Raw genomic sequence first — 51,195 nt, forward strand, 5'->3', positions numbered from 1 at the left:
TAGCTTCGTAGAGAATAAAGAAAGGGTGAGTAAGTTGTGCTCTAGACGATGGGCAATGCTGACCAGTTAATTAATGGAGTTGGTATAAATATAGATAAAAGGAGGAGGTGGTTAAACAAATGAAAACACAAAAACAAAATAGCAGAATAAAATGGTAGTAAATAGTGAAAAGCCAGAAAGCAAAAAGCCTGTCCGAAGACAGGCTTTTTAACTTTGGCTGGGGTACAAGGATTCGAACCTTGGAATGCTGAGATCAAAACCCAGTGCCTTACCACTTGGCGATACCCCAATAAACTATTTTTAATCTTCTATCGAAGATTGCATTTTGATGGTACGGGAAGAGAGACTTGAACTCTCACACCTCGCGGCACCAGAACCTAAATCTGGCGTGTCTACCAATTTCACCATTCCCGCATCAAAATGTACCAAAATTGTTTACTCAACAACTTTGGATTTTTCTCTATTAAATAAATTTAACAGAGTTAAATATGGTAGCAATGGCGGGATTTGAACCTGCGACCCCAGCATTATGAGTGCTGTGCTCTAACCAACTGAGCTACATTGCCAATGGCTGGGGTACTAGGATTCGAACCTAGGTATGCTGAGATCAAAACCCAGTGCCTTACCGCTTGGCGATACCCCAAAACTACTTGGAAACTGAGAAAAAATGGCTGGGGTACTAGGATTCGAACCTAGGTATGCTGAGATCAAAACCCAGTGCCTTACCGCTTGGCGATACCCCAACTAACTCTGTTTCAAACATTCGCTATTGCCAATGTTTCTAAATTACATATTAAAAAATGGTACGGGAAGAGAGACTTGAACTCTCACACCTTGCGGCACCAGAACCTAAATCTGGCGTGTCTACCAATTTCACCATTCCCGCACTGCTCTGTTTTGCATCTAGAAAGATGGACGTAACCGTCAATGTGTAAAATCTCATTAAATGAATGAAGTGAAGCACTATTCATATAATGGTAGCAATGGCGGGATTTGAACCTGCGACCCCAGCATTATGAGTGCTGTGCTCTAACCAACTGAGCTACATTGCCACTTCAACATTACACGCCCCTCTCAGCGAGGAACGGGGCGTATTATGCTTATTCGAGGTATCTAGGTCAACAGCTTTTTTCCGCTATTTTCCTTAGGCTAAGCTGTTCGGCTATTACTTCACCAAACTGAGCAACAGATGTGCTAAATAACACACGATTACTCATACTTAGCTTAACTTTTCAATACTGCGAGCCTATACAACCGCAGTTATACGTTAAATAGGAAATGCATTACATCGCCATCTTTAACGATATAGGTTTTACCTTCTACGCGTAACTTACCCGCTTCTTTTGCACCGGCCTCGCCTTTGTGAGCAATGAAGTCATCAAATGACATCACTTGGGCACGAATAAAACCACGCTCAAAATCGGTGTGAATGACACCTGCAGCTTGCGGGGCGCTAGCGCCAACGGGCACAGTCCAAGCACGCACTTCTTTTACACCCGCGGTAAAATAGGTTTGTAGATTAAGTAATTCATAACCAGCACGAATAACGCGATCAAGACCCGGTTCTTCTAAACCTAAATCTGCCATAAACTCTTCGCGTTCTTCACTTTCCATTTCGGCAAGTTCAGATTCAATCGCGGCGCATACTGGAACAACAATTGCGTTCTCGGTCGCAGCAATGGCACGCACAGCATCAAGATGCGGATTGTTTTCAAAACCGTCTTCCGCCACGTTAGCGATATACATGGTTGGTTTTAAGGTTAAGAAGTTCAAATAAGCCACAGCATCTAGTTCTTCTTTGGATAAATCCATTGAACGCAGCATTTTCGCTTCATCTAAAATAGGGCGCATTTTTTCTAATACATCTACTTCAAACTTAGCGTCTTTATCGCCGCCTTTGGCACGCTTTTGCTGGCGTTGTACCGCGCGCTCTAAGCTATCTAAGTCCGCTAAAGCTAATTCAGTATTGATCACTTCAATATCGCCAGCGGGATCAACCTTGTTAGCAACGTGCACAATATTGTCATCATCAAAACAACGTACAACATGACCAATCGCATCAGTTTCGCGGATGTTAGCGAGGAATTTGTTACCTAAGCCTTCGCCTTTAGATGCGCCGGCCACTAAACCTGCAATATCGACAAATTCCATGGTTGTTGGCAGCACTCGTTGTGGATTTACAATCGCAGCTAACGCATCCAGACGTGGATCAGGCACAGGCACAACACCCGTGTTAGGTTCGATAGTACAAAACGGGAAGTTAGCCGCTTCGATACCTGCCTGAGTTAACGCATTAAAAAGCGTCGATTTGCCTACGTTAGGAAGACCAACAATGCCGCATTTAAAACCCATATGCTTACCTTTCTCTCAATTATTGGCTGACAAGTCACACTCATCAGCGAGTTTTAGTTGTGCAGCCCTGTAGCGGCACATTACTGAATGATTAATTTGCTTAACGCAAGTCTCACCTAAGGCAAAACCTACTCCGCTTTAAAAGCGTGTAATCTGTTCATGGCTTTAACCATGTCTTGTTTGAACAATATTTCGGTGGCACGCACTGCTTCATCTATCGCCGCCTCGATAAGTTCTTGCTCTTTAGCTGGCGCTTTACCCAGTACGTAACCACTCACTTGGTTTTTATCACCGGGATGGCCGATACCCAAACGTAAACGGTAGAAGTTTTCATCATTAGCCAATTTAGCAATAATATCTTTCAAACCATTATGGCCGCCATGGCCACCACCAAGTTTGAATTTAGCCACGCCAGGCGGTAAATCGAGCTCATCATGTGCGACTAGAATTTCTTCTGGCAAAATGCGAAAAAAATTCGCTAATGCGCCAACCGCTTTACCACTTAGATTCATATAAGTGGTTGGGATCAATAAACGGACATCTTTACCGTGCAACACGACTCTAGCAGTTAACCCAAAGTACTTACTGTCGGCCACCAAAGTCGCGCCGCAAATTCGAGCCAACTCAAGTACGTACCAAGCACCGGCATTATGACGAGTCTGTGCATATTCGGCGCCTGGGTTAGCCAGACCCACGATTAATTTTATTTCGCTCATGGCACTCAATATCGTTATTTCGTCAAAGCCCGTCGCGCAAAGTATCGACTGAACTGACTATAGCTACTAAAAACGCGGCATTTTAGCACTCAAAGCCCAAGTCAACAAATGTCACGTCAACCCACAGGGTAAGAACACCGCACAACTCAGAATTAATTAAGCCCCATCGCGTACTTGAGCACGGTCTTTTTGATAGGAGAATTAATATTTGCCAACTTTAACGCGCCATTGCGCAGCAGCTTAAGTGGCAAAATATCATTACTAAACCCCGCATAAAACAAGTCCATCGCCGTCATCATCAGTTGGTTATCGCGATAACGCTGGCGCTGATATTGGGCAAGCACTTCATTTGACCACCAAATTTTGTCTTGGGCTAACGCCTCTTTTATGACCGCTACAAATGCTTCTACATCCTTAAAACCTAGGTTTACCCCTTGGCCTGCTAGCGGATTAATAGTGTGAGCTGCATCACCTAAAATTACGATATTATCGCTGTAATAGCGCTGAGCATGGCGACGAGTGAGGCCAAAACTGCCTTTGTTTTCAACGGTAAAATCAGCATCCAGACGCGCGGGGAAATGCACTCTTATCTGCTCTGCAAGCTGTTTATGATTAAGCTGCATGAGCTGCTTAATTCGATTGGCGTCGTCGTACCACACCAGCGAAGCATTATTGCCAGGCAGCGGTAATAAGGAACGTGGTCCTTGAGGCGTAAATTGTTGCCAAGTCACATCCTGCTGGCCTTGCGCGGTACTGATATTAATAAGCATGGCCGACTGGGCATAGTCCCAACCTGAAATACCAATTCCCGCCCATTGGCGAACCTGCGAGTTGGCACCATCGGCGCCGACTAAAAGCTTAGCCGCGAGCTTGATACCCGATTGTAACTGCACACTGACGCCGTCGCTATCGCGGCTAAACGCTGTTACTTTATCTGGACAATATAAGGTGATGCCATCCAATTGAGCCATCTGTTGCCAAAGTGCAAGTTGGACTAAGCGGTTTTCTACTATGTGACCTAAGTGACTAGCACCAATTTGCGCGCTGTGGAATTGGGTAATACAGCCATCAAGTTCCCAGGTTTCTAAGCCAAGATAAGGCACATTGCGCATTTTAAGCAGGGATTCTAAGGCGTCAAGACGTTCAAGTAGTGCTTCAGAGGCGACACTAATCGCCGATACGCGCACATCTAACGGCTGCTCAGCATGGTAAGCCTCTGGTGCGAAAGATTCGATTACTGCCACTTGCAAGCCCTGTTGAGCTAAACCAATCGCCGTCGCTGCGCCGACCATACCGCCACCGACTAAAATCACATCGAAACGGATAATGTCAGAATGCAGCGCATCGGATGCCAACGCTGCACGGGTCTCGTTAATCTGGCTCATCTTAGTTACCACTCTAATGCCCTTCCTTTATATGTACTCAAGCGATTTACCCCACACAGCCTAAACCCATGTTCGATCGCACCCGTTCGATTATGCCTTAGTTCAAGATTTCACGGAAATATTGAGTGGTTTGAGTATAAAAATCCGTGAGACAATCGCTATTCTTGCCTCGATTTAAGCGGAAAGCCTTAATGCTCAGCAAGTTATAACAACCGTGTTGCAGTCAGTATATCAAACCTAGTGTTTATAAGGGTATTACGCACTATAAAAGCCAACGGCTAATATTGCGGACAAAGCTAGTCAGCAGCCGTAACTGCAGGTAAAATGTCGCGCTATTTTTATTGGTCATCTTAGGCGACACAACTGATGAGTAAGAAACTCCATATCAAGACTTGGGGCTGTCAAATGAATGAGTATGACTCATCCAAGATGGCTGATCTATTAAACGAATATCAAGGTTACACCTTGACGGACGAAGCGTCTGAAGCAGATATCCTCTTGCTTAACACTTGTTCTATCCGCGAAAAAGCGCAGGAAAAAGTGTTTCATCAGCTAGGACGCTGGAAAACGCTTAAAGATAAAAATCCCAATTTGATTATTGGTGTGGGCGGCTGCGTTGCCTCGCAAGAAGGCAAAGCGATTAAAGACAGAGCGCAGTGTGTTGACATTATTTTTGGCCCACAAACTTTGCACCGTTTGCCCGAGATGATTGAACAAGTACGCCGTGGTGACAAAGTTGTTATTGATATCAGCTTCCCTGAAATTGAAAAATTCGATCGCCTACCTGAGCCTCGCGCCGAAGGTCCAACGGCGTTTGTATCGATCATGGAAGGTTGCAGTAAATATTGTTCATTCTGCGTCGTACCTTATACGCGCGGCGAAGAAGTCAGCCGTCCATCGGACGACATCATTCTTGAAATCGCCCAATTGGCGGAGCAAGGTGTTCGCGAAGTGAACCTGCTTGGCCAAAACGTGAACGCTTATCGCGGCGCTACCCATGATGGTGCTATCTGTACATTTGCAGAATTACTGCGTTATGTCGCGGCAATTGACGGTATTGACCGACTGCGTTTTACCACTAGCCACCCAATTGAATTTACACAGGATATTATCGACGTTTACGAAGATACCCCTGAGCTAGTGAGCTTTTTACACTTACCAGTGCAATCGGGTTCTGACCGTATCCTGACCGCGATGAAGCGCGGCCATATGGCGATTGAATATAAATCAATTATTCGCCGCTTGCGTAAAGCCCGCGAAGGCATTCAAATCAGCTCTGATTTCATCATTGGTTTTCCTGGCGAAACCAAAGAAGACTTTGCCGATACCATGAAGTTGATTGAAGATATAGGTTTCGACCACAGTTTTAGCTTTATCTATAGTGCACGTCCGGGTACGCCAGCGGCCGATTTACCCGATAATGTTGATATGGAAGAAAAAAAGCAGCGCCTCGCCATTTTGCAAGACCGTATTACTCAGCAAGCTATGCGCTACAGCCGCCATATGATGGGTACAGTACAACGTATTCTGGTTGAAGGTCCGTCGGTAAAAAATCCAATGGAACTGCGCGGCCGCACCGAAAATAGTCGAGTAGTAAACTTCGAAGGCCAGCCAAAACACATTGGCACGTTTGTAGATGTAGAAATTGTTGACGTTTACACTAACTCATTACGCGGTAAATTTATTCGCGGTGAAGATGAAATGGATTTACGCCGTAACTTACGCCCATCGGATATTTTGGCTAAGCATAAGCAAGATGATGAGCTAGGTGTGACGCAATTTAAGCCATAGGCTTTAAATTAGCGTGCGCCGTACCCATATCCAAAAGGGCGACTTAGTCGCCCTTTTGCTTTGCTGTACTTTATTTAGCTAACGCATCAATTGCGATTTTCCGTTAGCAATTATCGATTATGGCTCGTAAACTGGGTCAATACTCGCATCCTCAAAATCGCGGTTTTTGCATGTTAAGCTGGTTTGAGGATGTATAACGATGGTTAACCAACATCGTGCCTTATTTTCTTATTTGCGATTGGGAGTACTATTTGTCCAGTAAATTAACCACCATGAACTTGTATCTCGAACCCGCAGAAACTCGCCGTTTAGCCTCTTTGTGCGGTCCACTAGATGACAATATTAAGCAGATAGAGCGTCGCGTCGGTGTTGAGATTGTCCGCAAAAATAATCATTTTCAGATCACTGGTCTGCCGCGTAATTGTTTAAGCGCGAATAACTTACTCAAAGAACTCTATATTGAAACCCAAACGGTTAAAGGCAGTACGCCCGATATTGAACCTGAGCAAGTACATATCGCCATTCAAGAAGCTATCGCCTTAGAGCAAGCAGACGACAGTGATGATAGCAGTATCAATATCAAAACCCGCCGAGGTGTCATTAAGCCACGCAACCCCAATCAAAGCTTATATGTGGCTAATATCACTCGCCACGACATTACCTTTGGTATTGGCCCTGCCGGAACCGGCAAAACCTACCTTGCGGTAGCGGCGGCAGTCGACGCCTTAGAGCGCCAAGAAGTACGCCGTATTCTGCTGACTCGCCCAGCGGTAGAGGCCGGTGAAAAACTCGGTTTCTTACCCGGCGATTTAAGTCAAAAGGTCGATCCTTATCTACGTCCGCTTTACGATGCGCTGTTTGAAATGCTGGGTTTTGAGAAAGTGGAGCGCTTAATCGAAAAAAATGTCATCGAAGTGGCACCATTGGCTTACATGCGTGGTCGCACATTAAATGATGCCTTTATCATTCTTGATGAGAGCCAAAACACCACCATAGAGCAAATGAAGATGTTCTTAACTCGCATAGGCTTTAATTCCCGTGCAGTGATCACCGGTGACATCACTCAAACCGACTTACCTAAGCATCAAAAATCAGGCTTACGCCACGCCATTGAAGTATTAAGCCAAGTAGAAGAAATCAGCTTTAACTTTTTTGTCGCCAAAGATGTGGTACGCCACCCTGTGGTTGCTCGTATTGTTGAAGCTTATGAGGCCTTTGATTTAAAAGAACAAAGCTTAAAAGCAAATAAAGAAAACCAGTATCAAAAACAACAGCAGGAAGCCGCAACACATGAGTCTTAAGTTAGCATTAGATATTCAACATGCCGCCACATGTGACTGGCTGCCCACCGATGAGCAGTTCACACTCTGGGCTCGAACTGCGATTGGCAACAGTATGGATAAAGCTGAACTCACCATACGAATCGTTGATAACCGCGAGAGCCAAATGCTCAATAATACCTATCGCGGTAAAGATAAACCGACTAATGTATTATCGTTTCCCTTTGATGCTCCGCCAGAAATTGAACTTCCTTTACTCGGAGATCTTGTTATTTGCGCGGCTGTCGTTGAAAATGAGGCCCGTGAACAACAAAAAACCTTAGAAGCACACTGGGCACACATGGTTATACATGGCTGCTTGCATCTATTAGGTTATGATCACATTGAAGATGAAGAAGCTGAAGAGATGGAATCTTTAGAGATCCAACTCGTTGAAACGTTAGGTTTTACCAACCCATATAAGGAACAGTAAATTAGCCAAGATAATCCTATCAACGCTAATGAGAAAACTATGAGCGACGACACCCCCCCTAGTACAAACGCCCACAAAAAAAGTTGGTTTGATAGAGTAAGTCAGCTATTTCAGGGCGAACCTCAAAATCGCGAAGATCTAGTCGATGTGATTGATGGTGCAGAAATGCGCGATTTGATCACCCAAGACACCCGCGAAATGATAAAAGGTGTATTAGATGTTTCTGATATGCGTGTTCGGGATATTATGATCCCAAGAGCTCAAATTGTCGCCCTCCAGATAGACAACTCTGTCGAAGAATTACTGGCTACTGTGATAGGTTCTGGCCACTCACGTTTCCCCGTGGTGAACGAAGATAAAGATCATATCGAAGGTATTTTACTGGCAAAAGATTTGATCCCTTATGGTTTCTCTAACAGTGACGAGCCGTTCTCTCTCTCTCGTGTTATCCGTCCAGCTGTTGTAGTGCCTGAAAGCAAACGTGTTGATGTATTACTCAAAGAATTCCGCTCGCAACGCTACCATATGGCAATTGTCGTCGATGAATACGGCGGTGTATCGGGACTGGTGACCATCGAAGATATTTTAGAAGAAATTGTCGGCGAGATTGAAGATGAATTCGACCACGATAGCACCGAAGAAACCGAGATCCGTAAAGTAAGCAACTCGGTTTATATGGTCAAAGCTTTAACGCCAATCGAAGATTTCAACGAAGAATTCAACACTGAATTTAGCGATGAAGAGTTTGATACGGTCGGCGGCTTAGTCTCACATGCTTTTGGCCATCTGCCTGAGCGCAACGAAAGCATCATCATTGAAGGCATAGAATTTAAAGTCATTAATGCTGATACCAGACGTTTGATCCAACTCAGAGTTAAACTCCCCGATTCTAATACTAACCAAGACATAGACTAATCACTCGTGCTTAAACAAATTCGGGCTTTTGCCCAACAAAAGTCCCGACCTTGTGCTTTGAGACTCGTACTTGCATTTGCCCTTGGCGCCAGTACGGCGCTTTCATTTGCGCCCTATTCCATTTGGATTATCTATCCGTTTGCTATGGCTATCGCCCTCTGGCATAGCCGAACGCTTAGCGCTAAGGCGAGCTTTTACTACTGGTTAAGCTTTGGCTTTGGCTGTTTTGCCGTAGGGATCAGCTGGGTGCATGTGAGCATGGATGTCTTTGGTGGCATGCCGCTCATCGCCTCTATTGGCTTGATGGCTCTGTTAGCCTTGTATTTAGCCTTGTATCCCGCGCTAACCGGCTTAGCACTGGCTTGGTTAAGCAAAACGCTCCACAATGATGGTGAAGCCAAGTTAAGCCTTTGGCGTCATCTCGCCCTATTTCCCGCGCTGTGGACCTTAACCGAGTGGGCTCGCGGCTGGGTGATGACAGGTTTCCCCTGGTTATGGGCCGGTTACTCGCAAACTCAAGGGCCGCTAAAACCCCTTGCGAGTATCATAGGAGCACTAGGGTTAAGCTTTGTACTGGCCATGTTCGCAGGTGCATTGGCTTTGTGCTTTGTTAAGCGTTATAAAAGTTTACTGTTTTTACTGCCACTGACTATTCTGGCTGTTTGGGCTACCCCTAAATTTTCTGACATTCATCCTACAGGTGAGAATATTAAGGTCGCACTGGTGCAAGGCAATATTCCCCAAAGCATGAAGTGGGAACCCGATGCTCTATGGCCGACCCTATTAAAATACATGGATTTATCCCGCGAACATTTTGATGCCGATATCATTATTTGGCCAGAAGCTGCCGTCCCCGCGCCTGAGTCTATGGTGCAAGACTTTTTAGATAACGCCAATAAAGTCGCCAATCTAAACCATACATCAATCATTACTGGCATTATTAGCCATCAAAACAATGAGTTTTATAATTCATTGATTGTGCTTGGTAATCACAATCAAAAACAACAAACAGGCCCAGATTATGAGGGCGATGGCAGTAATCAATTTAAGAAACATCACCTGTTGCCTATAGGCGAATTTGTGCCCTTTGAAGCACTGCTGCGCCCGATTGCGCCTTTCTTTAATTTACCTATGTCTTCCTTTAAAAGAGGCGAATATCAACAGCCAAACTTAACTGCCCTTGGGCATAAAATCGCGCCAGCCATTTGTTATGAAATCGCCTTTCCTGAGCAGTTGCGTGATAGCGTTAATTTAGGGACTGATATCCTATTAACGGTTTCAAATGACGCTTGGTTTGGTAGCTCAAACGGTCCATTGCAGCATATGGAAATTGCCCAAATGCGCGCCGTAGAATTAGGACGGCCTTTATTGCGGGCAACCAATAATGGCGTGACTGCTGTAGTTGATGAGCATGGTAATATCACAGCTTCATTACCCCAGTTTGAAACCGGTGTGCTGAGTGCAACTATTGCGTTGGTCACTGGCCAAACTTGGTTCGCAAAAATAGGCCAAACACCGTTACTGATATTCTGCGGCCTACTGGTTTTACTTGGCCTTGGCCGACGTTTTAAAGCGCAATAGGATTTAAACCATGTATTACCAAGTCAATAAAAAATATACGGCAGGCTTTACCTTGATTGAACTTGTCGTGGTGATAATTGTGCTTGGGATCTTGGCGGTCATTGCCACGCCTAAATTTATCGGTTTAAGTAAAGAAGCGCGGATACAAACCCTAAGCCAAGTGCAGGCCAGCGTTAAAACAGTCATCACGCTAACCTATACAGCACCCAATTACCTAGCCAGCAAAGCCAGTGATGTAAGCCTGCGGCACAATATGTTATCAATCGCTAAGGTTGACTCATTAGTTATAGATAAAGTAGCTAATGAGTCCTAGCGTCGAGTTCTCATATAAAAAACGACGCAAATGCGTCGTTTATGCTGCAACACACTAAGCTCGTTAAGGCGTGAGGGGTTCGCGGGTAAATTCTCCATTATCACATTCAGGGCAATCAGAAATCGTACTTGGGAATTCAATACTCATTTCATTGCCACAGTTAGTGCATACCATGATGCCTTGGTTCACAATATCGCCACTCTGGTAATAACCATGATGCTTAAAGTCTTGCGTTAACTCATGCCATTCTACTTGACTGCGGTCGGTTATTTCGCTGAGCCAATGCCAAAGTGTATTCTCTAAAGTGATGACCGTTGGGCTGTGACTCAAACTATTCGCGTTTTGTTCACGCAAAAAGCTCGCAATATCACGCTTTAAAAATTGTTCTACTAAAGCAAGCTCATCTTCACCAGCCTGTTCTTTAAGGCGTAAAAATTCTTTCCCTTGAGTGACAGAATTAAATAAGTTCTTTACAGTCATAGTGTTATCTTCTAAAAACTGAGACTTCACTTCGGTAATTAAGGATTGATACAGTCCTAATAACACGTTACTTCTATCATTCATAACCAATACTCCTTCATACGAACCTTTTTAATGCATCGCTTCTAGTTTATTCTATGCAGATCTTACTCGCGCTGATATGGCGTTAGATCAAATAATAGGCGGCACTGCCGGAAATAGAGTGATGCAAGAGCAATATAATCCCTCAGAAATTGAAGCCCTAGTGCAAAAGCACTGGCATGACAACAAAACCTTCGAAGTCACTGAAGACGCAAACAAAGAAAAGTTTTATTGCCTTTCAATGTTTCCGTACCCTTCTGGCAGACTCCACATGGGACACGTACGCAACTATACCATAGGTGACGTGGTTGCACGCTTTCAACGTCTTCAAGGCAAAAACGTGCTCCAACCTATCGGTTGGGACTCATTTGGTTTGCCAGCAGAAAATGCCGCAATCAATAATAAGACTGCGCCTGCGCCATGGACCTATGAAAACATAGAGTACATGAAAAACCAGCTGAAACTATTAGGTTTTGGTTACGATTGGAGCCGTGAAATTGCCACTTGTACCCCAGAATATTATCGCTGGGAACAATGGTTCTTCACTAAGTTGTACGAGAAAGGCCTAGTCTACAAAAAAACGGCTTCGGTCAACTGGTGTCCAAACGATGAAACCGTACTGGCAAACGAGCAAGTACAAGATGGCTGCTGCTGGCGCTGTGATACACCTGTCGAACAGAAAGAAATTCCACAGTGGTTTATTAAGATCACTGATTACGCCGAAGAATTATTAAACGATCTGGATACCTTAGATGGCTGGCCTGAACAGGTTAAAACCATGCAACGTAACTGGATTGGTCGTAGTGAAGGAGTTGAAGTCACCTTTGGTGTGGCTGATAGCAACGGCTCTGCCACAGCCAACACTTTCGATATTTATACCACCCGTCCAGATACCTTAATGGGCGTGACCTATGTAGCCATTGCTGCCGGTCACTCATTAGCCGAGCTTGCCGCGCAAACCAATCCCGAGCTTGCAACCTTCATTGACGAGTGCAAAAACAGCACAACTTCAGAAGCTGAACTCGCGACCATGGAAAAACGCGGTGTCGCAACCGGTCTTTTCGCCATTCATCCACTAACCGGTAAGCAAGTGCCTATTTGGGCGGCTAACTTTGTGTTGATGAACTATGGCACTGGCGCAGTGATGTCGGTTCCTGGCCACGATCAACGTGACTTCGAATTTGCGAAAAAATATGCTTTAGCGATTGAAGCTGTGATCAAGCCAGTTGATGGTGAAGTCGACATCAGCGAAGCCGCTTACACCGAAAAAGGCATCCTAGTTAACTCGGGTGAGTTCGACGGTTTAGACTTTGAAGCGGGCTTTAATGCCATCGCAAATAAGTTAGTCGCAGAAGGTAAAGGCAAACGCCAAGTTAACTATCGTCTGCGCGATTGGGGCGTTTCACGTCAGCGTTACTGGGGTGCACCTATTCCTATGGTGACCTTAGCCGATGGCACTGTGATCCCAACGCCAGCTGATCAACTGCCCGTATTACTGCCAGAAGATGTGGTGATGGACGGTATTCAAAGCCCAATCAAAGCCGATAAAGAATGGGCAAAAACCCAAATTAACGGTCAAGATGCGCTGCGCGAAACCGATACCTTCGATACCTTTATGGAATCATCTTGGTATTACGCCCGTTACTGTAGCCCGCATGCAGACGAAATGCTCGATCCTGCTAAAGCTAACTACTGGCTACCAGTCGATCAATACATTGGCGGCATCGAACACGCTTGTATGCATTTGTTGTATTTCCGTTTCTTCCATAAGTTGCTACGTGATGCAGGTCTGGTTAACTCTAACGAGCCAGCCAAGCAATTGCTAACCCAAGGTATGGTGTTGGCTGATGCGTTTTACTACATCAATCCAAAAGGCGCCCGTGTGTGGGTTTCTCCTTTAGATGTAGCGACCACAGAAAAAGACGACAAGGGCCGCATTACTAAGGCGATCGATAAAGACGGCAACGAGCTGGTTTATACCGGCATGAGCAAGATGTCTAAGTCGAAAAACAACGGTATCGACCCGCAAGTGATGGTCGAAAAATACGGTGCCGATACGGTTCGTCTATTTATGATGTTTGCATCACCTCCAGAATTAACTCTGGAATGGCAAGAATCTGGCGTTGAAGGTGCACACCGCTTCATTAAACGTCTGTGGAAACTGGCAAGTGAACATATTGCCCAAGATAACAGCGAAGCCTTAGATGTCAGCAAGTTAACAAGCGATCAAAAAGCGCTGCGCCGTGAAGTCCACAAGACGATTGCTAAAGTGACCGATGATATCGGCCGCCGTCAAATGTTCAACACTGCGGTTGCCGCCGTGATGGAACTGATGAACCATCTACAAAAAGCACCACAAACCACGGGCCAAGACAACGCCATTATCGGTGAAGCCTTATCCGCCATCGTGCGTTTGCTGTACCCTATCATTCCGCATGTCTGCTTTAACCTGTGGAACGAGTTAGGTAATGCAAGCAACATCGAAGACAGCCAATGGCCAGTCGTTGATGACGCAGCACTGGTTGAAGACAGCAAGCTCATCGTTGTGCAAGTCAACGGTAAAGTTCGCGCCAAAATCACCGTAGCCGCCGATGCTGATAAAGAATCAGTAGAAGCGTTAGGCATGAGTGATGAACACGTGATCAAATACCTAGACGGCCTGACTGTACGTAAAGTGATCTATGTACCGGGCAAACTGCTCAGCATAGTGGCAAATTAATAGGAAACCGCGAAAACTTATGCTAATCAAACGCATATGCTTCGCAATCATGGCACTGGTCATTATGACCAGTGCCGGTTGCGGTTTTAAGCTTCAACGTAACTATCAGATACCTGATGCCCTCCATCAGCTAAGTTTGAGTAGCGCGGATGAATACAGCGAACTCACCCGCTTAGTACGTGAACGCCTACGCTTGAACAATATTAAGGTTGTTGAGGCTGCTGATGACGTTCCGGTATTAAGGCTAATCACAGACTCCTTAGCGCGCTCGACCTTGTCTTTGTATCCCACGGGTAATGTTGCCGAGTATGAGCTGATTTATTTAGTCGAATTTGCTGTGGCACTGCCGGGCAAAGAGGCGCAGCCTTTCAAGGTTGAAATCCGCCGCGATTACTTGGACGATCCACGTACCGCACTGGCAAAAAGTCGCGAAATGGAATTGCTGACCAAGGAAATGCGTATCCAAGCTGCTGATCAAATTCTGCAAGCAATGGCCGGCACCGAGGTTAATTAATGCGGGGCTACGATTAAATGAGAGTCTATCCCGATCAACTCTCCCGCCACCTTAGCCAGCTACTACCTTGCTATATGATTTTTGGCGATGACCCTTGGTTAATAGAAACCAGTAAAGACCAGATCCGCCAATTAGCAAAACGTCAGGGTTTTGATGAAAAAATCCAACTCACCCAAGAAACGGGGTTTAACTGGCATGACTTAACTCAGGAATGGCAGGCCATGAGCCTGTTTTCTAATAAACGCCTGATTGAACTTACGCTTCCCCAAGCTAAACCCGGCGCCGAGGGTTCTAGCACACTGCAAGCACTATTGCAGACGCCTAATCCCGATATGTTGTTGATTATCGAGGGGCCAAAGCTCGCTACCGAACAAACCAATAGTAAATGGTTTAAAACCTTAGATGCCCATGGCATGTATTTGCCCTGCGCTACACCCGAGGGCGAACAGTTTATGCGCTGGCTCGATGGCCGCATTAAACACTTTAAGCTCAACCTACAGGCTGATGCCCGCGCTATGCTGCATGCCTTGTATGAAGGCAATTTACTGGCCGCTGACCAAGCGATGCAGTTACTGCAACTCTTAAGCCCGATACAACCCATCAGTGCCGATGAACTGAATCACTATTTTGAGGATCAGTCACGCTTCACTGTATTCCAGCTCACCGATGCACTACTGAATAATAAACAAGATAGCGCCCAACATATGCTGACCCAGCTCAATAGCGAAGGCACTGCCTTACCTATTGTGCTGTGGGCTTTGTTTAAAGAGCTTGGTTTGTTATTCCATTTAAAATGTGAACAAGCCCAAGGCGCAGCGCTGAGCGCACTTTGGAGCAAACATCGAATTTGGGATAAACGTAAGCCACTGTATCAAGCGGCGTTACAACGACTCAGCCTCGAACAACTTGAGCATATGCTCGCTCTGGCCTCCAAACTTGAGCTCAATTTAAAACAACAGGGTAAAGAGGATTGGACCAGCTTAAGCCACCTGTGTCTGTTATTTGATCCTAGAGCCCACCGGCATCTGGCACATATAACCATAGACTAATCATCTACTAACCAGAGGGTTTATATGCGTATTGGTATTTTAGGTGGCACTTTCGATCCTATCCATTATGGACATATTAGCCCAGCAATGGAGGTTAAGCAGGCATTAGCGTTAGATAAAATTTTACTAATGCCTAACCATATTCCGCCCCACAAACAACAACCTAATATCACTATAGCGCAGCGCCTTAAAATGGTTGATGATGTTTGTCAGCAGCTCGATGGCTTTGTATTGTGCGATATCGAAGCCAAACGCAATACTCCTTCCTATACCGTTATCACGCTTGAAAAGCTGAAAAGCTTATATCCCGAAGACGAGCTATTCTTTATCATGGGGATGGATTCTTTTCTGCAATTGCAAAGCTGGTATGAATGGCAACACCTGTTTGACTTTGCTCATGTTGTGGTTTGCCAACGTCCTGGCTGGCAGCTTGATATGAGCCACCCCATGCAACAGATATTGACGGCTCGTAGTCAAAGTGCGTTAGAAGAGCCTGCACGTTATAGACAGCAAAACAGTGGGCTAATTTTCCCCGTGACAGTTACGCCACAGGATATTTCATCGACGCGAATACGTGAACAACTAGCAAAAGGTGAAATCCCAACTGATTTACTCATGCCCGTCACGCTAGATTACATCCAAAATCAACGACTTTACCTACCTTAGCTCGAACCGTAAGCAGATATCGCTCACTCAACTATCAATGGCAATGTATTCCGAGCCACAACACTGCTATACTACCGCGCTATTTAAAATTAATGAGGTACGCCAGCGTGCAGAGCGCGGAATTAAAACAATTTGTTGTCGACAAGATCGACGACTTGAAAGCCAGAGACGTTGTTGTTCTGGATGTCAGCAAGCAATCTAACATCACTGACTACATGGTCATATGTTCAGGTACATCAAAGACTCACGTTAAAGCTATCGCCGAAAACCTTGTGGTTGAAGCGAAAAAAGCCGGTATTCCACCTTTAGGTGTTGAAGGTCGCGAAAGCAGCGAATGGGTTCTTGTGGACATGGGCGATGTGATCCTGCACGTTATGCAAGATCAAACCCGTGAATACTACCAGCTTGAAAAACTTTGGTCAGATAAGCAAGACTAATGAAGTTGCAGCTCATCGCAGTAGGAACACGGATGCCCGACTGGGTTACCCGTGGTTTCGAAGAATACCAGCGCCGCTTTCCCCGTGATATGGCGCTGGAGCTCATCGAAATACCCGCTGGAAAGCGGGGGAAAAATGCCGACATTGTCCGGATCCTACAGAAGGAAGGCGAACAAATGTTGGCGGCTATTCCCAAAGGCAATCATATTGTTAGCTTAGATCTTCCCGGTAAAAACTGGACGACTCCCGAGCTGGCAACCGCAATGACTAAATGGCAACTCGATGGTCGCGACGTCAGTTTACTGATTGGCGGACCAGAAGGGTTAGCGCCAGCCTGTAAAGAAGCGGCAAATCAAAGTTGGTGCCTATCGGCATTAACCTTACCCCACCCACTCGTGAGGGTTGTGGTCGCCGAAAGTTTGTACCGCGCGTGGAGCGTGAACACGAATCACCCCTACCATAGAGAATAGCGGGATCTTGATGTTAACGAGTGTCAACCACCCGTCATGGGATCAGCCGGAGATAGCATAAGTGTCGCCAAAAAAGCGGATAACAATGCATGATCACGCCGCAGAGGCGTCTCTTTTTAAGCGCCGAGCGCTATTCACTTTTTTTTCCGTTTTTGCTCTATTAAGCGTATTAGTGGTCAACCTTTATCACTTACAGGTTGAATCCTATAAAGATTATGCAACTCGCTCTAACGATAACCGTATTCGCGTTGTCCCGATTGCACCTAGCCGTGGTCTTATTTACGATCGCAACGGTGTACTCTTAGCTGAAAATTTACCTTTTTATTCCCTCGATCTCGTACCTGAAAAAATCAGCAACATGTCAGAGACCTTAGATGAGCTCGGTAAGTTAATTGAGATCAGCGAAGATGAACGCGAAACCTTTACAGAGGCGCTAAAATTTCATCGCCGCTTCAAACCACTAACACTAAAAAATCAACTAACTGAAGAACAAGTCGCGATTTTTAGTGTGAACCAGCATTTATTTCCAGGTATTACAGTCGAAGCTGGCCTTAAACGTAACTATCCCTTTGGCCCGCAAATCACCCATGTATTAGGTTATGTTGGCAAAATTAATATCCGAGACCGAGCCCAATTAGAACGCAGTGATTTATGGAAAAATTATGCTGCCACCAAGGATATCGGTAAACAAGGCGTTGAAAAATTTTATGAATCCTTATTGCACGGAAAACCCGGGCATTTAGAAGAAGAAGTGAATAATCGTGGCCGCGCAATTCGTACCTTAAGAATTGTGCCACCAGAACCTGGCCAAGATATTTATCTCACCTTAGATCTCAAGCTACAGCAAAAAGCCGTTGAGTTACTTAGCGGTTTACGCGGTTCTATTGTTGCCATCGATCCCCGTGACGGCGGTGTTTTAGCTATGGTATCGAGTCCAAGCTACGATCCAAACCAGTTTGTACAAGGTATTAATAATAAAGATTACAGTGCGTTGCTCAATGATAAATCGCGCCCTTTAATTAACCGTGCGACTCAAGGGCAATATGCACCTGCATCCACTATCAAGCCTCACCTTGCACTGCTTGGGTTAGATGAAAAAGCCATTACGGAACATACTCGCGTGTGGGATCCCGGTTTCTGGCAAATTCCTGGCGTTGAGCGTAAATACCGCGACTGGAAACGATGGGGTCACGGCTGGGTCAATGTTTACAATGCGATAACCGAGTCCTGCGATACCTTTTTCTACGAACTCGCTTATAAAGTTGGCGTCGATCATATTGCCCGCTTTATGGAGCAATTTGGCTTTGGTCAAAATACCGGTATTGATATTTTTGAAGAATCTGCGGGCAATATGCCGTCTAAAGAATGGAAGCGATTAAAATACAACCAAGCTTGGTATATTGGCGACACTATTTCAGTGGGGATCGGTCAAGGTTACTGGACCGCAACGCCATTACAACTGGCGAATGCTGTGGGGATTATGGCTAATAAAGGCCGCCGTTTTCCACCGCACTTGCTGAGGTCGGTTAAAAATAATACGACGACTGTAGATTCACCGATAAACGAATTACCGCCCATTGAGCTAAAAAATGCGCGTAACTGGAATATCATCAACGAGGCTATGCGCCAAACGGCTCATAAATCACGCTTTACTGATGCGCCTTATACTGCCGCGATGAAAACCGGTACCGCGCAGGTGATTGGCGTGGCTGAAAACACCAAATATGATGCTAGCAAAATTGCCGAACATTTTCGCGATAATGCGTTAGTTGTGGCCTATGCCCCGTTCGAAGACCCCAAAATTGTCATTTCGGTCGTGATGGAAAATGCGGGTTGGGGTGGCGCAAATGCGGGCCCAGTTGCCCGTGCCATACTCGATGAATATATGCTTAGAGATACTTGGAAAACCACACCATGAGCCGCCACAGCCAATATCAAACCATCTGGCAACGCTTACACTTAGACTTGCCATTATTGCTCGGCCTATTGGCTGTGATGATTTTTGGCCTGTTCGTCATTTATTCTGCCAGTGGTGAAGATTTAGAGATGATGGAGCGGCAGCTATTCCGCATGCTGTTGTCACTCGGCATCATGTTTACCATGGCGCAAATTAACCCTGAAGCATTGAAACGTTGGGCCTTACCGATTTATCTGGCAGGGATCGTTTTACTCCTTGGTGTACACTTTTTTGGCGAAATAAATAAAGGAGCTCAGCGTTGGTTAAACTTAGGCTTTATGGAGTTCCAACCCTCTGAGCTGATTAAACTCGCCTTCCCCATTACTATGGCTTGGTATATCAGTAAGTTTCCTCTGCCACCCAAAAAACGCTACCTTGCAGGCGCCGCGGTGATCTTGCTGGTCCCTACACTACTAATTGCTAAACAACCCGATTTAGGCACCTCGATTTTAGTGGCTGCTTCTGGTATTTTTGTGCTGTTTTTATCCGGAATGAGTTGGGCTATTCTCGGCAGTTTTACTGTAGCAGTCTTAGCGTTTCTGCCCATTCTTTGGTATTTCTTGATGCACGATTACCAAAGAACACGGGTACTAACTCTGCTTGATCCCGAGCAAGATCCTCTCGGCGCGGGTTATCACATTATTCAGTCAAAAATTGCTATTGGTTCCGGTGGACTCTGGGGTAAAGGCTGGCTTGATGGAACTCAGTCACAACTCGAGTTTATTCCTGAGCGCCATACTGATTTTATCTTTGCGGTGATAGGTGAAGAGTTTGGTTTAGTCGGAAGTATCTTGCTGCTCATTATGTATCTGTACATCATAGGTCGCGGTTTAGTCATCGCCTCTCAGGCGCAAACCAGTTTCGCACGTTTACTCGCTGGTAGTATCACATTGACCTTCTTCGTTTATGTTTTTGTGAATATTGGCATGGTTTCAGGTATCCTGCCTGTGGTGGGTGTACCACTGCCCCTTGTGAGTTATGGTGGAACTTCCATGCTGACATTGATGACAGGGTTTGGCATTCTTATGAGCATTCATACCCATAGACGTTTTGTAGATAGATAATTTTAGGGACTTTTTTATGCCTATTCTTCGAGCTTATTTGGCTCCACTAGGTCTTTTTTGTGTCAGTTCATGCCTAGTCGCATGCACAACCGCACATGAACCAACACAGCCGAAAACCGCACTAACAAGTACACCAACGGTTATTGAGGCGGTTAATACTCCGGCTCCAGTAATCCCTGAATTACTAAAAGAAGAGTTTGTTCAAGCGCAAATTAAACAAGGTTTTACGCGCACAGAGGTGCTCACCTTCCTTAACAAAGCAAAATATAACCAAGGCGTTATCGATGCGATGACTCGACCTTGGGAAGCCAAGCCTTGGCATGTCTACTACCCCATATTCTTAACTGAAAAGCGTCTTGATGCTGGGCTCGCGTTTTGGAAAAAACACGAGGAAACCATCGCTAAAGCCGCGGCTAAGTACCAGGTTGACCCGCAAATTATTGTTGCCATTATCGGAATTGAAACCTTCTACGGCCAGTACATGGGTAATTACCCTGTAATTGATGCCCTCTATACGTTAGGTTTTCACTACCCACCTCGTGACACCTTTTTTCGTAAAGAATTTGGTGAGTTAATGGCTTTAGTCAAAGAAGAACACTTAGATATTAATAACCTTAAAGGTTCCTATGCGGGTGCTATGGGTTACGGGCAATTTATACCCTCAAGCTACCGCCATTACGCCGTCGATTTCGATAATAGTGGTAACCGTAATTTATTACAAAGTCCAGAGGATGCCATTGGCAGTGTCGCTAATTATTTCCATCAACATGGTTGGCAAGCCAATGCTCCGGTTGCCCTGCCTTTGGTCAATAACAGCAAAACTGCGCCCAAAGCCAAAGTATGGGCAGGTGAAAAGCTAAACTATAAAGTGGCCAATATTTTAACGCCAACTTTAGCTTTAGCAGATTCAAGAGATATCGATATCTCACAAAAGGCTTTACTGATTGAACTTGAGCAAGCGGATCACAGTGACTATTGGCTTGGCTTAAATAACTTTTATGTAATTACTCGCTATAATCGTAGTCCTTTATATTCAATGGCCGTTTATCAATTTAGCCAACAATTAAAGGAAAAGCATGCAACTCAAAAATAGTCTTTTCGCGTTTGCGGCTGTGATGATGTGCTTTGCCCTTGCAGCGTGTTCTTCAAGCCCAAGTACGAATAAATCGAGCCCTACCAGTACCAAAGCCAGCAAAAAAAATATGGATCCTAATAAGGGGCGGTATTCGTTGAAAAACGACAAACTTCCACTTAATCCACCCAATGTGGATCATGTGCAAAACGCTGTACCTAAGTTTGAATCCTATAGTCGCCGCGGCAATAAACCCTATACCGTGTATGACGAATCGTATACGGTGATGAATACAGGCCAAGGCTATAGTGATACGGGCCGCGCCTCTTGGTATGGAGAAAAATTCCACGGCTACGAGACATCTAATGGTGAACCCTACGACATGTATTCTATGTCGGGCGCCCATAAAACACTGCCATTACCCAGTTACGCTAGAGTTACCAACTTAGATAACAATCGACAGGTCATCATTCGTATTAACGATCGAGGACCGTTCCATTCGGACCGTATTCTAGACGTATCCTACGCCGCAGCCTATAAGCTCGGTATGTTGGGTACCGGCACCGCACGGATAAAATTAGATGTGATCTATATTGGTAGTGAAGCCGCAACCTATTCAGGTATGGCGAGTGCACAGGATACTGGCGGCCATCACTACGTTCAATTAGTCGCCTCAAAAGATAAACCGAAACTTAATGCCATGGCGAAAAGTCTTGAGCAAAAATATCAAGTTAAAACCCGTGTACAAGCGGCAAACAACATGTTTAGACTACAGCTCGGCCCTATAGGCCAGCCTGAGTTAGCCGAAAAATTGCTGAACAAAGTGCAGCAAAGTGGCTTTCCTCAGAGCTATATCGTCCATGAGTAATCCTTGTTTACTCTGACCAGAATTGATTTAAAAATAGAGATGAAGGAACCTTCACTAAAAACCACTGTCGGAAAGTGGTACACTGTTGAAGATATTCTCGAATCCTTTCCATTTAATACAACCAAAAGACGTGCCCAGTTAATGATGAATTTTGTAAAAAGTCCCATTAAAACATTGCTGCTAATTTCCAGTGTTTCACTCCCCGTTTATGCTGCGCAGCCTGTTATTACTCCTGATGCGCCAGCAGTTGCCGCCAAGGCTTACGTCTTGATGGATTATAATTCGGGGCAAATAATTGCTGAGAGTAACGCTTACGAAAGCCTAAACCCAGCCAGCTTAACTAAGATGATGACCAGTTACGTTATCGGTCAAGAAATGAAAGCGGGCAATGTCTCTGCTGAAGATGATGTAACGATCAGTAAAAATGCATGGTCCAAAAACTTCCCTGATTCATCTAAGATGTTCATCGAAGTTGGCACAACGGTAAAAGTGGGTGATTTAAACCGCGGTATTATTATTCAGTCAGGCAACGATGCTTGTGTGGCCATGGCAGAGCACATTGCCGGTACTGAGGGTGCTTTCGTTGATATGATGAACTCATGGGCGAAGCAACTCGGCATGCGTGATAGCTACTTTGAGAACTCCCATGGTTTAGACGCTGAAAACCACAAATCGACCGCCTATGATATGGCATTATTGGGCGCTGCGTTAATTCGCGACGTACCAGAAGAATATCGAGTCTACAGCGAAAAATTCTATACATTCAATGGTATCAAACAATACAACCGTAATGGTTTATTGTGGGATAACAGTATGAACGTAGACGGTATTAAAACTGGCCATACTTCCGGAGCGGGTTACAACCTAGTCGCTTCAGCCACAAAAGACGGTATGCGCTTAGTCTCTGTGGTAATGGGCACTCAAAGCGAGTCAGCTCGTAAAGCTGAAAGTAAGAAATTATTGACCTACGGCTTCCGCTTTTTTGAAACGGTAACACCTTATAAAGCAGGCGACAGCTTTATCACTCAACCAATTTGGTACGGTGACAAGAGTACTGTTGACTTAGGCGTGGCAACTGATACGCCTATCACCATCAGCCGTGGTCGTGGTAAAGACTTAAAAGCGAATTTTGAGCTCACTAAACCATTAGATGCACCGTTAAAGAAAGGCGAGACTGTAGGTCGTTTATTCTTCCAGCTCGACGGTAAGGATATCGCTCAATTCCCGTTGGTGACGCTACAAGAAATCAACGAAGGTAGCTGGTTTAGTCAGTTAGTGGATTACTTTAAACAACTGTTTTCTGGTTGGTTTAGCTAGCTCTAAACACATAAATAAAGCCACCTCAGGGTGGCTTTATTTTTTTGGGGAGTGTATCACTCTTGAATCAGTTATAATCGTCACCATATATACTCTATTCAAACAGCTAAGAGCACTGATAATGTTAGACACTAAATTTGATGAACTGATGGATTTTCCCTGCGCATTTCCTTTCAAGGTCGTCGGTGAAGCCCATGAAACGTTAACTGACAGAGTCGTGGCTGTGGTTCAAAAACATGCACCCGGTGATTACTCACCCTCGACTAAAATATCGAGTAAAGGTAGCTATCACTCCATTACTATCCGCGTGACCGTTACCAGCAAAGATCATATCGAAATTTTGTACACTGAACTTGCCGAAATCGATGGTGTACGCCGCGTACTATAGATATTTCTCAAGGCCATGAAATGTGATCTGTCTTACATTTATGGTCAAGAGGCGTATAATAGCGCCACTCATTTCTAAGGGGAGAGGTTGCCCTTGCAAGACACGACTTTGCATATTCGACATCTTGGAAAACAAGATTATGAATCAGTGTGGCATGCAATGCAGCATTACACTGATACGCGGGGCAGCGAAAGCCATGATGAACTATGGATTGTCGAGCATCCTCCCGTATTTACCCAAGGCCAAGCTGGTAAAAGCGAGCATATTTTAAATGCTGGTGATATTCCAGTTATCCAAGTAGACCGCGGGGGTCAAGTGACCTATCACGGCCCAGGCCAACTAGTGGTATATCCTCTTATTGATATTAAACGTAGTAAAGTCGGCGTACGTCAACTCGTCACCCACATAGAGCAAAGCATTGTCAATATGCTAGCCAAGTACGATATTAACGCTTATGCCAAGGCCGATGCGCCGGGGGTGTATGTGAATGAACGCAAAATCGCCTCTCTAGGATTGCGCATTCGTAAAGGCTGTTCATTCCATGGATTAGCCCTCAATGTCGACATGGATTTAGCCCCATTTCGCCGCATCAACCCTTGTGGTTATGCCGGTCTTGAAATGGTGCAATGCAAAGCGCTTGGCGGACCACAAACCGTGATTGAAGCGGGCGAGCAACTTACCCTTACTTTTAGCCAATTACTGGGCTATCAACACCTAGTTCATCATCAAGGATTAGCAGCGTCATGAATAGGCCTGAACGTTTACAACCCGGAGTAAAATTAAGAGATGCCGATAAAGTGTCTCGTATTCCGGTCAAAATCGTCCCCTCAGAGCGCGACACTATGTTGCGTAAACCCGATTGGTTACGGGTTAAACTGCCGGCATCGAATCAACGCATTTTAGAGATCAAGCAAGCGCTGCGTAAAAATGGCCTGCACTCGGTCTGTGAAGAGGCATCTTGCCCTAACCTCGCAGAATGCTTTAACCACGGCACTGCGACCTTTATGATTTTGGGTGCGATTTGTACCCGTCGTTGCCCATTCTGCGACGTAGCCCATGGTCGTCCGCTTAAGCCTGACGCCGAAGAGCCGGTTAAATTGGCGCAAACAATCCGCGATATGAAGCTGAAATACGTGGTCATTACCTCGGTAGATCGTGACGATTTACGTGATGGTGGCGCCCAGCATTTTGCCGATTGTATCCGCGAAATTCGTAAACTGAATCCAGACATCAAGATCGAAACCTTAGTGCCTGATTTCCGTGGTCGTATAGATGCCGCCTTAGATATTTTGTCGACTGAGCCGCCTGATGTGTTCAACCACAACTTAGAAACGGCGCCAATGCATTATCGTAAAGCGCGCCCTGGTGCTAACTACCAATGGTCGCTCGATCTGCTAAAACGCTTTAAAGAACGTCATCCAAATGTGCCAACTAAATCTGGCCTGATGATGGGACTGGGTGAAACTAATGAAGAAATCGCACAGGTATTACGAGACTTACGCGCCCACAACGTTGAAATGCTCACCTTAGGACAATACCTACAACCGTCTAAGTTCCACTTACCGGTTGAACGTTATGTGCCACCCGCAGAGTTTGATGAGCTGAAAGCCTTAGCCGATGAACTAGGTTTTACCCATGCAGCCTGTGGCCCGTTAGTGCGCTCAAGCTACCATGCGGATCTGCAAGCCCAAGGTAAAGAAGTGAAGTAACCTTATTGCTGAGCGACGAATAACTCTTAATGCAGATATCTGGGTTATTCAAATAAAAACAGCGCTTAAGCGCTGTTTTTATTAATATTATTAACAAGCATCACCAAGATTTATGGCTGTTTGGGCAAAACTCATTCAGGCGTTATCGCTAAATCCATCAAAATAGCATCTTCTTTGCCGCCCTCTATCGGGTAGTAACCTTTGCGTCGACCCGATTCAATAAAACCGGCTTTTTGATATAAGGTGCGAGCGGCAAGATTAGACTCTCGCACTTCTAGCATTAATACCACAGCGCCAGATGCTTTTGCCAAAGCTATCAGCGCATTAAGCAATAACTTGCCGTAACCTTTACCCTGCTGGCTGGGTAATAAGCAAATATCTAATAAGGTTACTTCATCAATAATCTGCTGAACGATGGCAAAGCCTAAAAGCCCTTGGACTAGCTCAGTGTCCGCGTCAACATTAGCATTAGAATCGGTACTTAGCTTTAAACCCAGAACACGGTACAAATGTCCAAAACAGTCGGCAAGATTACCCTCGCTCATAGGATGCGTATGGGCCATAGATTCAAGCTGCGCCATTTGAGAAACATCTGTAAGGGTAAGAGCCACAAGCTCCACAGCTGGATTTGCAGCAAGTTGTGCCGTAGGTTCTACAAATAAGTTATCGTTAACTGAGGTATTCAAAGCATGTGTCCACAATATTCATCATTAATACATTCACGGTTAAGCGTTATGATTTATTAAAGGCTTGGCCACTAACCTGCTCACGCCATTGATAAATTTGCTGCCACAGTGCACTTTTCGCCTCAAAACCCGTCAATAAATCCACTAACGGCTCAGACACTAACCATGCCGTGCGGGGTCTAACTTTATGACGTCGCAAATCCCAAACAATCTGCTTACCCGTATGGGGCTCGCTGTCGAAATCGCATTCTTCACGTTTGACGTCAATAAGCTTTAGTACTATATCGATCAGCGGTTCTGCCTCAGCCAAATCGCTGTTTTCGTCCCAAATGACTAAATAAGGTTTTACTTTAGTGTCGCGCACTCGCCAAGTTGTCACATTCATAGCGGCTAAATAGGCTGATTTATTCATTAGGGTCAGTTTTATTCAACTCAAGTATCGACTCATGATATGCAGCTAGAATAGCATTTTAACCAAGGTATTGTTACTGTCTCTAGGCTAAGGAAAGCGTCGTTAAACAATTCATCACACTAAAACCTACTAAACCTGTTGATTAAAGTTCAATCGAATTTGTAGATTTTACGAATCTATTTTACTCGTTTTACATTGAATCTCAGATCGCTAGACTATATATACTAAGTTAAACAATAGAAGGAGAACGCCATGATTAATATAGGTATCAATCAAGCTAACAGAGAAGAAATCGCTGCGGGGCTAAACCAACTATTGGCTGACAGCTATAGCCTGTATCTTAAGACCCACAGCTTTCATTGGAACGTAACAGGTCCAATGTTCACGAGTCTGCATTTATTGTTTGAACAACAATATACTGAACTGGCTCTTGCGGTTGACGTTATTGCAGAACGTATTAGAGCATTAGGTGCCAGAGCACTCGGTTCATATTCAGCCTATGCGGCACTGACCGAGATTAAAGAAGATAACGGCGTAGTAAAAGCTGAAGATATGATCCGCGAGTTACTGAATGATCAAGAGTTAGTCATTCGTAATGCAAGAGCGTTATACCCGCTAGCTAATCAAGCAAATGATGAGGCGACAGCAGATTTACTTACCCAGCGTATTCAACAGCATGAAAAGAATGCTTGGATGCTGCGAAGCTTACTATCTGAATAATTTGGGAAAGAGTTATTTAACTCACAAAAAAGTCGCCAAGCATAACTGCTTGGCGACTTTTTAGTTTAAAGCGCCACACTACGCTTTGTTACAAGTACTTAATCCAAGCCTGAGTGTTGTGTTTTTTGTACTGACTAAACTGCTTAACAGGGTAATACAGTACGATGATTAACACACCTGCTATTAACCCAATCCATCCCATACTATTCACCCCAAATAACTCGCCATGGTTAGCGCCAAAGGTGAGTTTAGCTAAGCTATAAAGCAGTAATAGCACGTACAAATGTAAGATATAGAAAAACATAGGTACAGAGCCAAATACAGACAACCCATAGCCGACTCGCGCTAATCTGCCCCCCGCTTTTTCGTCCGATGAAAAGTGCCGCTCAAACGCCACCAAGCAGAAGAACATGCCACCTAATGTCACCAGTAAAAAGCTTAATGATGGCGGGTATTTCGTTAAGTTAAATATCGACATTAAGGTTTCCCCTAAGTGAGCTCCCGCCTGCCAAGGTAAGGTTTCGCCATAAATATTACCCCCCCGAAGCAATACAAAAAGTGCAAAACAGCTACCCCCCAAGAGTAACAGCTTTTGCTGACGCACCGACGCATCAAGCTTGTCACTAAAAATGGGCCCAGCCACATAGCCGAGTAAAATCACGCCCATCCAAGGCAGCGCCGGATAACTCACTTTGATCTTAAGCGCACCTTCACTAACGAGATATCCGCGGTCGTGCAATATGGTCCACAAACCGTAAGCCCACTCATTCGGCTGAAAACCAATAGGCGTCAACAGATTATGACCAAAGACTATCGCACCGCCTAAAAGGGCCATCCAAGGTCTAGGCAGATTTATCAGCGCCGCCAGCGTTAACATGCTCAGGCCGATCACCCAAATGACCTGCAACCAAAGCGTGTGGTAGTTGCCCATCCAAGAGATGTTAATCACTAAAATTTCAAGCCCGATTAAAAATAAGCCACGTTTAATCAAAAACGCCCGCGCTGAACGCGGCTGTCCATGACTGCGATTAGCATAAAGCCAAGCAGAAATCCCAGTTAAAAACACAAATACTGGCGCACAAAAATGCGCGGCAAAACGGCTTAGAAAAAGTCCCCAAGAGGTCGTGCTCAAATCCATAGGATCGCTCACCTGCATATACAGAAAAAATCGTTCCCGCACATGGTCGAGCAACATAATAATCATCACGGCGCCGCGCATCATATCGATACTGTTGATACGGCTCTTAATAAGAGAGTTGCTAATAGCTGGAGTCGATTCTTTGCACACTCTATTGGCTGACAACGCAGGATCCGCATTAATATTCGAACTGTTTTTAGAACGACTAATATTAGAACTCATAGCTGACACTCACTCTAATGCTACGTGGCTCACCGGGCACAGCCCAAAGCGCCGAGTAACTGCTGGCGATATAATGCTCATCCAACAAGTTATCCAGATTAACGCTAAGGATGAAGTTATCGCTTAGGTGCGTATTCATAAACACCCCAAGCAACTGATAGGACGGTAATGTAAAACTCGGATCGGCAGAATCGCCAAGGCGTGAATCTACATAACGCCAGCTAAACCCTGCATGGCCATCGATAGAAAACGGATTCAAATCCTGTTTTAGGATTACACTCGCAGTATGTTTTGGCACATTAACCAGTGGACTTCCCGCAGGAATAAGCACGCCCCAGTCGGGATTCAAGCTGTCATTAGCGGTGCGAGTATTAAGGTAGGCGTAGGATAATTTGGCTTGCAAATCCTCCGTCAGCTCGGCGGCTAAATCGAGTTCAACGCCGCTGCTTTTTGCTTTACCCAAAGTGGCAGAAAAACCAGCATTAAGCGGATCTGAGGTCAAAATATTGCTCTTTTGCGCATCGAACACTGCCAAGCTGCCACTGACTGCTATGCCATTCTCAGCTAAGCCATTAAACCAATTGTCATTAAACTTCATGCCTAGTTCAACCGACTTGCTCTCTTCGGCTTCGAAGGGCTGCCCCGCAAAATCGGTTCCCGAAAGTGGCAAAAAACCTTCAGAGTAAGAACTATAGAAACTTAAGGCATCGGACCATAAATATACCAGACCGACTTTAGGACTAACCCTACTATCGGTTTGCTCTGATAGGGTATTTTTTACAACTTCACTGATATCTTGCTGATAACTATCGAACCTTAACCCTAAGTGCAGCTTCCACTTTTCAGTGAGATCCATTTGATCTTGCAGGTATGTACCCCACGCCTTTTGGGTTTCATTATTCTCATACAGTAAACTCACCTCTGGCTGAGGTCCGCCATATTGCGGCGCATAAATATCAATAGCGTATTCACCTTTTTTACCACGATAGCGATACAAGCCTGTCTTTAAACTATAGTGATAGGCATCGGCGCCGAGCAGTAAATTGTGGCGAATAAAGCCAGTATCCACATGACCACTTAACTCTAGACGCAGTGAATTATCCTCGGATGCATAATCGCGGTATCTGTGCTGCCGGGTCAGTGTGCGGCCATCATCAAATAACGATTGTCGCCCCTTTGCCAACTCGGCATCGGACGAATAGCCCCTTAAGCTAGAATCTCGATAGTTGTAGCCCGCGGTTAATGACCAATCATCATTTAATTCATAGTCATAGGTCAGCTGGTGCCCAGTGGCATTGACCACAGTTGCGCCATCATTAGGCTCACCTAAATAACGCGTGCGTGGTACGGTATTAATATCGTTATTGAGCACAATAATGCCGCGATCGAATAGCTGTTCTTGTTTGAGGTATTCCATTTCATAAAGTAACGAAGCTTTATCGGAAATCTGCCAACGCACTGACGGCGTGACGATTTTTTTATCGCTGAACACATAATCGCGAAAACTATCGTGTTCCTGCCACGCGCCATTAATCCGAAATGCCAAGTTGTCGGTTAAGCCTGAAGTCACATCCCCTTCTAAACGATATTGATCGAAACTTCCTGCCGATGCCTTTAAATAACCGCTGGTTTCATACTGAGGTTTCTTGGTCACAATATTGACTGTACCGCCAGGCTCAGAGCGGCCATAAAGCGCCGAACCAGGGCCTTTTAAAATCTCAACATAGGCCACATTTGATAAATCCCTATGTCCACTAAAACCTCGACCACCATTAAAGCCATTGATTAAATAGCCCGATGGCATGTTTTCATTGCCCGGAAAGCCGCGCAGGGAAAAGCTATCCCATAAACCGCCGCCATTGTTTTGCCGCGCCACACTGGCGGAATAATCCAGTACATCTTGAAAGCGCGTCAGCCCCGCATCTTTTATCAATTGCTCATCTAACACACTTATCGCTTGGGGAAGCTCAGTTGAGGACACATTGCCACGGTACGCTTGGCGATAGTGGATACTTAGACGTTCAATGTCTGTATCACTAGCAACATTAAGCGCTGCATCACTCGATTGACTACTCTCTGAGGCCAACAGCATTGAGATAGGATTAAGCGCAAACAAAGCGCCCAACAAAAGCGCAGCGCGCTTGGGAATATAAAAAGAGGTCATTTTCACTCCGAAAATAAACAGCATCGACGCCTTAGCTAAGCCAAGGCGCTCAAAGTTAATTAACATAAATTGAATAAACAGTAACTTATGCTGTTATGGGCGGAGCACGACTATTAAAGAAACGACTAAAAGGTCGTTTAAAGGAAATGGCTTGGAACTCAACCGAGATATAACTCTGCTGAGCCAGTGGAAAATAAAAGGAAGTACTGGTTATCGCATCTTGCAACTGGTGCTGATGTAAGCACAGCGAACAATGGGACTTAGGGTCTTCATTAGCATGGGAAATACTGTGAACAGCAATGGTCACAGACAATAGCACCAACATGGCGGCAAGCCATATCGCTAGGGTGCGTCTTGTTTGTATCACACTATTCAAACCATACTTCCTCAACTCATTTGGCAGGCGATTGTATGTTAAGCACAACTAAAGTTGCAAACCGATTTACCTAAGCCGTAGGGCTTAAATGTTACAAGAAGTATCAATGGGTTGTGAGATAAGCTGATAACTACGATAAATAGGAATAGTGCAGAATACATTGAAGCTAAATGACAGGTAAAATAAAACGGCTCGCATATTTCTATGCAAGCCGTTGTTTTATTTGGCAGGGGTGGGGAGACTCGAACTCACAACATGCGGTTTTGGAGACCGCCGCTCTACCAATTGGAGCTACACCCCTGTTGACGAGACGCATTATGCAAAAATCACCTGCAAAGGTAAAGTACTTTTTAAGACAAAACTCATTAACTGAAGGTTTTTCAAACAAGTTAGGCCATGACTGTTGATTTAACTGCCATTGAGATTAAAAAGCCGACATTTAAAGTATGCTATATCTCAGTGGCAGCGGCTCTTAATGAGAGCCGCTTTCCCTCGATAGATTGTACAAATCAGGTCTTCTTCGTCAGTTTAGCGACTAAAAATGCGCATTTATCGAAAAAAATGCTGAGTTAGATTTATAACATTGACGTTTTATAGTATAAGCATCATCAATTTCATACACAGCTCGACGGAACCATCATGTCTGACAAATTTTTCTTTAAAGGCCGTAAAACGCCTAAGCCAAAACACGAAAGTTTTGGCTATAACACTAAGCGTGCCGCTAAACCGGGTACTGAAGCGTTACCACTGCAGTTAATTGTTGCTGATGAAGCACGTAAACTCGAAGTAGCCGCCATTGTTGCCGAACATCAATTATTCGCCAATATCGAAGTCAATGCCGATGTAGCTGAAGATATCCTTGAGTTAGAAGGATTACTGAATAAGCCTAAAGCGATGACGGTTGAGAAAAAACCAAACCGTAATGAGCTATGCGCTTGTGGTAGTGGTCAAAAATTCAAGAAGTGCTGCGGCAAGTAAGCGCTTTATTCAGCGTAGTCAGTGATAGATACGCTAATCAATATGCCACCACAATAGGGACTTTTACTGTAATGCTTTACTGCAACAGGAATCGCCCCTTTTGTTCTTTGTTTCGTTTATCCCCTCAAAAGTACGTTAATCTTCCAGCTTTGAGATAAAAATTCGCTGCAAGTCATTATTCCATAGCTGAATAATTTTGCGGGTCTTTTCTTTATTCCAAAAACATTTACCAAATAAAATCAAACCCGCACCTTCTAGATCGCGTTTATCTTCTATTTCAAATTGCGCTAATAATGCTTGTTTTATTCCATCGATAGGGATACCGATATCTTTACTGTCGGCGGGGTTAAGCCAGCTAACGGCCTTGTCTGTATGGGATATCGTGCCCCAATATAGGTGAGGTTTATTATCGAGCGGATCTGCATCGGCAAAATTTACGAATAAATTCTTTGCCCGCCAGCGGTATTTACGATCACTGTCGGTGTATACCCAAAGTTCTGATGCTGCCAAATCGGTGCCACGCAATAAACTGTGCAGTAACTTTTCAAGCCCTTGGCTAGGCACCCGTGTCTCGATTGTTTGAGCCGCCGTGTTAACTTGATAGCCTGTTTTCGACTCTTGCACTTGAGCGCCTGCTGGCAATGTAACTGATACTTGTGATGACTCAGATATAGAAGATGACTTAGACGTTGGTGCGGCTTTGTTTGCCAAAGAATGACGGTGGGACTTGCGACTAAAATCAATCATTAAGGCCTTGGCGTCCACCAGCTGTTGCTGCACTTCGATAGCATCTTGCTCCTCGCGGGATTTTTGCGCCGAGGGTTTAAATTCAATGCAGTCGGCTTGGTGATAGCGCGAGCCAAAACAAGCGGCTTTGCCATCCTTTGACGCTTTACGGAAATACGCTTTACCACCGCACGCAGGACAAATTAGCCATTGCCGTAAACGTTCGATATCATCATCGGGCAATTGTTGAAACTTAAAAACACTGTAAGTGGTTCTCGCTGTTAAATGATCCTCGGTTTCGAGTTCACAAATGGCATCTAACATAGCGTTCTCCTTTATTTTACCTGTTGGCACTGATGATCACAAAATGGCTAAGCCCAGGTATTCACCCCAAGGGGGATCATCGCTAACAGGATCAACATACCTAGCACGCGGTAAATCAAACCTAAGGTACTGGTGCCCTGCGAGCTCATATCCGAGTGTGATGGCCTGATATTTTCCTTTGCGGCATCTTGGGTTTTGCGCTTCATTCAACATCCTTAAAATATTTCGCCAATGGCGCCGCTAGACTCGAAGGGATTAACGGCGCGGCATTTGTGGCACTCGATGCATGATAAAAGGGTGTCAGCTGAATGATTAACGCATTGAAACACATGAGCGCAGCTAGGGCATCGGCGGCGGCATAATCGATTTGCGCGCCAGATAATGGCACATGTTGCCAATTTGATAGGGTAATTTTTTTCGGCTTATCAAAACGCGTGCCCAGTAAAGTTGCAACTAACTGACGGGTGCCCATCTCCTTTTCCGCTCCTAGTTGGGCTAATGCCCAGTTTAAATCTAATTTTGGGGCGACATTAATGCCCCATTGCCGGTTTAGAGCCTGTGCATCGCTACGTAAACCCACTCCGACTTTGAGTATGTTTTCATCTTCCAATACGGTTTTTAACTGAGTGAATTGCTCACCTAAAATGGCATGTTGAAATAAATAACAAGCATCCATTGTTGCGATTTGGATAAGGCTTAAAGGATATTGCACACCACGCTCAAAGCTAGCGCGGGTTTCAGTATCAAAACCCAAGATTTGCTCAGCCTGTAATCGCGCAACAACTGCATCGAACCCCGATGGCTGCACCACTTCAATGTGGATATGTTGCAATTCAAAGTCCGCTAATGCCACAAGCTCTGCATCATCGATACGAGTGGTTAAAGCAATACGCTGTTGCAACCATAAATAGGCTAACTTACGCTGCGCTTGCAGCTGTGGGTTAACGTTAACACTGCTTTTAGTCTTTGCTATACCCTTCTGAGTTTCTAACGCTTCATATTCTATTGATTCTGCCGAAGTATTAAGCTTATCCAGATAAGCAGTGCCTGCCGCATCCATTGCCGCAATCAGCCCGTCAGTATCTTTACCAAACTCTTTACGTAACCAAGCCAGCTTACTCGAAGAGATACAGTGCCTCATTAACTTCATCGTCGCCCTTCCTTGTTCAGCCATTCCTTAATTGCCAATGTTTGTCGCTCACTTGCTGCGTAGTTTCTGTATCCCAGTCATCACTGCAAGTGCCACAGCGCCAGCAAGCACACCAAACAAGCCATTGAGCACAGTGGGCGTCAAGAGGGCAAGCACAGGCCCAACGATATCAACCGCTGCGACGGCTTGTTCAGCATGGTGAATTTGCTCAGCCACCCAGTGCAAACCATGGGTTAAAATACCACCACCCACCATAAACATGGCTGCGGTGCCGATAATCGTTAAACTTTTCATCAATAAAGGCGCCGCGCTCAATAAGCCTAAGCCCAGTTTACGGTTCATTTGCGTTAATGCTGAGTCACCTTGACGTTGACTCAGGTACAAGCCCGCATCATCCATTTTTACAATCGCCGCCACTAAACCATATACGCCTATAGTCATGATGATCCCGATAACGGACAAGGTGAAAAACTGCGTCGACAGGGATTTGTCCGCCACTATGCCTAAGGTAATGGCGATAATTTCCGCCGATAATACAAAGTCGGTACGAATCGCCCCTTTGACTTTTTCGGCCTCGTAGGCGGCTAAATCTTTGATGTCGGGTAGCTCATTCTCTACTTGGGTTTCGTGTTGTTGCTGGCCTTTTCTGTGGCTATAGCTGTGGTTCAGTTTTTCGAACCCTTCGTAACATAAAAACAGTCCACCAAACATCAATAACGGCGTCACAGCCCAAGGAATAAAAGCACTAATCAACATGGCTGCGGGCACTAAAATCAACTTATTGCGGAATGACCCCTTGGCCACAGCCCACACGACGGGCAATTCTCGTTCGGCACTCACGCCTGTCACTTGCTGGGCATTCAGGGCTAAATCATCCCCCAATACGCCTGCGGTTTTCTTTGCCGCTACTTTACTCATTACCGCTACATCATCTAAAATCGATGCAATATCGTCGAGTAAGGTTAATAAACTCGCACCTGCCATGTTAAATCCCTCTATAAGTCATTCTGCTTTTCCATAGTAGCTTAGTTAGATTAGTGGCGTATAGCGAAATGCTTTCCAACTTAACTGCTTAAGTTACTTAGATTATTAGTGCTACTTTTATTATCAAAAGCGCGGAAGCTAGATCACATCACCGATGTAATAGCGGCACATTTTTGTCGAAAAAGCGTATACTAAGCATAGAATTTTTTACTCATTTGCCGTTACAGGATGTCAACATGACTCAAGATGAAATGAAAAAAGCAGCCGGCTGGGCCGCACTCAAGTACGTTGAAAAAGACAGTATTGTTGGTGTGGGCACAGGTTCGACTGTGAATCACTTTATTGATGCACTGGCGACCATGAAAGCCGATATCGAAGGCGCAGTCTCTAGCTCTGAAGCTTCAACTCAGAAAATGAAAGCGCTGGGTATTCCTGTTTACGACTTAAACAGTGTTGATCGTTTATCTGTCTATGTGGACGGTGCCGATGAAATCAACGACCGTATGGATATGATCAAAGGCGGCGGCGCAGCGTTAACACGCGAGAAAATTGTCGCGGCTGTCGCTGAAAAGTTTATCTGTATCGTTGATAACACCAAGCAAGTCGACATACTAGGCGAATTCCCACTACCGATTGAAGTCATTCCTATGGCTCGCTCGTACGTGGCGCGCCAGCTTGTTAAGCTGGGTGGTGATCCTGTGTATCGTGAAGGTGTGGTGACGGATAACGGCAACGTGATCCTCGACGTTTACAATATGAAGATCCTTAATCCTAAGGAATTAGAAAAACAGATCAATGAGATAGTGGGTGTAGTGACTAACGGTCTGTTCGCTAATCGTGGCGCCGATGTGTTGTTAGTGGGTACACCTGATGGCGTAAAAACTTTTACTGCCAAATAAGTTCAGCATTAATTATTCCATCACAGCCATAAGCATTGATGTAAAAATGCCAGCCACTTTATACAAGAGGCTGGCATTTTTTATGGCTCAAGTCTTTTAATACCAATCGTATTAAATATCTGTTCATTCAGCGGGAGTTCAACGCGCTTTAGACAAGGCGAAGGCTTGAAGGCATAGTGGTGCTCTGTCGAAAGCCTTAAACGCAGTATAAAGCGCGTTGCCATGCAGTTAAATCAGCCGCCCTTTGGGAGCCTCACAGGCATCCCACTCCCGTGTTGCATTGACTTAAAAGGGAATAACCATTTCTGCGTCAATGCGCCTCGGATTGAAATGCCTGTGAGGCTCTGAACTGATTAGATATTTAATGTGGTTGGTATAAATCCAAGGCCTATAAAAATTCACTTAGGCTACCAAGCTCTAGCGACTAAACCTTTTAAGTAGAATCCTTCAGGGAAGGCGCTACCAATAGGATGATCGCTTGCCTGACTTAAGCGTTCGATAAACTGAATTTCGCGGTTTGCATCCAACGCTGCATCGGCAACAATTTTTTGAAATAGATCCGCAGGCATTAATCCTGAACAAGAGAAGGTCAATAACACGCCGCCCGGATTTAACAACTGCAATGCAATCATGTTGATGTCTTTATAACCGCGGCAAGCCCCGTTCAGTTGTGCTTTATTATCAGCAAACTTAGGTGGATCGAGCACTATCACATCAAAGGTTTTGCCTTCATCACGGTATTGGCGCAGCAACTTAAACACATCAGCTTCGTTGTAATGCACATTGTCATCGCTCAAGCCGTTAATTTGCATATTATAGCGAGCATTTGCCAGCGCTAGAGAAGATACATCGACGTTTTCAATACTCGCAGCACCGGCTTTAGCCGCATACACACCAAAAGTGCCTGTGTAGCAAAAACAGTTCAATACCGATTTACCCTTAACAAAACGAGCAGCAATAGCGCGGTTATCCCGTTGATCAAGATAGAAACCGGTTTTATGACCTTTAATCACATCAACAGCAATCTTAATACCATTTTCTTCAATGATTACCGGCATTTCAGGCAGGGTGCCGTGCAATAAACCAGTAACGGGCAGCAGGCCTTCTTTTTTGCGAGAATCCACGTCTGAGCGTTCGTAAATGGCACAACCTGGGTATTGTTCGGCCAATAACTCGACTAACGTATCGCGCCACAGGTCAGCACCCGTGCTTAATAGCTGGCAAACGAACACATTGTCATATCTATCAATGGTAATTCCAGGTAAGCCATCAGACTCTGCAGCCACTAAACGATAACCGGTTAAGCCTTGCTCACGGATGAGATCATTACGTCCTGCTTGGGCACGTTGCAAACGTCTAGCAAAAAAATCGCGATCGATTTCTTCTTCGCGATCAAATGTCCAAATCCGTACTTGGATTTGTGATTCAGGTGACCAAGCACCACGACCTAACCAATGACCATCATGGGCAACCACATCGACGGTCTCACCCGCTTGAGGTTTTCCTTTAATATTATGAATAGCATTGGAAAATACCCAAGGATGGCGGCGTTCGAGCGACTTTTCGCGCCCGGGGTGAAGTTTGATTCGGATAGCCATGATGTCGCCTTCTAAAAAATAGGACAGCGATAATATACCCAAAAAAGCCTGATTGCGAGAAACTAGCGTGCTCTAGTACGATTATTCTGCCCATTTCGATTTAAAAGCTCAAATTGACCAATATCACCTACTACGCGCGCTAGCGCCTGATTAGCACCACAACCTAAGCATGAACCACTTGATAAATAGCCATAATAATGCCCCAGTATTAGGATGATTTATCGACGAAGTGCGAGGGCGACCACCACGGGCGCATGATCTGTACTGTAAGCATCACGCTCATACTCAGGTCTAACTAAGTGTCTATCGCAGGTTTGATAATCCACGACTTGAGCTAAACTGCGGCCATGGCTGGCATCAAACTCGCTCGATAATAAAATGTAATCCAGCACAGAGCCTTTAGGACCATAGTAATGCGTCGCTGGCCTGTGCTCTTTATAATAAGCCGTATTCGTATGTAAATTCTCCCTCAAATTCGCCTCAATAAATAACTCGTAGGCATCTTGTAACTGGTATTGAGCGAATACGCCGGCCAGTGCGGCGTCAGACAGATGTCCTAATCCTGCGGCCTTAATATCGCCGCTGTGGATACTATCGCCCTGTATTGTCAGTGCATCTAAGGCGCCCATCGAGAGACTGTCATTAAAGTCGCCCATCACTATGACGGGATACTTGGACGTTTGTCTGCGTACTAAGATGCCATTAAATAGTAATGCCGCTTCTGCGCCGCGCTGCATCGTTGACGCCCAGCGACCTAAGGCTTGCTCGGTGAGTAATTGGGTTTCAGCATGCAGTTTTATACAAGAGGCGCTGCCTACCCCCTCATCTTGCCCTAGAGGTTTCGATTCGAGCGCAAGCCCTGCGCGCTTAGACTTAAAGTGCACCACATAATAGTCACACTTACCGATATACGGCATTTCAACCGTTGCGCGCAGCACCTTACGACTAAAAGCAAATTCACTCGACAATCCCATCGCCGCCACTAAGTGCGAGTCTGGCTCAACACTGCTCACCTCAATAATGGGATAACGTGATGCCAGCGCGACCACAGGGCTACGATAAATGTAATCACTGACCAGCGTTGGCTCATCGATTACGGCAAAATGCACTAGGCCTTGCTCACTGGCGATGCGCTTTAGTGGTTCTGGGCTAAAGACTTCTTGAAACCCTATGATATCGGGTTGACGGTGCGCTAAAAACTCACTCAGCCATTGGCACTTTTTTTGCCACTGACCGTGACTATAGATATTTTCAAAATCGTAGTACGCCAAAGGCGGCTCAATAAAGTTAAACAAGTTAATACTGGCAATCTTAATGTTACTGATTGGAGTGCTATTGATGGAAGTACTGCTTAGCGCGCTGCTAATAGACGTTAAAGACGCGCAGCTTGCCTGAGCCTCGAGCATTGCGCGATGGGGTGATGTGAGCTCAGTCGGCCGCTCGGTAACGCCTTCTGTCGTGACTTTAGTAGACATAGTCGGCTCCTCAAATAACATTTAATAAAAATACTGGCATCGTAAACTATCGCAACGAAAATCCAAGCGTTTACATTATACCAATCACATTAAATATCTAATCAGTTCAGAGCCTCACAGGTATTTCAATCCGAGGCGCATTGACGCAGAAATGGTTATTCCCTTTTAAGTCAATGCAACGCGGGAGTGGGATGCCTGTGAGGCTCCCAAAGGGCGGCTGATTTAACTGCATGGCAACGCGCTTTATACTGCGTTTAAGGCTTTCGACAGAGCACCACTATGCCTTCAAGCCTTCGCCTTGTCTAAAGCGCGTTGAACTCCCGCTGAATGAACAGATATTTAATACGACTGGTATTACTCGTACAAGCTTAAAAAGGGGCGTCACACAGCCAGTCGATGGCTTCGCCCGTGATGGGATGCAAAAAAGCTAAACGCGTGGCATGCAACATTAAACGCTCAGCATGTGCATCTGGCATAAGTGTGTCAGATATCAGCGTATTGGCTCGATTGATTTCAAGCGCGCCGACGCCGCCATACAGATCGCAACCTAAAATCGAATGTCCAAATTGCTGGCTATGAATACGCAGTTGATGGGTACGCCCCGACACAGGCGTAAATTCTACCCGCGTCGCAAAGGGATCACTAAGACGTTCTAATACACGATACTGACTGATGGCAGCCTTGCCAGTGCTATGGCAAATTTTTTGTAGCGGAAAATGTTCCACATCTTTAGCAATCGGCAGGTTAATCACCCCGCTGTCGTCGACTAAATGCCCGTGGAGCAAGGCGGTATAACGCTTCTCAATGGTACGTGCCTGAAATTGCTTTGTTAGCATACCATTTACGGCTTTATTCAGCGCCACCAGCATGATGCCAGAGGTACCAAAGTCGAGTCGATGCAACAAGGTTGCCGTAGGAAAATCCTGTACTAAGCGATAATGCACTGAATCGAAGTTAAGCGGATTTTTACCTGACAAACTTAATAAACCACTGGGCTTATCAATCAGTAAAATATCGCTGTCTTGATAAAGAACACGGATTTCACCAAGACAAGGCGGTGCAATAAAGGTATCAACTTTGGCAAGGCTATCGACTGGCGCTGGCATAACAACTCTCGAAAATGAGTAGACAAAATAAGTGCATAAATGACAAAAAATAGATTACAACCTAAATAATAAGGCCGCATAACCTAAACTATGCGGCCTTAACGCGTACATCAAAATATTGGCTTATTTAGCCAAAATACGCTGGTGCAATTCTTGTAGTGAAATAACGTTACTACGGTCATCAGCAGCATGAGCCATACAGGTGGCAAATGCGGCGTTCATAGTCGTGGTGTAATTCACTTTGTAACGCAGTGCTCCGCGGCGCAATTGACGAGAATCTTCAATCGCTTGGCGACCCTCAGTGGTGTTAACGATATAAGTGTACTCACCATTCTTAATACGATCGAGAATGTGTGGGCGACCTTCGTGTACCTTGTTCACTAGGCGCGGATTAATACCCGCTTCACCTAGAATGATTGCAGTACCATGGGTCGCATCGATTTGGTAACCGAGCTCAATTAACTTAGCCGCCAAATCAGCAACACGTTTCTTATCGCTATTACGCACAGACAATAATGCACGGCCAGATTTCGGCACCTCTGACGTCGCACCTAACTGCGCCTTAGCATAGGCTTCGGCAAAGGTATCGCCCACGCCCATCACTTCACCCGTTGAGCGCATTTCTGGGCCTAATAGGGGGTCAACACCGGGGAACTTGTTAAATGGCAACACCACTTCTTTCACTGAATAGAAAGGTGGAATCACTTCTTTGGTGAAGTTTTGCGATTTCAAACTCTGGCCAGCCATAACACGTGCGGCAATCTTAGCTAACGGCACACCGGTGGCTTTAGACACAAAGGGTACGGTACGGGCAGCACGTGGGTTAACTTCAATCATATAGATTTCGTTATCTTTCACGGCAAACTGCACATTCATCAGGCCAATAACACCGAGTTCCATTGCCAGCTTGCTGACCTGAACACGCATACGATCTTGGATTTCTTGGCTTAACGTGTATGCAGGTAAAGAACAACCAGAGTCACCAGAGTGCACCCCGGCTTGCTCGATATGCTCCATAATCGCGCCAATCACCACGGTTTCACCGTCACAAATGGCATCGATGTCGACTTCAATCGCATCATCTAAGAAACGGTCAAGTAGCACCGGAGATGCGTTAGACACGCTCACCGCTTCGTTAAAATAACGCAGTAAATCTTGCTTATCGTAAACGATTTCCATCGCACGACCACCCAATACATAGGACGGACGCACCACTAATGGATAACCAATACGTTCAGCGGCAATCACAGCGCCTTCAACGGTAGTCACCGTTTGATTCTCTGGTTGCTTCATTTCTAAACGCTGGATAGCTTGCTGGAAACGCTCACGGTCTTCAGCGCGGTCAATCGCGTCTGGGCTAGTACCAATAATGGGTACGCCAGCCGCTTCTAAGGCACGCGCCAGTTTCAGTGGCGTTTGGCCGCCGTACTGCACGATAACGCCCTTTGGCTTCTCGATACGCACAATGGCTAATACATCTTCCAGTGTCACAGGCTCAAAATACAAACGGTCTGACGTATCGTAGTCAGTCGAAACGGTTTCAGGGTTACAGTTCACCATAATGGTTTCGTAACCGTCTTCACGTAACGCTAATGCCGCGTGTACACAGCAGTAATCGAACTCAATACCTTGTCCGATACGGTTTGGCCCGCCACCTAACACCATGATTTTGTCACGGGTCGATGGGTTGGCTTCACATTCTTCTTCGTACGTGGAGTACATGTAAGCGGTATCGGTGGCGAATTCAGCCGCGCAGGTATCGACACGTTTGTACACTGGGTGCAGGTCAAACTTGTCACGCAGCTTACGTATTTCGGCTTCGTTCACGCCTAATACATCGGCTAAACGCGCATCAGCAAAACCTTTACGCTTAAGCTTACGCAGTAAATCGTAATCTAAACCCGCTAGACCCGCATCGGCAACGACGCCTTCAAGCTGGATAAGTTCTTCAATTTGCACAAGGAACCAAGGGTCGATATTGGTCAGCTTAAAGATTTCATCTAGGCTCAAGCCTGCACGCATCGCATCGGCAATGTACCAAATACGGTCACAACCTGGCTCTTTCAGCTCATGGCGAATTAGTTGCATCGCTTCAGGCTTAGACATATCCGTAATAGGGTCTAATCCGTTACGGCTCACTTCTAAGCCGCGCAGCGCTTTTTGTAGTGACTCTTGGAAAGTACGGCCAATTGCCATCACTTCACCGACAGATTTCATCTGTGTGGTTAAGCGATCATTAGCGCCAGCAAACTTTTCAAAGTTGAAACGTGGCACTTTAGTCACAACATAATCGATAGCAGGCTCGAATGAGGCTGGTGTGCGACCACCAGTGATATCGTTCATCAGCTCATCAAGGGTGTAACCTATCGCTAATTTTGCCGCGATTTTCGCAATTGGGAAACCAGTTGCTTTTGATGCCAATGCAGATGAGCGCGATACCCGTGGGTTCATCTCGATGATAACCATACGGCCATCTAGCGGATTGATACCAAACTGTACGTTTGAGCCGCCCGTTTCCACCCCAATTTCACGCAGCACGGCCATAGAGGCGTTACGCATGATTTGGTATTCTTTATCGGTGAGGGTTTGCGCTGGCGCAACAGTAATCGAGTCACCGGTGTGCACACCCATAGGATCGAAGTTTTCGATAGCGCAAACGATAATGCAGTTATCATTGCGGTCACGTACCACTTCCATCTCATACTCTTTCCAACCGATTAAGCTTTCGTCGATTAAGAGTTCATTGGTGGGTGATAAATCTAAACCCTGTGAACAAATCTCCTCGAACTCCTCCTTGTTGTAGGCGATACCGCCGCCCGAGCCACCCATAGTAAATGAGGGACGGATAATACAAGGAAAACCGACTTGATCGAGTACGCCGTAAGCTTCTTCCATGTTGTGGGCAATACCCGCACGTGGACAGTCAAGACCGATACTTTTCATCGCTTTATCAAAGCGGCTCCGGTCTTCAGCTTTATCGATAGCATCGGCTGTTGCGCCAATCATCTCGACGTTAAATTCTTTGAGTACGCCTTTAGCTTCAAGCTCTAATGCACAGTTCAGTGCAGTCTGGCCGCCCATGGTTGGCAAAATCGCATCGGGGCGTTCTTTAGCAATAATATTGCGAACCACTTCCCATTGAATTGGCTCGATATAGGTTGCATCGGCCATTTCTGGATCAGTCATAATGGTGGCGGGGTTAGAGTTCACCAAAATAACGCGGTAACCTTCTTCACGCAGCGCTTTACACGCCTGCGCGCCAGAATAGTCAAATTCACATGCCTGACCAATCACAATTGGGCCGGCGCCTAGGATAAGAATACTTTTTATATCGGTACGTTTTGGCATTGCTGTTCTCTACTCCTAGGGCTACTTAGCGGTCTGACGATAGTGCTCAATCAACTCAATAAAGTGATCAAACAGCGGCGCGGCATCGTTCGGGCCTGGGCTTGCTTCAGGATGACCTTGAAAACTAAACGCAGGTTTATCGGTCAGATGGATACCTTGCAATGAACCATCAAACAGCGACTTATGCGTCACCTTAATGTTGGCGGGCAGTGTGGTTTCATCAGCAGCAAAACCGTGGTTTTGGCTAGTGATCATCACAGTTCCTTGCTCAATATTGCTCACTGGATGGTTGGCACCGTGGTGACCAAACTTCATCTTTAAGGTTTTTGCGCCACAGGCCAGAGCCAGCAGTTGATGGCCTAAACAAATACCAAAAATCGGCATGTCGGTTTTGAGTATTTGTTGAATCGCTTCAATCGCGTAATCGCATGGCTCTGGATCGCCAGGGCCGTTCGACAAAAACACGCCATCGGGATTCATCGCTAATACGTCAGCAGCTGAAGTTTTAGCAGGCACCACTGTGACATCGCAGCCACGGTCCACTAACATCCGCAAAATATTTTGCTTAACGCCGAAGTCGTAGGCGACAACTTTGTATTTAAGCTCGCTTGCTGGCGTCTCAGCAGGTAAACCGCCAACTAAGCGCCAGCTACCCTTGCGCCAGGTGTAGGCCGTTTTAGTTGTTACCTCTTTAGCGAGATCCATACCTTTTAAACCTGGGAAGGCTTTCGCCGCAGCCAATGCTTTTGCTTCGTCTAAGTCAGCACCCGCCATAATACAACCGGCTTGAGCTCCTTTTTCACGGAGAATACGCGTTAACTTGCGGGTATCGATATCTGCGATGCCAACAACATTGTTCGCTTTGAGATAATCACTGAGGGATTGTTGATTACGGAAACTACTTGCGATGAGCGGAAGATCGCGAATGATAAGACCACAAGCGTGAACCCCATCGGATTCCATATCTTCATTATTGGTACCAGTGTTGCCTATGTGTGGGTAGGTCAAGGTTACAATCTGGCGTGAGTAGGAGGGATCAGTTAAAATTTCTTGGTATCCTGTCATCGAAGTATTAAAAACAACTTCACCAACTGAGAGACCATCGGCACCAATTGCTATGCCAGAGAATACAGTTCCATCTTCGAGTACGAGTAAGGCAGACTTTGTCACGCGACCTCCATAAAGAGCCAAGCCACTGAAATATTATGTTTTTATGTTTTTTTAAAATACCAACTTCCGCTAATTCACGAAATTTTGACAAATTCAGACGATTCTATAGTAAACACGCCTTATCGTCCACCCATTGGTAACTGGGTGCAAAAAAAAACGCCATATCGGCGTTTTTAATATTAATGCAAACCTAAAACCTGCTGCATATCATACAAGCCCGGCTTTTGCTCCACGAGCCAGTGAGCAGCACGCATAGCACCATTAGCAAAGGTCATCCGACTCGAAGCTTTATGGGTGATCTCTAAACGCTCACCGATATCGGCAAACATGGCCGTATGTTCCCCGACTAAGTCACCGGCACGAATAGTCGCAAAACCTATAGTATTGCGATCGCGCTCACCAGTAATGCCTTCGCGGCCATACACGGCACATTTCTCAAGATCGCGACCTAAAGTCTTAGCAATCACTTCACCCATTTTCAGGGCTGTGCCCGACGGCGCATCTTTTTTATATCTGTGGTGACCTTCGATAATTTCGATATCGGTGTAATCGCCCATGACTTCTGCAGCCAGCTCGAGCAATTTCCACATTAAGTTAACACCCACAGACATATTCGGCGCCATCACTACCGGCGTTTGCTCGGCAAAGGCACTAATTTGTTCTTTTTGAGCATGATTGAAACCGGTTGTGCCGATCACCATGGCTTTATGATGACGCACACACCAATCTAAATGGACAATACTGGCCTCTGGCGCGGTGAAATCAATCAACACATCAAAATCATCGGTCGCGTAATTGAGCGAATCCATAATAATGACCTGTAATTTACCCACACCAGCAAGCTCACCCGCATCCACGCCCACTAAACTTGAGCCCGCGCGCTCAATGGCAGCGCCCAGCATAATATGGTCGTGATGGTAAGCCGCTTCAATAAGAGTGCGTCCCATACGACCACCAGCACCGACGATTGCCACTCTCACTTGTCCACTCATTTCAATCTCCTCAATCTTTTAGGCTTCCATAAGAAAACGCCTAAGACAGGCTTAGGCGTTTTATCACTATTAGATGATATCTAATAACTCAACTTCAAATACTAACGTTGAGTAAGGAGGAATCGATGCCCCAGCGCCGCGCTCACCATAAGCTAAGTGATGTGGCACAAATAATTTTAACTTAGTGCCGACTGGCATCAGTTGCAGTGCTTCGGTCCAGCCAGCGATAACGCCAGATACTGGAAACTCAGCAGGTTGGCCACGAACCACAGAGCTGTCGAACACATCACCATTAATGAAAGAACCGTGGTAATGAGTACGTACTGTGTCTTCGTAAGTTGGCTTAGCGCCATCGCCTTGGACTAATACTTCGAACTGCAGACCAGAGTCAGTCACAGTTACGCCATCACGCTTAGCATTTTCAGCTAAAAACGCATCGCCTTCTTCAGAGGCAGCAGCAGCAGATTGCTCTTGTGCCGCTTGGATACGACCACTGATTTCAGTGAAAGCCACTTGCAGATCTTGCATAGACACTGCGCTTTCTAAACCAGCAAACGCATCAGCTAAACCCGCTTGAACGGCAGAAATATCTACACCATCAAAAGAATTGGCGGCCAGTTGCTCACCCATTTGACGGCCTACACCGTAACTTGCTTGTTGTTCAACAGTACTGAATTTATCAGACATAATTAACGACTCTCAATTGCTCAGTGGAATTTTGCGCGCCAGTTTACCATAGTTCTACGCCCTATGCTGTTAAACTGACTGCTTATTTAATTAACGAGCCTTTTTTAGTCCCTTAATGCGTATTTATCCAAAAACTTAGCTCATCCGCCCTTTATCTCAATACGACCAAAGGAATAGCAAACACTAGAGCTTTACTGCTATTAGCGTACGATCCATTTATTTGGGGGCAACGCACTGATTCTTTACCTGCGCTTTAGCAGTGGCATATAACGGCTGCATTTGCGCTTGTAACTGTTGTAACTGCTCAATGCGATTACTGTTTGATGGATGGGTCGATAATAATTCGGGCCCTTGGCTACCACCCACCTTCGACATATTTTGCCATAATTGAACGCTCTGTGCCGGATCAAAGCCTGCCCGCGCCATTAGCTCTAACCCCATAATATCGGCTTCGCTTTCTTGCGCACGGCCAAAGGGCAAAATCACCCCGACCTGAGCACCAAGACCTAACGCTGACATATATAAGTCACGATTAGCCACCCCACTCACGCCAAGCGCCGCATCGGCAATTTGCATGCCTACACCCGTTAACTGCCCGCGAGAAACCTGCTCGTTACCATGTTGCGCCAACACGTGCGCCACTTCGTGACCTAATACAGTTGCCAGCTGATCGGGACCATTAGCCACTTTGAGCAATCCAGTGTATACGCCGATATGTCCACCAGGCAGTGCAAAGGCGTTAACTTGTTCTGAGTCAAACAGCACCACATCCCAGCGCTGGGTTTGATCCGGCAGCACTGCCGTGACGCGATTAGCCACGCAATTTACATATTGTGTCAGCTTTTTATCGCTGCTCACCTTTTGTTGCTTTTTCATCTCTTCAAAAGAAGCATCACCCATCTGCTGCATCTGCGCCGATGAATAGAGCAATGTCTGCCCGCGTCCCGTTGGCGATTGGGTACTCATACAAGCGGTTAATCCGAGCACGACCGACACAGCCACTAAACCTAAACGCATTGATTTCATCTAAAACTCCTTAAATCCATTATGAGCTTGAAAGCGAGAGCAACATATTGATGCAACTTATCGCAAGATTTTACTGCTATGGATGAGATAAGCCAATTAACCATCCTTAGCGATATCGCATACTATTAATATTTGTTCGCCGACATCCCCGTAAGGAATTAATACTCCTCTTTTAACATGGCATAAAGATACTCATCGCCCCATGCGCCCTTAAAAAAGGTGTTTTTTACATAATGGGCTTCGCGCCTAAAATGGAGTTTTTCCAGTAAACGACAGCAGGCAAGATTTTGTGTATCGGTGACGGCAATGACTCTATGCTTATGCAATTCAATAAAGAGGTAATCCAGCAATGCGCTGACGGCTTCAAAAGCGATATGTTGACCTTGATACTCAGGCGCAATCGTAAAGCCAATTTCAACCTGTTGTTCATCGATAAAATGTAGCGCCAGATCGCCAACGAGCTTGGTCAAAGTGGCTCCCGCCGTAGAGACAATTGCTAACTGAAACCAATTTCCTGCGGCGCCAAATTGCGTATAATCCATGCCTTCATAAAGGGTTATAGCATCGCTATCGCTGTAATCACTCCAGCTTTGATATTTAGCAACCTGAGGGTCGGCGCGATAGGCGGCAAAAGCCTTAAGATCCGCTCGCTGAAATGGTCGAAGCATAAAGTGCTGAGTCGTTAAACCGTTATTCACCATGTTATGCAGTGCTTTACTTAACCCTAAGGTTGATGCCATCACTTAACTCCTTTCAGCTTCAAGCAATCAACGCTTACCTTTAAACTCTTTGGCGCTGTGCTTATTAACGCTACGGCGGTTTGCCTGTTTATCCCGCGGCGCTCGTTTACGTTCAACCTTGCCACCTTCTACAACATCCGCGGCTTTTTCACTTGGCTTATCCGTTACCGGAAAATCAGCCAATAATGCCAGTGGCAACTCCCGAGTAGTCAAAGTGCGGATTGCCGCTAGGGTCGGCATTTCGCTGTGGCACACAAGGGAAATCGCTAGCCCTTTAGCGCCCGCTCTAGCAGTGCGACCAATTCGGTGCACATACACAGGCGCGCTCATGGGCAAATCCAAATTAATCACCACAGGTAAAGCATCGACATGAATGCCACGCGCCATTAAATCTGTAGCCACTAATACTTGCAGCTTATTGGCTTTAAAGTCGGCTAAGGTTTGGCTGCGTACAGTTTGATCTTTTTCACCGTGCAGTGCAGCAACTTTCATCCCCGCTTTAGCAAGGCGTTTGGCAACCGCATCGGCATCATCACGGGCACTGATAAACACTAGCACCTGCGGCCATTGATATTGTTTTAATAACGCAATTAACACCTGCGCCTTACTGCCCTTGTTGACTAAATACAACTGTTCTTCAATCTCAGCGACCACAGAGTTAAGTTGTTGGGCTTCAATACGCTGCGCGCTATGGTTTAATAATTGGCTCGCGACTTGTTCTAACGCTTGCGGAAAGGTCGCTGAAAACAGCAAGGTTTGGCGAGCTTTAGGCATTAACGCTAATAGCTTTTGTATATCAGGCCAAAAGCCCATTTCAAGTAAACGGTCGGCTTCATCGAGCGCTAAATACTCTATGGCGCTAAGGGCGATATGCGATTGCTGGCATAAATCGAGTAATCGCCCCGGCGTTGCCACCAACACCTGCGGCTTGGCGGCTAACTCTGCCAATTGCGTTTCAAGCTCAACGCCGCCGCAAAGGGTTTGGATAGTAATCGGTTGTAGCGTTGCACATTGCGCGAATAGATTAGTCGCCAAGGTTTGCAACGCCTCGGTCACTTGCATTGCCAACTCGCGGGTTGGCACTAATATCAGCACAGATGCAAAAGCCTCGGCCTGATAGCCACCGCCACCTTTAGCGTTATGCTTTGCCGTATTTATGGGTTTTGGCGATACCAGTGATTTAGATAACGGCGGTAATGGTTGCAGCAGTTTTTGTAGCAGTGGCAAACCAAAGGCCAACGTCTTACCGCTACCCGTTTGCGCTAAAGCCAATACATCTTGCCCCGCTAGCACCACAGGAATAGCCAACTGCTGCACCCGAGTGGGTTGCACCAAGGCTGCAGGCAACGCCTTAAGTAAGGCCGAATTTAAGCCAAGCTTGGCAAAAGTTAACGACTCAGGGGAAGAAGAAAGCTCGGGAAAGGTCATCACAGCACCAGATCAACACATGGGAGCGAAAGTTTACTCAGTGTCGAATGGGAATACCAATATTGTTTCGGCTTTTACTCCGCTGATTTCGGGCTAGCTTATGGTAGAATCCCCTCCAATCAGCTTTATGAATGTGCAACACAACTCATTTGTTTAACTGAACGTAGTGGAACACTACCGTGATTAACTAAATGAAGAGACAAGATTATGAGTAAGTTAAATGCCGCAGAACGTAAAGCCCGCGATAACGCCCGTTTTTCACAACGTGTTGATGAGCGCCGAGTAAAAGGCGAAGACGTGGTCGCCTACGTGCTGGGCAACAAGCTCGCGTTTAAGTTTTTGACTAAACCAGAGAGACACGAATTTAAACAAAGAGAAGCCGCACTTGAAGAAGAAGCCAAGCTTAAAAAGCAGCAAGCGTTTGAGCTTAAAACCGAGCAAGAGTTAGAGAAAGCCGAAGCCGCATTTACTGTTCCAGAAGAGTAAAAACTCTTAGGTTTCCAAACTTCGTTTGGATTTTCAAATCGAAATCAAAGTCGAAATCAAAGTCAAAATCCACATCAAGGTCGTGGCGCTTCGCCCACACCAGACCAAAAGGGGATCAACAGCAATCCCCTTTTGGATCTCCCTTGGCGAACAACGTCCATGTCTAACTACCAGTTCGCCATCCATGGCTCTCGTTTGAAACGCTGCTACGCAGCACTCACCCTAGCGAAGTTACATGCATGAGTTACCTGTCTCATACTCCAACAAAAATCGCCTAACGGCTCAGATGACACATCCATGTGCCCCCGAGCCTGCGCATCATCCATGATATCGCTACGGCATTTTTATCTCTGTATTTCGACAACTTCGCAGGGAATAGGTGTATTCCGGCCACTTCAACATGGACTGTCGCATGAAAGAATTTAAAACAAGCATTTCCCAACTTTCTGTTTAACACACAACCTCGGTTTGATTTGGCGTTTAAAAAATAATCAATTTGCTTTACATCAAAGAGAAATAAAATATAGAATTATATTAATCAATAACTTAAACGGTAGACTTTATCGAGATTGCTGTTTAATAAGCTGTTAGGCTCACATATGGAATTAGATATAACCTTTTCCTGCAAATGCAGTGCGTTTCTTGATGAAGTTGTGTATTGCGATGGCCCAGATATGAAGTGGTCAACTAAATTTGGCCACGGCTTTAGAATCTTCCCAAAATCTTCGCTCTGATTCATTTGGGCTTAATCCTGCATTGTAATG

The 51,195-nt window shown here is 45.6% G+C and carries 47 protein-coding genes, 8 tRNA genes and 1 pseudogene; 25 read left to right on the plus strand and 31 right to left on the minus strand.

What is annotated here, in order from left to right; all coding sequences use genetic code 11:
• Positions 1 to 214: 214 nt before the first annotated feature.
• From L2717_RS15515 to L2717_RS15560, 10 genes are all read right to left on the minus strand, one after another.
• Positions 215 to 289, minus strand: a tRNA-Gln gene (locus tag L2717_RS15515).
• 40 nt (positions 290 to 329) lie between these two features.
• Positions 330 to 414, minus strand: a tRNA-Leu gene (locus tag L2717_RS15520).
• A gap of 75 nt (positions 415 to 489) precedes the next feature.
• Positions 490 to 566 (minus strand) — tRNA-Met (locus tag L2717_RS15525).
• Between the two features lie 2 nt (positions 567 to 568).
• Positions 569 to 643 (minus strand) — tRNA-Gln (locus tag L2717_RS15530).
• A gap of 25 nt (positions 644 to 668) precedes the next feature.
• A tRNA-Gln gene (locus L2717_RS15535) sits at positions 669 to 743 on the minus strand.
• A gap of 58 nt (positions 744 to 801) precedes the next feature.
• A tRNA-Leu gene (locus L2717_RS15540) sits at positions 802 to 886 on the minus strand.
• A gap of 89 nt (positions 887 to 975) precedes the next feature.
• Positions 976 to 1,052: transfer RNA gene (locus L2717_RS15545), tRNA-Met, on the minus strand.
• 208 nt (positions 1,053 to 1,260) lie between these two features.
• Positions 1,261 to 2,352 (minus strand): redox-regulated ATPase YchF, encoded by a 1,092-nt coding sequence (ychF, locus tag L2717_RS15550; protein ID WP_076496399.1) that lies wholly within the window; start codon positions 2,350 to 2,352, stop codon positions 1,261 to 1,263.
• 128 nt (positions 2,353 to 2,480) lie between these two features.
• Positions 2,481 to 3,068, minus strand: a complete 588-nt coding sequence (gene pth, locus L2717_RS15555) for an aminoacyl-tRNA hydrolase (RefSeq protein ID WP_220772987.1) — start codon at positions 3,066 to 3,068, stop codon at positions 2,481 to 2,483.
• A 152-nt stretch (positions 3,069 to 3,220) separates the two neighbouring features.
• Positions 3,221 to 4,453, minus strand: a complete 1,233-nt coding sequence (locus tag L2717_RS15560) for an FAD-dependent monooxygenase (protein WP_220772988.1) — start codon at positions 4,451 to 4,453, stop codon at positions 3,221 to 3,223.
• 366 nt (positions 4,454 to 4,819) lie between these two features.
• Here L2717_RS15560 and miaB point away from each other — a divergent pair, with 366 nt between their 5' ends.
• The 6 genes and pseudogenes from miaB to L2717_RS15590 all read left to right on the plus strand — a co-directional run.
• Positions 4,820 to 6,244, plus strand: a complete 1,425-nt coding sequence (miaB, locus tag L2717_RS15565; protein WP_220772989.1) for a tRNA (N6-isopentenyl adenosine(37)-C2)-methylthiotransferase MiaB — start codon at positions 4,820 to 4,822, stop codon at positions 6,242 to 6,244.
• Between the two features lie 251 nt (positions 6,245 to 6,495).
• Positions 6,496 to 7,545: a PhoH family protein gene (locus L2717_RS15570; protein WP_220772990.1), complete on the plus strand. Its 1,050-nt coding sequence runs from the start codon at positions 6,496 to 6,498 to the stop codon at positions 7,543 to 7,545.
• Complete coding sequence (ybeY, locus tag L2717_RS15575) at positions 7,535 to 7,996, plus strand: rRNA maturation RNase YbeY (RefSeq protein WP_220772991.1); 462 nt, start codon at positions 7,535 to 7,537, stop codon at positions 7,994 to 7,996. The genes L2717_RS15570 and ybeY overlap by 11 nt, the downstream gene beginning before the upstream one ends.
• A 39-nt stretch (positions 7,997 to 8,035) precedes the next feature.
• Entirely contained in the window at positions 8,036 to 8,911 is an 876-nt protein-coding gene (gene corC / locus L2717_RS15580; protein ID WP_220772992.1) for a CNNM family magnesium/cobalt transport protein CorC, read from the plus strand.
• A 6-nt stretch (positions 8,912 to 8,917) separates the two neighbouring features.
• Entirely contained in the window at positions 8,918 to 10,492 is a 1,575-nt protein-coding gene (gene lnt / locus L2717_RS15585) for an apolipoprotein N-acyltransferase (RefSeq protein ID WP_220772993.1), read from the plus strand.
• Positions 10,493 to 10,502: 10 nt separating this feature from the next.
• Positions 10,503 to 10,723: pseudogene (locus tag L2717_RS15590) on the plus strand (type II secretion system protein); the annotation flags it as partial.
• Positions 10,724 to 10,868: 145 nt separating this feature from the next.
• Here L2717_RS15590 and L2717_RS15595 read toward each other — a convergent pair.
• Positions 10,869 to 11,369: a zinc ribbon-containing protein gene (locus L2717_RS15595; protein WP_220772994.1), complete on the minus strand. Its 501-nt coding sequence runs from the start codon at positions 11,367 to 11,369 to the stop codon at positions 10,869 to 10,871.
• 121 nt (positions 11,370 to 11,490) lie between these two features.
• On the opposite strand from L2717_RS15595, the gene leuS reads away from it, so the two are divergent.
• The 14 genes from leuS to lipA all read left to right on the plus strand — a co-directional run bounded on the left by leuS (position 11,491) and on the right by lipA (position 25,596).
• Positions 11,491 to 14,085, plus strand: coding sequence for a leucine--tRNA ligase (leuS, locus tag L2717_RS15600; RefSeq protein ID WP_220773015.1), 2,595 nt, complete (start codon positions 11,491 to 11,493; stop codon positions 14,083 to 14,085).
• A gap of 19 nt (positions 14,086 to 14,104) precedes the next feature.
• Positions 14,105 to 14,599, plus strand: coding sequence for an LPS-assembly lipoprotein LptE (locus L2717_RS15605; protein WP_220772995.1), 495 nt, complete (start codon positions 14,105 to 14,107; stop codon positions 14,597 to 14,599).
• 17 nt (positions 14,600 to 14,616) lie between these two features.
• Positions 14,617 to 15,648 (plus strand): DNA polymerase III subunit delta, encoded by a 1,032-nt coding sequence (gene holA / locus L2717_RS15610; protein WP_220772996.1) that lies wholly within the window; start codon positions 14,617 to 14,619, stop codon positions 15,646 to 15,648.
• Between the two features lie 24 nt (positions 15,649 to 15,672).
• Positions 15,673 to 16,314, plus strand: a complete 642-nt coding sequence (nadD, locus tag L2717_RS15615; RefSeq protein ID WP_220772997.1) for a nicotinate-nucleotide adenylyltransferase — start codon at positions 15,673 to 15,675, stop codon at positions 16,312 to 16,314.
• A 107-nt stretch (positions 16,315 to 16,421) separates the two neighbouring features.
• Entirely contained in the window at positions 16,422 to 16,751 is a 330-nt protein-coding gene (gene rsfS / locus L2717_RS15620; protein WP_220772998.1) for a ribosome silencing factor, read from the plus strand.
• Positions 16,751 to 17,221 carry a 23S rRNA (pseudouridine(1915)-N(3))-methyltransferase RlmH gene (rlmH, locus tag L2717_RS15625; RefSeq protein WP_220772999.1) on the plus strand — a complete coding sequence of 157 codons (471 nt, stop codon included), beginning with the start codon at positions 16,751 to 16,753 and terminating at the stop codon, positions 17,219 to 17,221. The genes rsfS and rlmH overlap by 1 nt, the downstream gene beginning before the upstream one ends.
• Before the next feature lie 61 nt (positions 17,222 to 17,282).
• Positions 17,283 to 19,139, plus strand: a complete 1,857-nt coding sequence (mrdA, locus tag L2717_RS15630) for a penicillin-binding protein 2 (RefSeq protein ID WP_220773000.1) — start codon at positions 17,283 to 17,285, stop codon at positions 19,137 to 19,139.
• Positions 19,136 to 20,242 carry a rod shape-determining protein RodA gene (gene rodA, locus L2717_RS15635; protein WP_220773001.1) on the plus strand — a complete coding sequence of 369 codons (1,107 nt, stop codon included), beginning with the start codon at positions 19,136 to 19,138 and terminating at the stop codon, positions 20,240 to 20,242. Before mrdA ends, rodA begins: the two co-directional genes overlap by 4 nt.
• 16 nt (positions 20,243 to 20,258) lie before the next feature.
• A complete protein-coding gene (gene mltB / locus L2717_RS15640) occupies positions 20,259 to 21,335 on the plus strand; it encodes a lytic murein transglycosylase B (protein WP_220773002.1) in 1,077 nt (358 codons plus the stop codon).
• On the plus strand, positions 21,319 to 22,182 hold the full coding sequence (locus L2717_RS15645; protein WP_220773003.1) for a septal ring lytic transglycosylase RlpA family protein: 864 nt from the start codon (positions 21,319 to 21,321) through the stop codon (positions 22,180 to 22,182). Before mltB ends, L2717_RS15645 begins: the two co-directional genes overlap by 17 nt.
• 141 nt (positions 22,183 to 22,323) lie before the next feature.
• The gene (locus tag L2717_RS15650) at positions 22,324 to 23,499 is read left to right on the plus strand and encodes a serine hydrolase (RefSeq protein ID WP_220773016.1); all 1,176 of its coding nucleotides are present in this window, start codon (positions 22,324 to 22,326) and stop codon (positions 23,497 to 23,499) included.
• Between the two features lie 121 nt (positions 23,500 to 23,620).
• Complete coding sequence (gene ybeD / locus L2717_RS15655) at positions 23,621 to 23,887, plus strand: DUF493 family protein YbeD (RefSeq protein WP_220773004.1); 267 nt, start codon at positions 23,621 to 23,623, stop codon at positions 23,885 to 23,887.
• A gap of 93 nt (positions 23,888 to 23,980) precedes the next feature.
• A complete protein-coding gene (gene lipB / locus L2717_RS15660) occupies positions 23,981 to 24,634 on the plus strand; it encodes a lipoyl(octanoyl) transferase LipB (RefSeq protein ID WP_220773005.1) in 654 nt (217 codons plus the stop codon).
• Complete coding sequence (lipA, locus tag L2717_RS15665) at positions 24,631 to 25,596, plus strand: lipoyl synthase (protein WP_006082760.1); 966 nt, start codon at positions 24,631 to 24,633, stop codon at positions 25,594 to 25,596. Before lipB ends, lipA begins: the two co-directional genes overlap by 4 nt.
• Positions 25,597 to 25,727: 131 nt before the next feature.
• Here lipA and rimI read toward each other — a convergent pair whose 3' ends face one another.
• Positions 25,728 to 26,282 (minus strand): ribosomal protein S18-alanine N-acetyltransferase, encoded by a 555-nt coding sequence (gene rimI / locus L2717_RS15670; RefSeq protein WP_283106126.1) that lies wholly within the window; start codon positions 26,280 to 26,282, stop codon positions 25,728 to 25,730.
• A gap of 46 nt (positions 26,283 to 26,328) precedes the next feature.
• Positions 26,329 to 26,694: a DNA polymerase III subunit psi gene (locus tag L2717_RS15675; RefSeq protein ID WP_220773006.1), complete on the minus strand. Its 366-nt coding sequence runs from the start codon at positions 26,692 to 26,694 to the stop codon at positions 26,329 to 26,331.
• Between the two features lie 252 nt (positions 26,695 to 26,946).
• On the opposite strand from L2717_RS15675, the gene dpsA reads away from it, so the two are divergent.
• Positions 26,947 to 27,414: a DNA starvation/stationary phase protection protein DpsA gene (gene dpsA / locus L2717_RS15680; protein ID WP_076496359.1), complete on the plus strand. Its 468-nt coding sequence runs from the start codon at positions 26,947 to 26,949 to the stop codon at positions 27,412 to 27,414.
• A gap of 88 nt (positions 27,415 to 27,502) precedes the next feature.
• Here the strand turns inward: dpsA and L2717_RS15685 are convergent, their stop codons facing one another.
• The 4 genes from L2717_RS15685 to L2717_RS15700 form a co-directional block, all read right to left on the minus strand.
• Positions 27,503 to 28,774, minus strand: coding sequence for an acetyltransferase domain-containing protein (locus L2717_RS15685; RefSeq protein WP_220773007.1), 1,272 nt, complete (start codon positions 28,772 to 28,774; stop codon positions 27,503 to 27,505).
• Positions 28,764 to 30,938 carry a TonB-dependent siderophore receptor gene (locus tag L2717_RS15690; RefSeq protein ID WP_220773008.1) on the minus strand — a complete coding sequence of 725 codons (2,175 nt, stop codon included), beginning with the start codon at positions 30,936 to 30,938 and terminating at the stop codon, positions 28,764 to 28,766. Before L2717_RS15690 ends, L2717_RS15685 begins: the two co-directional genes overlap by 11 nt.
• A gap of 85 nt (positions 30,939 to 31,023) precedes the next feature.
• Positions 31,024 to 31,314: a DUF2946 domain-containing protein gene (locus L2717_RS15695; protein WP_220773009.1), complete on the minus strand. Its 291-nt coding sequence runs from the start codon at positions 31,312 to 31,314 to the stop codon at positions 31,024 to 31,026.
• Positions 31,315 to 31,538: 224 nt separating this feature from the next.
• Positions 31,539 to 31,615: transfer RNA gene (locus L2717_RS15700), tRNA-Trp, on the minus strand.
• Positions 31,616 to 31,953: 338 nt separating this feature from the next.
• Here L2717_RS15700 and L2717_RS15705 point away from each other — a divergent pair.
• Positions 31,954 to 32,292, plus strand: a complete 339-nt coding sequence (locus L2717_RS15705) for a PBPRA1643 family SWIM/SEC-C metal-binding motif protein (protein WP_220773010.1) — start codon at positions 31,954 to 31,956, stop codon at positions 32,290 to 32,292.
• A gap of 135 nt (positions 32,293 to 32,427) precedes the next feature.
• Here L2717_RS15705 and L2717_RS15710 read toward each other — a convergent pair whose 3' ends face one another.
• From L2717_RS15710 to L2717_RS15725, 4 genes are read right to left on the minus strand one after another with little or no spacing between them, the layout of a single operon-like run.
• Complete coding sequence (locus tag L2717_RS15710) at positions 32,428 to 33,342, minus strand: hypothetical protein (protein WP_220773011.1); 915 nt, start codon at positions 33,340 to 33,342, stop codon at positions 32,428 to 32,430.
• Positions 33,343 to 33,389: 47 nt separating this feature from the next.
• Positions 33,390 to 33,548, minus strand: a complete 159-nt coding sequence (locus L2717_RS15715; RefSeq protein ID WP_220773012.1) for a hypothetical protein — start codon at positions 33,546 to 33,548, stop codon at positions 33,390 to 33,392.
• Positions 33,545 to 34,492, minus strand: a complete 948-nt coding sequence (locus L2717_RS15720) for a 3'-5' exonuclease (protein WP_220773018.1) — start codon at positions 34,490 to 34,492, stop codon at positions 33,545 to 33,547. The genes L2717_RS15715 and L2717_RS15720 overlap by 4 nt, the downstream gene beginning before the upstream one ends.
• Before the next feature lie 48 nt (positions 34,493 to 34,540).
• Positions 34,541 to 35,476 carry a DUF808 domain-containing protein gene (locus tag L2717_RS15725; RefSeq protein ID WP_220773013.1) on the minus strand — a complete coding sequence of 312 codons (936 nt, stop codon included), beginning with the start codon at positions 35,474 to 35,476 and terminating at the stop codon, positions 34,541 to 34,543.
• A gap of 236 nt (positions 35,477 to 35,712) precedes the next feature.
• Here L2717_RS15725 and rpiA point away from each other — a divergent pair, with 236 nt between their 5' ends.
• A complete protein-coding gene (gene rpiA, locus L2717_RS15730; RefSeq protein WP_220773014.1) occupies positions 35,713 to 36,375 on the plus strand; it encodes a ribose-5-phosphate isomerase RpiA in 663 nt (220 codons plus the stop codon).
• 407 nt (positions 36,376 to 36,782) lie between these two features.
• On the opposite strand, the gene L2717_RS15735 is transcribed toward rpiA, so the two are convergent.
• Together L2717_RS15735 and L2717_RS15740 are read right to left on the minus strand one after the other, a co-directional pair.
• Complete coding sequence (locus L2717_RS15735; protein WP_220772439.1) at positions 36,783 to 37,973, minus strand: class I SAM-dependent rRNA methyltransferase; 1,191 nt, start codon at positions 37,971 to 37,973, stop codon at positions 36,783 to 36,785.
• A 218-nt stretch (positions 37,974 to 38,191) separates the two neighbouring features.
• Entirely contained in the window at positions 38,192 to 39,379 is a 1,188-nt protein-coding gene (locus L2717_RS15740; RefSeq protein WP_220772501.1) for an endonuclease/exonuclease/phosphatase family protein, read from the minus strand.
• A gap of 299 nt (positions 39,380 to 39,678) precedes the next feature.
• Between L2717_RS15740 and L2717_RS15745 the strand changes: the two genes are divergently transcribed.
• Positions 39,679 to 39,879, plus strand: a complete 201-nt coding sequence (locus L2717_RS15745; RefSeq protein WP_246611719.1) for a hypothetical protein — start codon at positions 39,679 to 39,681, stop codon at positions 39,877 to 39,879.
• Here L2717_RS15745 and L2717_RS15750 read toward each other — a convergent pair.
• From L2717_RS15750 to L2717_RS15785, 8 genes are all read right to left on the minus strand, one after another.
• Positions 39,817 to 40,554, minus strand: coding sequence for an RluA family pseudouridine synthase (locus L2717_RS15750; RefSeq protein WP_220772441.1), 738 nt, complete (start codon positions 40,552 to 40,554; stop codon positions 39,817 to 39,819). The two genes, L2717_RS15745 and L2717_RS15750, sit on opposite strands and share 63 nt — an antisense overlap.
• Positions 40,555 to 40,677: 123 nt before the next feature.
• Entirely contained in the window at positions 40,678 to 43,902 is a 3,225-nt protein-coding gene (carB, locus tag L2717_RS15755; RefSeq protein ID WP_220772443.1) for a carbamoyl-phosphate synthase large subunit, read from the minus strand.
• A 21-nt stretch (positions 43,903 to 43,923) separates the two neighbouring features.
• Positions 43,924 to 45,072 (minus strand): glutamine-hydrolyzing carbamoyl-phosphate synthase small subunit, encoded by a 1,149-nt coding sequence (gene carA, locus L2717_RS15760; protein ID WP_220772445.1) that lies wholly within the window; start codon positions 45,070 to 45,072, stop codon positions 43,924 to 43,926.
• 179 nt (positions 45,073 to 45,251) lie between these two features.
• Positions 45,252 to 46,064, minus strand: a complete 813-nt coding sequence (gene dapB / locus L2717_RS15765) for a 4-hydroxy-tetrahydrodipicolinate reductase (RefSeq protein WP_220772447.1) — start codon at positions 46,062 to 46,064, stop codon at positions 45,252 to 45,254.
• A gap of 69 nt (positions 46,065 to 46,133) precedes the next feature.
• A complete protein-coding gene (bamJ, locus tag L2717_RS15770; protein ID WP_220772449.1) occupies positions 46,134 to 46,751 on the minus strand; it encodes a BamJ family beta-barrel-assembly machinery protein in 618 nt (205 codons plus the stop codon).
• 216 nt (positions 46,752 to 46,967) lie between these two features.
• On the minus strand, positions 46,968 to 47,777 hold the full coding sequence (locus L2717_RS15775; protein WP_220772451.1) for a M48 family metallopeptidase: 810 nt from the start codon (positions 47,775 to 47,777) through the stop codon (positions 46,968 to 46,970).
• Between the two features lie 158 nt (positions 47,778 to 47,935).
• Complete coding sequence (locus tag L2717_RS15780; RefSeq protein ID WP_220772453.1) at positions 47,936 to 48,517, minus strand: GNAT family N-acetyltransferase; 582 nt, start codon at positions 48,515 to 48,517, stop codon at positions 47,936 to 47,938.
• Positions 48,518 to 48,544: 27 nt separating this feature from the next.
• Complete coding sequence (locus tag L2717_RS15785) at positions 48,545 to 49,945, minus strand: DEAD/DEAH box helicase (RefSeq protein ID WP_220772455.1); 1,401 nt, start codon at positions 49,943 to 49,945, stop codon at positions 48,545 to 48,547.
• A 207-nt stretch (positions 49,946 to 50,152) separates the two neighbouring features.
• Here L2717_RS15785 and L2717_RS15790 point away from each other — a divergent pair, with 207 nt between their 5' ends.
• The gene (locus tag L2717_RS15790) at positions 50,153 to 50,431 is read left to right on the plus strand and encodes a DNA polymerase III subunit epsilon (RefSeq protein ID WP_076496319.1); all 279 of its coding nucleotides are present in this window, start codon (positions 50,153 to 50,155) and stop codon (positions 50,429 to 50,431) included.
• Positions 50,432 to 51,195: the final 764 nt, after the last annotated feature.

Source organism: Shewanella glacialipiscicola, assembly GCF_023283485.1.
In the GTDB taxonomy this organism is placed as follows: Bacteria; Pseudomonadota; Gammaproteobacteria; order Enterobacterales; family Shewanellaceae; genus Shewanella; species Shewanella glacialipiscicola.

What these genes read in the sequence shown, in the direction of transcription:
- ychF (WP_076496399.1), bottom strand. Translation starts at nt 2,352, where the DNA reads ATGGGTTTTAAATGCGGCATTGTTGGTCTTCCTAACGTAGGCAAATCG.
- pth (WP_220772987.1), bottom strand. Translation starts at nt 3,068, where the DNA reads ATGAGCGAAATAAAATTAATCGTGGGTCTGGCTAACCCAGGCGCCGAA.
- L2717_RS15560 (WP_220772988.1), bottom strand. Translation starts at nt 4,453, where the DNA reads ATGAGCCAGATTAACGAGACCCGTGCAGCGTTGGCATCCGATGCGCTG.
- miaB (WP_220772989.1), top strand. Translation starts at nt 4,820, where the DNA reads ATGAGTAAGAAACTCCATATCAAGACTTGGGGCTGTCAAATGAATGAG.
- ybeY (WP_220772991.1), top strand. Translation starts at nt 7,535, where the DNA reads ATGAGTCTTAAGTTAGCATTAGATATTCAACATGCCGCCACATGTGAC.
- corC (WP_220772992.1), top strand. Translation starts at nt 8,036, where the DNA reads ATGAGCGACGACACCCCCCCTAGTACAAACGCCCACAAAAAAAGTTGG.
- L2717_RS15595 (WP_220772994.1), bottom strand. Translation starts at nt 11,369, where the DNA reads ATGAATGATAGAAGTAACGTGTTATTAGGACTGTATCAATCCTTAATT.
- leuS (WP_220773015.1), top strand. Translation starts at nt 11,491, where the DNA reads ATGCAAGAGCAATATAATCCCTCAGAAATTGAAGCCCTAGTGCAAAAG.
- L2717_RS15605 (WP_220772995.1), top strand. Translation starts at nt 14,105, where the DNA reads ATGCTAATCAAACGCATATGCTTCGCAATCATGGCACTGGTCATTATG.
- holA (WP_220772996.1), top strand. Translation starts at nt 14,617, where the DNA reads ATGAGAGTCTATCCCGATCAACTCTCCCGCCACCTTAGCCAGCTACTA.
- nadD (WP_220772997.1), top strand. Translation starts at nt 15,673, where the DNA reads ATGCGTATTGGTATTTTAGGTGGCACTTTCGATCCTATCCATTATGGA.
- rlmH (WP_220772999.1), top strand. Translation starts at nt 16,751, where the DNA reads ATGAAGTTGCAGCTCATCGCAGTAGGAACACGGATGCCCGACTGGGTT.
- rodA (WP_220773001.1), top strand. Translation starts at nt 19,136, where the DNA reads ATGAGCCGCCACAGCCAATATCAAACCATCTGGCAACGCTTACACTTA.
- mltB (WP_220773002.1), top strand. Translation starts at nt 20,259, where the DNA reads ATGCCTATTCTTCGAGCTTATTTGGCTCCACTAGGTCTTTTTTGTGTC.
- L2717_RS15645 (WP_220773003.1), top strand. Translation starts at nt 21,319, where the DNA reads ATGCAACTCAAAAATAGTCTTTTCGCGTTTGCGGCTGTGATGATGTGC.
- L2717_RS15650 (WP_220773016.1), top strand. Translation starts at nt 22,324, where the DNA reads ATGATGAATTTTGTAAAAAGTCCCATTAAAACATTGCTGCTAATTTCC.
- ybeD (WP_220773004.1), top strand. Translation starts at nt 23,621, where the DNA reads ATGTTAGACACTAAATTTGATGAACTGATGGATTTTCCCTGCGCATTT.
- lipA (WP_006082760.1), top strand. Translation starts at nt 24,631, where the DNA reads ATGAATAGGCCTGAACGTTTACAACCCGGAGTAAAATTAAGAGATGCC.
- L2717_RS15675 (WP_220773006.1), bottom strand. Translation starts at nt 26,694, where the DNA reads ATGAATAAATCAGCCTATTTAGCCGCTATGAATGTGACAACTTGGCGA.
- dpsA (WP_076496359.1), top strand. Translation starts at nt 26,947, where the DNA reads ATGATTAATATAGGTATCAATCAAGCTAACAGAGAAGAAATCGCTGCG.
- L2717_RS15685 (WP_220773007.1), bottom strand. Translation starts at nt 28,774, where the DNA reads ATGAGTTCTAATATTAGTCGTTCTAAAAACAGTTCGAATATTAATGCG.
- L2717_RS15690 (WP_220773008.1), bottom strand. Translation starts at nt 30,938, where the DNA reads ATGACCTCTTTTTATATTCCCAAGCGCGCTGCGCTTTTGTTGGGCGCT.
- L2717_RS15705 (WP_220773010.1), top strand. Translation starts at nt 31,954, where the DNA reads ATGTCTGACAAATTTTTCTTTAAAGGCCGTAAAACGCCTAAGCCAAAA.
- L2717_RS15710 (WP_220773011.1), bottom strand. Translation starts at nt 33,342, where the DNA reads ATGTTAGATGCCATTTGTGAACTCGAAACCGAGGATCATTTAACAGCG.
- L2717_RS15715 (WP_220773012.1), bottom strand. Translation starts at nt 33,548, where the DNA reads ATGAAGCGCAAAACCCAAGATGCCGCAAAGGAAAATATCAGGCCATCA.
- L2717_RS15720 (WP_220773018.1), bottom strand. Translation starts at nt 34,492, where the DNA reads ATGAAGTTAATGAGGCACTGTATCTCTTCGAGTAAGCTGGCTTGGTTA.
- L2717_RS15725 (WP_220773013.1), bottom strand. Translation starts at nt 35,476, where the DNA reads ATGGCAGGTGCGAGTTTATTAACCTTACTCGACGATATTGCATCGATT.
- rpiA (WP_220773014.1), top strand. Translation starts at nt 35,713, where the DNA reads ATGACTCAAGATGAAATGAAAAAAGCAGCCGGCTGGGCCGCACTCAAG.
- L2717_RS15735 (WP_220772439.1), bottom strand. Translation starts at nt 37,973, where the DNA reads ATGGCTATCCGAATCAAACTTCACCCCGGGCGCGAAAAGTCGCTCGAA.
- L2717_RS15740 (WP_220772501.1), bottom strand. Translation starts at nt 39,379, where the DNA reads ATGCTCGAGGCTCAGGCAAGCTGCGCGTCTTTAACGTCTATTAGCAGC.
- L2717_RS15745 (WP_246611719.1), top strand. Translation starts at nt 39,679, where the DNA reads ATGGCAACGCGCTTTATACTGCGTTTAAGGCTTTCGACAGAGCACCAC.
- L2717_RS15750 (WP_220772441.1), bottom strand. Translation starts at nt 40,554, where the DNA reads ATGCCAGCGCCAGTCGATAGCCTTGCCAAAGTTGATACCTTTATTGCA.
- carB (WP_220772443.1), bottom strand. Translation starts at nt 43,902, where the DNA reads ATGCCAAAACGTACCGATATAAAAAGTATTCTTATCCTAGGCGCCGGC.
- dapB (WP_220772447.1), bottom strand. Translation starts at nt 46,064, where the DNA reads ATGAGTGGACAAGTGAGAGTGGCAATCGTCGGTGCTGGTGGTCGTATG.
- bamJ (WP_220772449.1), bottom strand. Translation starts at nt 46,751, where the DNA reads ATGTCTGATAAATTCAGTACTGTTGAACAACAAGCAAGTTACGGTGTA.
- L2717_RS15775 (WP_220772451.1), bottom strand. Translation starts at nt 47,777, where the DNA reads ATGAAATCAATGCGTTTAGGTTTAGTGGCTGTGTCGGTCGTGCTCGGA.
- L2717_RS15780 (WP_220772453.1), bottom strand. Translation starts at nt 48,517, where the DNA reads ATGGCATCAACCTTAGGGTTAAGTAAAGCACTGCATAACATGGTGAAT.
- L2717_RS15785 (WP_220772455.1), bottom strand. Translation starts at nt 49,945, where the DNA reads ATGACCTTTCCCGAGCTTTCTTCTTCCCCTGAGTCGTTAACTTTTGCC.
- L2717_RS15790 (WP_076496319.1), top strand. Translation starts at nt 50,153, where the DNA reads ATGAGTAAGTTAAATGCCGCAGAACGTAAAGCCCGCGATAACGCCCGT.